Genomic DNA, 55,504 nt, shown 5'->3' with positions numbered 1-55,504 from the left:
TTCTCGCCACGGTCACGCCGGGCGATGGCACCGGCAGCGTCACGCTGATCTGCGAACCCGGCAGCGGTGCCTGGAGCGACTGGTTCCGCGTCGATGACGGCACCAATCTGGAGAACGCCGAAGCGATCACTCGCGCCATTACGCGCCGCGTCGCTGAGCGCCGCCGGGGCGAGCAGGCGGCCGCTACGCAGACCGCGACCGAGAAGGAATTGACGGTGGCGCGATTGAATCTGCTGCATGCGCAGGTCGAGCCGCATTTTCTCTACAACACGCTGGCCAGCGCCCAGTACCTCACGCGCACCGACCCGGCACGGGCCGACGACATGCTGGGCCATTTGATCGCCTATCTGCGCCGCTCACTGCCACGTACCGATGAGGTGTTGTCTACCCTGGGTGATGAGCTGGAGCGGTCGCGCGCCTATCTGGAAATTCTGCGCATCCGCATGGGCGAACGACTGAAGCTGCAGATCGATGTGGCGGACGAACTGCATACGACGCCGCTGCCGCCGATGATGTTGCAGACTCTGGTCGAGAACGCGGTGAAGCACGGTCTGGAACCCAAGCCGGGCGGTGGCACGGTATGGCTGCTTGGCCGTGTGGGCGACGGCACGGTTTCCATGACGGTGGCGGATGATGGCTGTGGTTTCAGCGACGCGGGCGGCGGTACCGGCATCGGTCTGAAGAACGTGCGCGAGCGCCTGCGTCTGGTCTACGGCACAGCGGCGTCGCTCGCCATCGTGGCCAATTTCCCCCATGGCGTAGCTGCCACGCTGACTGTGCCGGCTGCGCCGGACAAGGTGGGCCGCCATGGCTAAGTGTGTAATCGCCGAAGACGAGGCCCTGCTGCGTCAGGCGCTACTGGAACAGTTGGCACAGGTCTGGCCGGAACTCGAGGTGGTGGCGGAATGCGAGGATGGTGCCAGCGCGTTGGAAGCCATCGCGGAGCACCAGCCCGAGCTAGCTTTCCTCGATATCCGCATGCCTGGCCTCACCGGGCTGGAAGTGGCGGCAGCGGCGGCTGAAGTCAGTGCGGCCACGCAGATCGTATTCGTCACCGCGTACGACCATTACGCCATTGATGCCTTCGAGCGCGGTGCCATCGACTACCTGCTCAAGCCGATTGCGCCGGAGCGTCTGGCCGCCACGGTGCAGCGGGTCAAGGCACGCGTCGGTCATGCGGTCGATACGGAAGCGCTGGCCTCGCTGGTACGGCAGCTCGGTGCGAATCTGCTGCAGCCGGGTGCGAAGCAGCCGTTGACCTGGATCACCGCCAGCAGTGGGCGGGAGACCCAGTTGATCCTGATCGACGACGTGATCTATTTCCGCGCCGATAACAAATACACCACGGTGGTGACGGCTGCGGGCGAAGCCTTGCTGCGCAAACCGATCCGCGAGTTGCTCGGCGCGCTGGATCCGGCGGTGTTCAAGCAGATCCATCGCGCCACCATCGTGAATCTGAAAGCGGTTGCTTCGATCGTTCGCGACGACAGCGGCAAGGGCACCATCAAGCTGAGAAGCCGGCCGGAGACGCTGACCGTGAGTCAGCCGTTCATGGCTTTGTTTCGCTCCATGTAAACGCATGCCGACTAGCGCGGGTGCTGCGTATCGCGGCCCACGCCTCGGCGGAGGTGACGTATGCGCAATCTGCTCGCACTTATCTATTACGTGATGACCCTGGTCGGTTGTACCGGTGGCCGCACGATCGAGATGCACAGCATCGCCGATGGTCACGACAAGGTGCATGGCGTCGTGCACTTGCAAGCTGGCGTTGCGAAATTCGAATGCCTGGGCAGCGCCAGTGGCCAATGCCATTTCGCATTGTTCTCCGCCGTCTGCCCTGACGCCACCGCGGACAAAGCGTGCGATGCGCCGCCACTCGAACGGCTCGCCTTGGCGGTGGGCGCGAGTCGCGAGATCGTCGGCTTGCCGGTGGACTTCAAGGCTTGTGTGGATGAGCGGGATGACACCGCCGCCTCGATCTGCGGCAAGAGCAGGCGTTAGGTGTCGTTCCTGCCTGCCTGTATCAGCGACGGCAGGCGCCAGCGCGCCACGGTGCCAATGCCGGCGATCAGCAGACGGGAGAGCAGGGCCATGTCGGCCGGCATGTGGCGGCGGCGAACATCCAGCAGGAGAGCGATACGCCACTCGTCACTGTCGTTCCACACTTCGTGCGGATAGGTGTCGTCCCACAGCAAGGCCTGGCCGTTGCCGATCCGGTGTTCTTCGCCGGCAAGGCGCAGCACCGCCGCAGGGCGGCCGTCCGCATCCAGCGGCACCGATAGGCCGAGCTGAAATCGCAGCACGCCTTTGAAAGGGCCGCGGTGTTGCGGGACGTGTTTGTGCGGCGCAAGGAACGAGAGCGTGGCGGAAAGCACGTCCGGCCAGGCGTTGATCAACGCAGCGAGGTGCGGGCAGGCGGCCATGTTTGGTCCGATAGGATTCCCGTACACCTTCAGCAGAAACATGCGCCAGTCGTGGCCATCGTGAGTGGAGAGAGCGGTCTGCTCGCTCATCAGTTCATGGAAGCGCGGCACGGTATGCAGTTGGCGGGTCAACGCCAGTGCCTCGTCGCGCAGGGTCGGCCACGCTTCCACAAAGTGACGGGCCGCGGGAAACCGGGTGTCGGTATCGAGTACCGGCGGATTGGCGATGCGCCGGTCGTAGAGGGTGCGCACGGCTTGGGAGGAAAGGTCGTACAGGCGGCTCATGAGTGGCTGGCACGGATGGTCCTGGTGCCATGAGATACACGCCTGTCTGTGATCGGACTGTAAGAGTCCGGTCCCGGGTACGACTCCACGGCAGGCTGAAAAGGAAACCCCGGGCCACAGGCCCGGGGTTTCCAGTGTTGCAACGCGTGCTTACCGGCCGAGATCAGTCAGGAAGCGCTTGGTGTACAGCAGTGGTGTGGTGCCGCTCACCGAGTTGCAGGTGGGCGAGGCCCAGTTGCTGGAGCCCGAACATGGCGTGTCGCGGTCCAGCGACCAGAAGTGCACACCGGCCAAGTTGTTGCTGATCGCGTAGTTCACCATGGTGTCGACATTCGCCGCGGTGAAGACTTCACTGGTGACATCGTTCATGCCGATCATGGGCGTCAGCTCGATCTTGCTGAGCGGGATGCCGTAGGTGTGCTGCAGGTTCTTGGCGGCCTGGATTGCCGACTGGCCCATGTCGCACTGACCGTTGGCGACCACGCAGATGGACGCGCTGGCTGAGCCGTAGTCCATCACCATCAGATTGACGGTGTAGTTGCTCAGGGTGGAAGCCTTGATAGCCTTCACCACCATGTCGCCCTGGCTGTTCAATCCGCCGTAGCTGCCATCGGAAGCGGCCAGCGTGGCCAGCGTGAACGAGAAGCGCAGCTTGGGGTACAGGCCCTGCGCATAGACTGCGGCGGACACGAGTGCGTTGACCTGCGCCTGCGTCTGGCCGGCCTCGATATCAAAGTCCACGCCCACCATCTGTGGTGACATGTAGGTCGACACGAACTTGGCCATGCCCGACGGCGTGGAGCAGGTGAAGCTGCCTGCGGCACCGCCGGTGGAAACTACGTAGCTCAGGCCCGCGTTGGAAAGCGCACTGATATTGGCGCTGGCGAAGCTCGCGCCCGGAATGCCGCCCCAGTTCTCGCTGCCGCATTCACCCGTGGCGAAAGCAAGCGTGACGGCACCTAGCTTCGGCACGTAGTTGGACACCAGACTGCCACTGCCCACCAACGGAATCGCCGAACCGGTGACCGCGGTCTGGATGGTGTTGGTGTTCCAGTTGAGATTGATGGTGACGTCCTTGTAAGGACTGAACAGCAGGCCGGCACCCGAACCCGGCGGCGGGGGCGGCGGAGGTGGTGGCGGGGGAGGAGGTGGCGGCGTGCCGGTGCCGCAGGCGCCTTGCGAAGTCCATGGCTGACCCGAGCCGGAGCCACCGTTGTTGGTGGCCGGGTCGTTGCCCTGGGTCCACCAGTTCGCCACATAGTTCACGTTGTTCTCGCTGGCGGTGTTGCCGCCCACGTAGACCGCGGTCGCGCTCCAGGCAGATGCGCAGGCAGGCAACGTTGCCGCTTTGACTGGCTGCACCGGCGTCATGGCTAGCAGGCTCACGGCCACGGCCGTGCCCGCTGTGCTGCTCAGGGCGCCGGCGATGATCCGCGCTATCGAATGTTTCGCACGCATAGGGCTGTCTCCTCTCCTCGTTGTCGTCGATGACGGAAGCGGGTGGTTGAGCGATAGCGTTGGCGCCATGAGGGAATGGCGCGCTTGCGTCGCTGGCTACGGAGTCCCCTCTGCCACCCGGATGACAACGTTGTCTTCTATGTGTCGGAGAAACTGTGACCGTTGGCCTGAAAAGCGCTAATGCATTGCAACAGGGAATTCTTGCGGACGCTGTATCTGCGCTTCGTACAAGGTGTCGATCTGCTGTTTGCCTGGATCTGACAACGTTATCAATTCGTTGTCTTGGTGGCGGTTACGCCACTCGAGCGCCTCGCGGTGGATGTACTACCATCGCGGCTCCCCCGACGCGAACGGAAGCATCATGAAGTTCCTGATGATGATTTATTGCGACCCCGCATTGCTCGATGCACTGCCTCCGGGCGAGTTCGATACGCTGATGCGCGGCTGCTTTGCCAAGGCTGATCAGCTGCGCAAGGAAGGCAAGCTGCTGGACAGTCAGCAGCTTGAGCTGCCGGTGCAATCGCGCACCATGCGCGTGCGCAATGGACGCTCCACCATCGTTGATGGCCCCTTTGCGGAAACCAAGGAATACCTGGGTGGCTTCAATCTGATCGAGGCCGAGGACATCGCCGAAGCCGAGCGCATTGCTGCGGAATTTCCGTGGTCGCGCTATGGCAGCATCGAAGTCCGCCCGGTGCGCGACATGAATGTCGTTCGCCATCGCGTAGGCGCCGCAGCCTGACGGCAACGGTAGGAGCGCACAGGGTGCGCTCCTACCGGAATGGATGTGATTTTGTAAGCGCTGGGCTTACTGCTTCACCACTTCCGACTCCACCACCATGTCCAGCACATAGGCGGTGTTCGGCGCATCGGCCGGTGGGTTCTTGATATTGAAGCGCTTCACGCGCAGCACGTTGCGTATGCCGGCTTCGTGCGTGTATCCCTCAATGCTCTGATACAGCGGCTGCCATTCGCCCGGTGTACCGACGACCACGCCGTTCTCACTGTACTTGCGCTCACGCACCTGCAGGCATTGCATATTGGGGATCAGCGGATGGCTGCAGGGTTTGGTCTGCGGCGCCACTTCCAGGAACACAGTTTCGCCTTCGCCGCCATAACGTGTTTCCGCGGTGGGCTGGCTGGTAAAGACCAGGGTGTCGCCACCATCGGTGCTCAGGCGCAGCTGCGGTGCATCGCCTTCCGTGCGCAGGCTGAGCTTGGGGTTGCCTTGCAGGCGCTGGCTGATGGCGCCGTCGAGGTCGGCCAGCGCCTTGTCGGGGCAAGCCATCATGGTCTGCGCCATCGGGCCGATCTTCAGGCGTTCGCCATCGACGCTGTAGTTGCCGCCCAGGCGGTTGCAGGCGTTGCTGACGCTGAGGCGGTCGCGCACGAAATCCAGCTGCAGTGGTTTGTCCGCACGTACGAACAGCGCGTCGATGCGCTTGCCGTCGCTGCCCGTGGCTTCACTCAGCTGCCAGTGGTATTGGCCGAGCGGCGCCGTGTCGACGGCAGCAGTCGCGGGTGCCGGCTTGGCTTGCACGGTCGTGGCAGCTGCGGGTGCCGGTGCGTTGCCGCTATCCGGCGGCGATGTCTGCGAGCAGGCGGCCAGTGCGAGTGGGAGCAGGAGCAGGCGGTATTTCATCTGAGGTTCTCCATGTGATCAGTGATGCAACGGATGGCCGTGCCGAACGGGGTTAAATCCGCCGGCATCCGGCGACCATCCGGGATGGTGGGTTCCGTGCCGCCGCGGGATATGCCACAGACGACGTTGCCCTTTTGTCATGACAGAGGATTCACGCGTGCTGCACCTCTTGCATGCAGACGCGTGGCGTAGCGTCGGTGCCGTCGTGCGGGGATGTCGTTGGATCTGAGGTTGGGCGAGTCGAGGAGCGTGCTATGGCCGACAGGCCGACGATCGTGTTGGTGCACGGCGCATGGGGTGACGGCTCACACTGGAGCAAGGTGATTCCAGTGTTGAACGCCAAGGGCTACCGCATCAGTGCGGTGCAGAACCCGTTGACCTCATTGGAAGACGATGTGGAGCGCACTCGCCGGTTGGCGGAAGCGCAGCCGGGGCCCGTGCTGCTGGTTGGACACTCGTATGGCGGTGCGGTCATTTCCGGTGCGGGCAATGCGTCCAATGTGGTGGGACTGGTTTTCGTGGCGGCTTTCGCGCCGGATGAGGGCGATAGTCTGGGAAGCCTCTTCGCGCGGCAGGAGCCGCCGCCCGGCGCGGCCAGTATCCGACCGGACCAGTACGGCTTCCTGTGGATCGACCGGGATCTGTTCAAGGAAAGCTTCTGCCAGGATCTCGGCGACGATGCCGCGACGGTGATGGCGGTGGCGCAAAAGCCGATCGCAGCGCGCTGCTTCGAGGACAAGGCCGGCCCGCCTGCGTGGAAGAGCAAGCCGAGCTGGTATCAGGTGTCGGATGAGGATCGCATGATCCCGCCGGAAACCGAGCGGTGGATGGCCGAGCGGATCGGTGCGCGGAAGATCATGTCGCTGACCTCGAGCCACGCGTCGCTGGCGGCGCATCCGCACCAGATCGTGAACCTGATCGAAGAGGCCGTCTCGCAGGTTTGAGCCGCGCCGCCGATCGGCGACGAAGTCAGCCGCCTGCGGACTTCGCCGCGATCTTGCGGATGTGCTGGGTGTGGAGCGGTTGCTCGCGCCGTGCGAAGGCGTCCTCGCCTCGAGTCTGCATGTGATGCGCGCGCAGGTCGTCATACGACGCCAGCCGGGTCTGCAGCCAGCGTTGCAACTTCGGCCCGAACAGGCCATCGACCTTGCTGTCGGGTAGGCGCAGGTGGCCGTGGATCGCTCTGCGTTTCCACGGTTCCTGCTCCAGATCGGCGATGAGCTGGGTACACGCGTCCTTGAGCGGTGCATCCGCGGCGATGTCGAGAAAGCCGCACAAGCGTTGCCACTCGCGTTCGGGGTGCTCGATCAGGTCGTCGAGAAACAGCAGATAGTGCTGCGGCCGTGCCATATGGGTCCGGTGGATCTGCATCGCGCGGTTCCAGCGCCTGGCCCAATGCACGGTGCCGCCACCGAAGGCGTTGTCGTGCTCGAACAGCAGGCTGGCATCGGCCAGTGAGGCGAGCACGTCCATGCCCGGGCGAATGACATGGACGAAGCAGGCGTCGGGCACCAGGGCTTCGATTTCGGGGATGAACAGAAGATGGTTGGGCGTTTTCTCCAGCCACAGCTCGCGTCCGTTCTCGAGCGCCAGTTGGTCGAGCAGGGTGATGAAGCGCTGTTCGAGCGTGCGCATGCGTAGCGAGGGACGCAAGGACGAGGCGGGCGTCGAGGACAGCATGCGCTGCAAGGTCATGAACAGGTTGCGCTCATGCTTGCGCGAGAAGCCAAGGCGCTGCCGCCATCGTGCCCGCCGGTACTTCTCGTGAGCATCGCCCCAACGCCATGCGGTATTGCCATGCAGGTGCGTGAAGAAGCCGGTTTCCGGCAGAGTGAAGACGGCCGGATGCCGGGCCAGCATGGCCTGGACGATGGTGGTGCCGGAGCGTGGGCAACCGACAACAAAGGTTCGTCGCATCAGCGAGACTTCCCCAGCATGCAGGCCACGGACGTCATGGCCATCGAGAAGCAGAAAACGCAGGATTCCACGACTGGTTGACGGGCACGCCCCCCGCAAATGTCTACGGCGTCGCCGTCTACGCTGAGCTGAATGTCCCAAAGCTGGCATGCTGATGCTCTTTCCGTGCACTCATCTGGAGACCATGCGCCATGCACGCCCTGGTATTTGACCGTTTCGGAGGTCCGGAGGTACTGCATTGGGCAGAGCGGCCCGATCCCGTGCCCGGACCGGGGCAGGCATTAGTGCGGATGGAATGTGTCGGCCTCAACTTCGCTGACGTCTATCGCCGCAATGGCAACTATCACCTCAGTGGGTCGGCGCCGTGGATACTCGGCTATGAGGGCGCGGGCGTGATCGAAGTGGCGGCGGCGGGCGACAGCCTGTTTCCCGTCGGCACTCGGGTGGGTTTCGCGGACATGCCGTATGCCAATGCCGAACTGGTTGCGGTGGATGTCGACAAACTCATCCCGCTGCCTGCCGACATCGGCACCGACATTGCAGCTGCTGTGCTGCTGCAGGGGCTGACGGCGCAATATCTGGTGCGCGACAGCTATGCGGTAAAGCCCGGTGACGTGGCGGTGGTGCATGCCGCGGCCGGTGGCGTGGGCTGGTTGCTGACCCAGATGCTGAAGAGCATGGGCGCGGTTGTGCTTGGTACGGCCTCGAGTGAGGCTCGCCGCGACAAGGTGATCGCCGCGGGAGCGGATGCGGCGGTGAGCTACGAGGATCTGCTGCCCGCCGTGAAGTCGCTGACCGGCGGGCGTGGCGCCGATGTGGTGTATGACTCCGTGGGCCGTACCTTGGGCGACAGCCTGGCGGCCGCGCGCATCGGTGGCACCGTGGTGTTCTACGGTATGGCGGCCGGCGATCCGGAGCCGGTCGACCCGCGCCTGTTGATGGACCGCTCGCTCACGCTCACCGGTGGCGATCTGTGGAACGTATTGACCAGCGCCGCCGTTCGCCGCGAACGTGCCGCGGCGTTGTTCGCGATGGTCCGCAGCGGTTCGGTGCGGCCGCGCATCGCAGTGCGTTTCTCGTTATCGGACGGCGCCGAGGCGCATGCCTATATCGAGAGTCGCGGCGCTATCGGCAAGGTATTGCTGACCTTGTAGCGTCGCCGAGCGGGCTCTGCTCAATCCACCACGAACAGCCTGACCCCGGTGGGTGTGGACGAGCGATGCGCGGCATCGCCGAAATCCGACACTTGGTAACTCATGCCGGCGGTAAGCACGAAGCGGCGACCGTCTTTCAGCTCGGTGTGTAGCTCGCCCTCCAGCACGTACAGCACATGGCCGCGGTCGCACCAGTGGTCGGCCAGATAGCCCGGCGAATATTCGACGATGCGTACACGCAAATCGCCGGCATGGAACGAGCGCCACAGCGCCTCGCCTTGCGCGCCGGGGTGGCGCGTTGGAGTCACGCCATCCCAGTGAGTGATGGTGAAGGGCAGTTCGGGGAGTTTCACGCGTGGTTCCTTCCGCTCAGTAGTCGCGCACGTCCAGCAGGGTTAGCCAGCGCGCACCACCGGCCTGGCCTTCGTGTGGCCAGGGAGCCGAAGTGAGTGCGGCGGTGCCTTCTGTCCACGGCTCGTTGTCGAAGCTGGCTTCCGCATTGATGGTGCCGTCCTCGGCGCGGGTATAGAACACACGCACCCAGTGCAGCTCCGGCGTGAGCGACTTTTGCCGCAGCGCATCGGTCAGCGCCGTGCGGACTTCCGGCGGCACCGTGATGGTGCCGCGGATACCGGTGGCGCCGCTGAAAACATCCCAGGTGCGCACGCCGATATCCCAGGCCTCGATGGCGATCTTGCGTTCGTCGGTGACGTACCAGCAGGCCGCGAGCAAAGGGTGCAGCGCCTGCGCGACAAAGGCGTCGAGCGCATCGCGACAGGCTGCATCGCCTTGGCCGTAACCAGCGAAGCTCTCCTCGATATGGCGCTCGTCGTCGATCACCACGTCGATGTCGAGCCGGCCCGGCGACTCGCCCTGGCTCGGGTGCCAGGTGGCGCGGATGGCGGGAAAGTCGCCTTCGGTGACCAGCCAGCCGTCCTCGTCGGGTTCCAGTTCGATGCCGTGGTCGGCGAACAGGCGAAGAAAATAGTGCTGCAAAGCGGCGTCGTTCATAAGAATTCCTGGACTGGCCCACGAAGGTAGCCGGCCGGTTGGGCAAGGCGTCATTCTCGCGCAACGCCGTGACAAACGCTTGCGTTCGACAGTGCGCAGGATCCGGGCTACCGTGCGCGCCTCCACTGAATACCGGGCGCTGGCATGAGCTCGCCAACCGATCGACCAAACGCCCTTGCGCATCGACTGGTGCTGGATACCAACGTCTGCCTCGACCTGTTCGTGTTCGCCGATAGGCAAGTCGCCGTCTTGCGCGAGGCCCTGCTGCAGGGTGCGCTGGAGGCCGTGACGAATGAGGCCTGCCGTGATGAATGGCGGCGCGTGCTCGGGTATTCGCAGCTGGCGCTGAACGAGGCAGCGCAAGCGGCCGCGCTGGCTTCGTACGACCAGTGCGTGCGTTGCCTGGCAGCGCACGACATGCGCATGGACGACACGGTGAAGCTGCCGCGCTGCGCCGATCCCGACGACCAGAAATTCCTGGAACTGGCCTTCGTTGCGCAGGCGCGCTGGCTGCTCAGCAAGGACAAGGAAGTGCTACGGTTGGGCCGCCGCACGGCGCGCGAGGGTTGGTTTGCCATTGTGACGCCAGCGGAGTGGTTGCGTACTTCCAGCTAGGGCCCGGCCATGCTCACTCAGGTGCTGATCCACTGTCCGTATTGCGGCGAGCCGGTCGACATCTTCGTCGAAGGTTCGGCGGAAGATCAGCAATACATTGAGGATTGTCAGGTCTGCTGCCGCCCCATCGTGTTGAGGGTGACGGTGGACGAGGACGGTGGGGTGCGGGTGGATGCCGCCAGCGAGAATGACGGCTGACGATCACGCGAAAAGCCTTCGAGCAGGTTCCTAGGCCGCGAGGGCAAGCGACTCCAGTACCTCCACCTCCAACTGGTCGAGCCGGGCGCGGGTGGCGATATCGGCGTCCGGTGTGACTGGACGGGTCAGTTCCCACAGGAGGCGTGTCTTGAAGCCCAGGCTGACGGCGTCCTGCACCGTCCATAGGACGCATACATCGCGCGCCAGACCGCAGACATAGAGTTCGTCCACGCCGCGCGCGCGTAGCCATTCGGCGAGCTCGGTATTCGGCCGCGTACCATGCGGGCCGTAGTTCTCGCGAAAACCGCTGTAGGAATCTACGCGCGGGTCGCTGCCTTTTCTTACGACCTTGTCCAGTCGCGACAGATCGAGGGCCGGATGCAGTGCGGCCCCGGGGGTGTCCTGTACGCAATGGTCCGGCCACAGCGTCTGCGCATGGCCGTAGAGCGGAATACGGTCGAACGGCTCGCGGCCGGGATGGCTGCTGGCGAAGGATATGTGTCCCGCCGGATGCCAGTCCTGGGTGGCGACGACATGGCGAAAAGCACGTGTCTCCAGCAAGTGTCGGATGCCCGGCACGATGGCGTCACCCTCATGGCAGGCCAGGCTTCCGCCAGGCATGAAGTCCGGCTGCACGTCGACGAGGATCAGAGCGGCGCTTTCGCTGATGGGGTGTCGCATGGCTGTGCGGTTGGCGTGTTTCGGGATAGGGAGTCTAGCGTCAGCCCTGCGGAACAAGGTGTGACGCGGTGGACGGCTAGTCTGTAGGGGAATTGCCGGATTAAGCCCGGTTAAGGACTACGTCACGCTGTTATCGGCCGTGCCGCGGCCGAGATTGAGCCGACAGGCATAATGGGCGCTGACGCCATGGGGCAACGGAAGGGCAGATGCACTACAACCAATCGTGGATGGGTTACGGCATGGTCGGTGGCCTGCAGGCCGGTGCCATCGCCGCGGCCGCAGGTTTTCTGCTGTATGCCCTGTTTCACTGGCTCGGCCGGCGCAATGGCTGGGGCCAGGGGACGCAGATCGGCTGGGCCTATCTACTGGCATTGTTCCTGACCGCCAGCGGAGATCTGTGGGACATCGTCTATTTCAGCTACGGCCGCGTGGAATCGCTGCAACTGCTGAAAGTGAAGCTGGCCGAGGTGCACGATCCCGACGGCCTCGGTACGCGCGTGTTCTTCGAGTTTGTTGGTGTGGCGGTGGGCGTGTTTGTCGCCTGGTATCTGCTGGTGGGCCGCCGGGGCGAGCAGCACTCGCATGCTGCGGACAAGTAAGGTTTTACCGCTTGGTGCGGCGTCGCCCGAAAATGATGTGACAGGCGAGCAGCAGGGGCAGGCTTAGTCCGGTCAGCCAGTGCGCGACCGAGGTAATGCCGCGCCATTGCTCGTCGCCGAGGTAGTAAAGCAGGTAGCCGCTGATCACCAGCCACAGCAGCAAGCCGACCGACAAACCACCCGACAGGCGCTGGCGCCGCGTGCGCCAGCCGGCCACGATGTGCACGCCCCATACCAGGCCAAAACTCCATAGCGCCGCAAAGGCCATCGCTGCATGCAGGCGCAGCCACCACGGTTCCAGCGGGTGCGGCGTATCGCCGAACTCGCCTTTCTGCATCAGCGCGTAGTGAAACAGCAGCCATAGCGCGCCGCTGGCCCATAGCGTCCAGCCGATGCCGTACACCAGATAACGGCGCCGGCGCGAAAGACGCAGCGGCGTGCGATGCCCGACGACGGTGGGATGGTGCGGATGCGGGCTCATGGCGAGGTACCCAGGGTGGTCCAGCATCCGTCGGCGTCCTGCCAGTACGCGGTAGCGTCGTAGTGCAGCAGCAGGTCGGTACTGGCGGGGCCGAGTGCCAGCACCAGCTTGGTCAGTGCATCGGCGTGGATGCAGCGTTCGGCCACTACGGTGGCGCATTCCCGACGGCCGGCCGCAGTGCGCGCCTGGCCGTGCACGTGTGGCGCGGCGGCGTGATCGGGCAGCGCGCGGCTATGGCTGGTCGCCACCGCGGCTTCGCCCAGTTCCAGCACGGGATGATGTGAGGCTGCTGCCTCACCGGTATCGATGACGATGCGGTGCGGGCCGCCGCCGAGCGTGCGCAGATCGCCACCTGCATTGACGCAGCCGCTATCGATCCCGTGCGCGCGCAGGGCTTCGATGGCGCAGTCGACGGCATAGCCCTTGGCAATGCCGCCGAGGTCGATCCATAGCGGACGTTCCAGTCGCACGCCATGCTCTTCGTCGAGGTGAATGTCGCGCCAGCAGGCATCGGGTGCGGGCCGATTCACATGTGCCGGCTGGGGCAGCAGGCCCCACGCCACCAGTTGGGTGGCGATGCTGACATCGAACACGCCGTTGCTGAGCGCGGCCAGCTTCAACGCTTCGCGCAGCACTTCAGCGGTTTGTTCGGCGAGTTGCACGCGCACGCCGCAGCGGGTGCGGTGCAGCCGTGCCAGATCGCTGTCGGCTTCGTGGAAACTCATCGCGCCATGCACGCTGGCGACGGCGGCGAAGGCCGCATCGATGGCGCGATGCGCAGCCAGCTCGTCCGCGTACTCGACCCGGATATTTACCGTGGTGCCCAGCAAGGGGCGCGCGCGTTCAACCGTGCGGAGCGGCGAGGACGAGTGCATAGGTGGTGAGCAGGCGCTTGACGCCGTCGGTGATGTGACGGCTCGACAGCGTAGCGCCGGAAATATTCTTGATATCGCTGTTGAGTTTGAGTGGTGCGTCGTGCGTCTTGCCCACGAACTGCGCGCGCCACGCCTCGTTACGCACCTGGTCGCCAAAGGTCTCGCGGTATTCGAGAATCTCCACGCTCCTTACCGCGCCTTGCGCATCGATCGCCACCGCGAAGGGAATGAACTCGTGCTTGCCCACCACCTGGTCGGCAATGAACCAGCCACCGGTGGAGACACGCCAGGCTTTCAGATTCGGCGTGAGCACGTTCACATCGCAGGCCTTCTCGATGGCCTTCATCTGCTCCGGTGTGAGCGTGACGAAATCCGGCGTCAGCGTGGCACCCGGAAACATTAGTGCCTGCGCCTGTTCGACGCTGAGATAAACGGTGGCATGCACTGGCGCGCTGGCGACCAGTGCGTAGGCGGGAATCAGCAGAAAGCGTGAACGCATGGTGCCTCCTCAGAAATACCAGCCGGCTTTGATGCGCAGCCGGTACTTCTCGAAGTCGTTGTCATAGACGCGGCGGCCCACAACAGCGCCCGGGACCGAATCCGAATGCATGCTGGCCCACGGCAACTGTTCAAGGAAGGTGGCGGTAATGAAGAAGCGCTTGCCGCCGTAATGGATGGCCGGGCCGAAGAAATAGCCGCTGTTGGATTCGCGATTGAAGTTGTAGCTGTTGTATTCGTGTTCGTTGATGAACTCGACGCCGGCAGACCAGTTCTCGCGAAAGCGATACGAAGCCGCGAAGCTGACATTCACGTCGGTTTCTTCCTGCCAGGTCTTGTGGCCGGGCTGGCCGTCGGTTTCCTGATAGCGCCACTCGGGAGCGTAGGTGAAGTTGGTGGCCAGGGTCAGGCGATCGTCCAGGTAGTTCTTCTGCAGGATCAGCTTAGTTTCCACTTCGCGGAAGGCCGGGCCAATCGTGGGCTCCACATAGACCGCCACGCCGAGCGGATCGGTGTAAGGACTCCACAGGCGATAGATCGCCTCGCCAGAGATGCCCACAAAACGCTTTGCGTTGTAATGCTGGTCCGGACCGGGCTGGTCATACGATAACGGCTCGGGCGGCGTGGTCTGCCCGAACGGCCCGTTGTGATAGGCAGAGGACCAGACGTAGTTGGCGTACATCGCCACCTGCAGGCGATCGGTGAGGCCGTATTCCACTTCGGTACGGCCGTCCAGCTGATCGAAGCTGCCGGCCACTTTGCGGTGACGCCACGTCATCCACTGCTCCACTTCCTTCGCACCCTGGGGCAGCAGGTCGGTGGTGTAGGTGTAGCCGAACTGACTTTCTTCGGCGGTTGCTTGGCCGGAAAGAGCTAGTCCAAGCAAGGCGACGGATAGCAGGGCATGCAACCCGACGCGGAATCGGGCAGTGGTAAGTGGCATGGGAGATCCCGGGAAACAGGCGGAAAGATGAGTAACGAGATTATGTTCGAGAATCATTCGCATCAGCAACGCGCAAGATTTTGCGCTTTGCTTCTTGGGTCTCTTCTGTCGACGATCTTTGCGAACTTCCAGGAGATCAGGAGCGCACAGGGCATCGGTTCGTGCCCAGGGTTCGGGCATGCCCATAGGGCGGCTTCTTTCCGGCTTAGTTACTTCGCTGTCGCCGCGAGTCGATGACTGAACATCCACGGCCACAGTGCTTCCGTCGCATATGCGGGAACCCATGAGCCGTGATTGACGCCAGGGAATTCGGTGTAGCGCACGTCAGCACGGCGTGCTTCCAGTGCGGCGTGCATGTTGCGCGAGCCTTGCGGCGGTACGACGTCATCCTCCGCGCCATGGAAGATCCAGGTCGGCAGGGTGGCGACGCGGTCGGCGACCCAGGCGTAGGGATCGGTATCTGTAGGGATGCCTTCCACGCGCAGTGTCGAATCATCGCGTGGCGGGAGCAGGCCACCGCATACGATGGCTGCGGCGGCGAAGACGTTAGGGTGATCGAGTGCGATTTGCCATGAACCGTAGCCACCCATCGAGAGACCGGTGAGGTAAAGGCGTTGGCGGTCGCCGTGATAGGTTTTGATGCTGGCTTCCAGCGCCTGCATGGCAGCATCTTCTACATCGCCGGTCCAGTAGTGATCTTCGGGAGCCTGCGGGATCACCAGGACGGCGGGGAAATTCGCGCCGTGTTCTTTCAGCCATGGCGGCAGGCCCTGGCTCATCTGCTTCTGGTTGTCGCTGCCGCGCTCGCCGCTGCCATGCAGGAAAAGCACCACCGGCCATGTGTGTTTGGACGTCCATCCGTTCGGCACGAAAACCTGATAGCGATAGCTGTGTCCCTTGATGGTCACTTTGTGTTCGACAAAGCGGGCAGCGGCGTGCGAGGGCAGGCTGGCGATCATCAGCAGAAGCAGCAAGGGTAGGCGCCGCGTCATGCGGGTGCTCCAGCGTTGGGGCGGATGAGGTCGAGCACGGAGGCCTCCTGTTGTTGCATCTCGCGTTGCAGGTGATCGACGAACAGGCGGATGCGTGCGGGCAGAAAGTCGCGACTGGGGTAAATGGCGTAGATGTGAGCTTCCTGGAACGCGGTGTCAGTCAGCACGGGCTCCAGCCGGCCGGCCCGCACATCGTTGGCGATATCCCAGATCGACTTGAAGGCGAGGCCTCGGCCAGCGACGGCGAGTTCGCGCATGAGATCGCCGCTATCGGTGGTGATGTTGGCTTCCAGGCGCAGCGGACGCTGGCCTTCCGGTGTCTGCAGCATCCACGGCAGGATGCCGCGACCCGGGCGATGCAGCATCAGGCAACTGTGCCGTTGCAGGTCGTCGGTGCTGGTGGGGCGGCCGTATTTCGCCAGGTAAGAGGGGGCCGCGCAGATCACCCGATAGTTGAGCGCCAGTCGACGCGAGATCAGGCGCGAATCGGCCATGGCCCCGCTGCGGACGGCGACATCCACGCCATGTTCGAACAGATCGAGCATGGCGTCGGAGGTGCTGATGCGCATGCGCAGCTCGGCGTGACGCGAGGCGAAGTCCGCTGCCATCGGGCCGATGTATTGCCGGCCCAGATCGAGCGAAGTGGAGATGTGCAGGGCGCCGCGCACTTCCATCTGGCCCTGGCCAACCATCGCGTTCGCTTCGTCGATATCGGCCAGGATGCTGAGGCAGCGCTCGTAATAGCAGCTGCCTTCGCTGGTCAACACCAGGCGGCGCGAACTGCGCTGGAGCAGGCGCACGCCCAAGGCCTGTTCGAGGCGACTGAGGCGTTTGCTGGCGACGGCCGGGGAGAGACCGAGTTCGCGACCGGCCGCGGAAAGGCTGCCGTCGCTGACGGCGCGCACGAACAGGCGCATGTCTTCGAGATCAATCATCTTCAACTTCTTGGAAAAGATGCTTGCTTAGTTTGGTGAATTCTCATCCGTTTGGGCAAGTTGCACAGTGGCCATCCCCGAATGGATGAGTATTTCCCATGCCGACGCCACGCTTCCCTGTGCCGTGCTGCGAGATCGCGCGATGAGCCGCGATCATTCCAAGGCGGCCTTGTTTGCCCTGTCAGTGGCTGCGTTCGCCATCGGTACGACCGAGTTCGTGATCATGGGTCTGCTGCCGGAGGTGGCAGCCGATCTGCGCGTGAGCATTCCTTCGGCGGGTTTGCTGGTGTCGGGCTATGCGCTGGGCGTGGCAGCCGGTGCGCCTTTGCTGGCGGCGTTGACCGCGCGGATGGAGCGGCGCAATGCGCTGCTGGCCCTGTTGGGGTTATTCATCCTGGGCAATGCGCTGTGCGCGGTCGCGCCCAATTACTCGGTATTGATGGTGGCGCGTGTGGTGGCCGCGTTCTGTCATGGCTCGTTCTTTGGCATTGGCGCGGTGGTGGCCTCGCATGTGGTGCCGCGTGGGCAGGCGGCGCGGGCGATCGCGCTGATGTTCGCCGGCCTCACCCTGGCCAATGTGCTCGGCGTGCCGTTCGGCACCTTCCTCGGGCAATGGGCCGGCTGGCGTTCGACCTTCGCGGCGGTGACCGGACTCGGTGTGCTTGCGGCTATTGGTGTGTGGCGGCTGGTACCGGCATTGCCTGAGCTGCATGCGCCGGATATGCGCAAGGAAATGGCGGTGCTGCGTCAGCCACAAGTGTTGTTGGCGCTGGCGATGACGGTGCTGGGTTTCGGCGGTGTGTTCACGGTGTTCACCTATATCGCACCGATCCTGCAGACGCAGTCGCACGTAAGCATGGGTGCGACGGGCTGGGTGCTGGTGCTGTTTGGTCTAGGTACGACCCTGGGCAATCTGTTCGGCGGACGTCTGGCGGACTGGCGATTGATGCCGTCGCTGGTGACGATCCTGGTGGTGCTGTCGCTGGTGATGCTGGCTTTCACCTGGACCATGCACAACAGCGTGGCGGCGATCGTCACTGTGTTTGTGTGGGGCCTGGCTGCGTTCGCTACCGTGCCGCCGCTGCAGATGCGCGTGGTGCAGCAGGCGGTGGATGGGCCACATCTGGCGTCCACCTTGAATATTGCCGCGTTCAACCTGGGCAATGCCATCGGTGCGTTCATCGGTGGTGCCGTGATTGATGGGGGCCTTGGCTTGTCGGTGCTGGGCATCGCTGGCGCGGCCGTGACGGTGCTCGGTCTGCTGGCGACGCTGTGGAGCATGGCGATCGAACGCCGCGTACCTGTTGCCAGTTCCTGCCCTGCCCGTGCCTGAGTTTTTCTTTGCCGTCACTTTTTGATGATTGCCACCGGTGCAGCATCGTTCTGCTCGCGCCGGGACTTCAACGCTATGGAGAACACGATGAAAGCTGTTGCCTATCGCCGCTCGTTGCCGATCACCGATGCGGAAAGTCTGCTCGATGTCACCTTGCCGGAACCGGTGGCGCAAGGGCGCGATCTGCTGGTGCGGGTGGAAGCGGTGTCGGTGAATCCGGTTGATACAAAAATCCGCGCGCGGGTCGATCCACAAGGCGCCGACAAGGTGCTGGGCTGGGATGCCGCAGGGACGGTCGTCGCCGTGGGCGCGGATGTGTCGTTGTTCAAGCCGGGCGATCAGGTGTATTACGCCGGTGCACTCGATCGTTCGGGCAGCAATGTGGAGCTGCAATTGGTGGATGAGCGCATTGTGGGGCGCAAGCCATCCACGCTGGACTTCTTCCAGGCTGCGGCGATGCCGCTGACCACTATCACAGCATGGGAGTTGTTGTTCGATCGCTTCGGCATTGCGCGCGGCAACGCAGCGCAAAGCGGGACGGTGCTGATCACCGGCGCCGCCGGTGGCGTGGGCTCCATGGCGGTGCAGCTGGCGCGTCGATTGACCAACCTGACCGTGATCGGCACAGCCTCACGGCCGGAGACCCAGGCATGGGTGCGCGAGCTGGGTGCGCATCACGTGGTCGACCATCGCGGCGATCTGAAGGCACAGGTGCTGGCGGTATCGCCGCAAGGCGTGGACTACGTGCTCAGCCTCACGCATACCGAGCAGCACTATCCGGTGCTGGTGGAGCTGTTGAAGCCGCAAGGCAAGCTGGGTTTGATCGACGACCCGGCAACGCCGCTGGATATCACCCTACTCAAGCGCCGCAGTCTTTCATTGCACTGGGAGTTCATGTTCACTCGCTCGCTGTTCCAGACCGAGGATATGAAGGCGCAGCATCGCCTGCTCAACGAGGTCGCCGACCTGGTGGATGCTGGTGTGCTGCGTTCAACTTTGCGGGAGCATCTGGGACCGATTGATGCGACCCATTTGCGTCGCGCGCATGCGCAAATCGAGAGCGCAGGCACTATCGGCAAGCTGGTGCTTGGCGGGTTTGCCTGACCCCGTAGGAGCGCACCCTCTGTGCGCGAAAGCCCCGCAACGCGGGGCTTGTCCTTTAGGGCTTGGAGCGCGGCCCTCGCGGGCCGCTTCGCGCACAGGGTGCGCTCCTACGTGTCATTCGGTGAGCAGTCGTTCGGCGAGGTTGCGCGCTTGCTGGCGGATTTCCGGCATCGCGGTGGATTCCCATAATGTGCCGCGCAGCAGGCTGCCCATGGCGTACAGATGTGGCCAAGTACTGCCGTTGTGTTGCAGACGGCCTTCCGGCGTGGCGTTGCAGCCCAGGCCCAATGGATCGGGGCTGACGTGGCCATTGGTGACCAGTTGCCGTATCAGCGGATGCTGGGTGCGGCGCACGTCGGTGTTGAGGCCGATGGTCTGGATCACAAGGTCGGTGTCCATCGGCTCGGGCTTGGTGCTGCCGGTTGGGGTGATGCTCAAATGCAGATGATCGCCCTCGACATCGACCTGATGCAGGCGCGCTCGGCGGCATTGCAGGCGGCCGGCGTCTTCGAGCGCCTGCAGGGCGTCCATGATCTGCGGCGCCATGCGGTGACGCGCGCGCTCCCATGCCCAGCGCGCGTGGCGCAGAAAGCGCGCGCGCTCTTCCTGCGACAGGCCCTGCCACAGGCTGGGTGTGTGCGGGCGCATGCTGTCGATCACCACGCGCCAGTCGTTGCTTTGCGCAATGGCTTCGCGCAGCAGGCGCATCCAGGTACGGATATCCGGCGCGGCGCGCATGGTTTCGATCAGATCCGCACTGTCGTCGCTGGGCGCGGTGGCGGAGGCAAGGTGCGCTTCCGGGAGGTGCCCGTGACGGGAGATGGCAGTGAAGCTGGCGTTGGGCCATAGCGCGGCCAGTTCCAGCAACACATCCACGGCGGTGAGGCCGAGGCCGACAAGCACCACTTTGCGCGGTGCCGGATCGGGTTGCACGGTGGACAGGAACGACCAGGGATCGGTGATGTAGCGCTTGCTGCTCAGGGCAGTTTCGCTGACGCCGCTCAGTGGCTGTGGCGGCAATGCGCCGAGAGCCATGACGGCGGCATCGACGTGGGTAGTGTCCTCGCCCTGGATTACGGTGACGCCATCGTTCTCTGGCACCAGCGCGTCCACGGCGAACGGCATGACGCGCACATCATGTCCGAGCGACGCGGCGCGCTCCAATGCGCGCGCGACTTCCGCTTCGAGATAGTCGCCGTAGAGACGGCGTGGCAGGAAATCGGTGCCGGTGATGCTGTGGTCGCCACGCTGGGCGAAATCCAGGAAACCGCGCGGTTTGCTGGCGAACATGCTCATGGAGGCGGCGCGCACGTTCAGCAGATGCCGCTCCGAGCGAGTGCCGTAGGCGATGCCGCGGGCCGGCGTGCCGCCGCCCGTATACCAATCCAGATGCAGCGGCTGCGGCGGCTGGCGTTCCAGCAGCTCGCTCAACAGCGTCGCCGCTGCCGCGCCGCCGCCGATAATGGCGACCCGTCGATACATGCCACTCCTTTGTATTGCTTGATCCGGGATGCGGCGATCAGGCGCTCAGCCGGCCGGCAATCGCGGCGCGTTGCGGCCGTGCGAGCCACTCATCGGCCTGACCGACCTGCTCGTACGCGAAGTACTTTGCCAGATCGCCGCCATAGACGTGAAGGGTAAGCGCGGTGTCGTGCCGTGAAAGGTTACGGCAACGGTGCGCGTAGGCCGTATCCGCATCGAACCAGGTGGCGTCACCGGGACCAAGCCAGTCCTGGCCTTGCAACTGCAAGCTGCTGGTGGCGGCATCGCGCGACCAGGTCTGCACTTCGAGTGCGCCGTGCAGTGCGAGTTCCAAACCCCATAGGCCATCGTGATCGTGCACTGGCGTGGCGTGATTGGCGGGCCATGCCATCACCAGCATGCTCAGGCCGGGCTTATTGCGTTCGGCCAGCAGCCAGCGCTCGAAGCCGCGCTGGCGCGTGCGTAGATGCGCCAATCCTTCGTTCAATGCTTGTGCATCCCGATGAACCACGCTGCCCAGTTCGCGCGCCATGGCGGCGAGATCGGGATGCTGGCCGACGCCGAGATCGAAGGCGATTTCACGCAGCGCCTTGAGGGTGTGCATGGGTTGACTCATGCGATGGACTCGGTTGGAACCGGCGCGCAGTGGAGCATGCGGATCGTTAAAGACCTGTAACCCGGACCTTGAATTCATCTCAGTACCGCTATGACTTCCGCACCATGCAAGTTATGCAGGCGGCGCGCAGAATTCGGGTCGTGAAGTTCAGGTTCGCTGCTCGTGTCCTTCGCCCGTGAAGTGACGAAATGAGGAGAGCACCATGATTGTGATGAGCGTGATGGTGATGCTGGTGTTATCGCTGTGGCTGGTTGCTGCGCTGATCGGCGCGGTGTTCAAGCTGACCTTTGCGATAGTGGGTGGCGTGCTCGGCATGATCGGCTGGCTGCTCGGGCTGGTATTCGGCGGTCTGGCCTTGGTCGTGGTGGCACCGCTGGTGGCGCTGGCCTTACTGCCGATGTTCCTTCCCGTTCTGCTGCTGGCGGCATTGGTATGGCTGGTGGTGCGCGCGGCGCGCGGACCCGCATCGCCGCCGGCCAGTTCGGCGCACTGAGGCAGGTTTGCCGTGGAAGGACCCGGCGGGCATTTATCGCCGCCGGGTCCCTCTCAACTTCTCCCTATCTCACTTTGGCGAACTAGAGTTCGCGCAACTCGAAACTCACCGGCACTCTCGCCCAGGCCTGCACAGCACGCCCTTGCACCGTGGCGGGCTGGAAGCGCCAATTCGCCATGACTTGTTCGCGCGCGCTGCGATCCAGTACGGGTTCGCCGCTGCTCTGCTCCACGTTCACCTGGACCGGTTTGCCGTCCTCGTCGACCAGTACGCGCAGCAGCACGGTGCCGTGCATGTGTTTGCGGATGGCAATGGAGGGGAAGGTGAGCGGCGAGGAGCGATAGGCCAGTGTGGCTTCGACGGGCGCGGCATCCGCGGTCGGCGTGGCTGTGGTGGTCGGCTCGATGGCCGGCGTAGCGGTAACTGGCGGAGTTGCCACGTTTCCTGCGTCAGTGGGCACGGCGATTGGTGGCGCCGGGCGGGGGGCCACACGAGTGTGCGGTGTTGGCGGTGTCTTCACCGCGGGTGCCATGTCTATCGGTGGCGGATCGGGTTTCACTTCGGGAGCGGTCAGCCAGGTGAGCGTCATGCTTTCAGGATGACGCAGGCTTTCCACGAACTGCGGTGCCATCGGCCGCAGCGCGGCCAGCAATACGGCGAGGTTGACGGCGATGGCCGCGCTGAGTGCGGCAATGCGTACGCGGTCGGGATGGGGACGATGAGCAACAGCCAGGCTTGCGGACGGCATAAGCGACCTCCTGACGATATCGATGTTGGGCGATGTTGAGCGCGCCCTGGACACGCTGCGTGGGGACGCAGGGGGATCGTGTCGAACGCGGCTTCAGCCTATGCCTGTCGAAAGCGCTTGCGCAAGTGGGGTGTTTGGATGGCTAAATGGGGAGTACGCCCCCGGCTCGCCAAAATCCCTGCCGGCCGCCCCGGTAGGAGCGCACCCTGTGCGCGAAAGCGGCCCACAAAGGCCGCCTCTTGGTGCTGCCCTTGGCTACGCTGCACGTGGCTTTCATTTGGACCATTCATGGCCCTCACCCTACAGGCGGCTTGCGCCGTGCAAACCGGCAGTCCTGCCGGTTTGTCGCCCACGGGGTGGGCTTCTGCGGTGACTTAGTGCGCGACCAGCATGGGCAGGTCGCCATGCATGAAAAGGTGGCGCGTGGTTCCGCCCAACACCATCTGGGCGAGGCGCGAGCGGCTCCAGGCACCCATCACCAGCAGGTCTGCGCGATGGGCGCGTGCAGCGTCAAGGATCAATGCGCCGGCCGCGTGTGTCGGGCCGGCGTCCAGTGTCTGGATACGGGCCTTGATGCTGTGCCGCTGCAGCCAGTCGGCCAAGCCGGGCGGCGGCAGCACGGCAATGGTGTCGGCGTACATTTCGCTGCCGTCGAGCAACAGGACGTCATCCGCCTGCTGCAGTACAGGTGCGGCGGCGGCCAGGGCCAGGGCGGATTCGCGGCTGCCGTTCCAGGCGACCAGTACGCGTGCGCCCAGTGTGTCGTCGATGCGCGCGGTATCGGGCACGACCAGCACCGGGCGGTCGCTGCCAAACACGCAGCGCGACACGGTGCCGAACCCGACCGGCGCGTCGCTGCGCTGCTGGCTGCGTTCCATCACCAGGTAGTCATAGCCGGCGGCGGCCTGGCACACCGTCTGCACGGTATCGCCCTGGGCGACGCGCCAGCTGCCAGTCAATGAGTGCGAGGCGAGCAGGCTTTGCCAATCACCGCCGTGTTCCTCGGCCTCCGCGCAGCGGCGTCGGGTTTCCTCCAGTTGCACGGGCACGGCCTCGGGCAGGCTGAAGGCAGCGGCCGGCAGATCGGCGACGTAGAGTCCGTCGAGTCGCGCCCCGAGCCTGGCCGCCAGGGCGATGGCGGCGCGCGTGCCGGGCGTGCGCAGATCGGTTTCCTGGAGGTAGAGCAGCAGGTCGGTGCTGGACATTGGTCGCTCCTGTTCGCCAAGTGCGGTTCCAGCTTAACCCGTGGTCGTGGGGATGACTTGATCCAGGGCAAAAAAAGCCCCGCTCAGGGTGGCGGGGCGCAATGGACCGGGCATCGGGGGAGAGAGAGGGGGAGATGCCCGGACTGTCGACTTTGCGCTGTACCGGCTTTCGCCCGCGTTGAATACATGTGAACAGGCTGTTTACGGCCGGGCAGGCCGGAAAACTTTAGTGGTGGCCGGCCGGGCGTTGCCGCGAGTTCATGCATGCTTGTCACAATCGCGCGATCCGGCGGCCGCCGGCATGCGACGGTGGAGGCAGAGCGACTATGTGGAAGTGGCTGGGGGGCATCGCGCTGGCAGTGATGTGGATGGTGATGCCTGCGTCGGCAAAGGCCGCGGATATTTCCTGCAAGATGAATTTCCAGCTCTCCGGCTGGTCGGTGTTCTATCAGACCGCCTCCGGCAGCGGCACGGTCCGTTGCAGTAACGGGCAGAGCACGCACGTGAAGATCCGCGTCAAAGGCGGCGGCCTCACCTTCGGCAAGAGCAAGATCACGGACGGTGTCGGCAAGTTCACCGGGGTGGCCAGTATCGGCGAAATCAAGGGGCATTACGCGAATGCTCAAGTCCACGCGGGCGCTGAGAAGTCGGCCTCCGCGCAGGTGTTGACCAAGGGCAACGTGTCGCTGGCGCTTAGCGGAACTGGCGAGGGTTGGAATCTGGGCATTGCCTTCGGTGCCTTCATCATCGAATAGCCCACGCATGCTTCCATGCGTGGGAGTATGCAAGCACAGGCCGCACAGGTAAGGTGACGGGGACGCCCATCGGCGTCCCCGTTTCTTTGAGGAATACCCATGTCCGCCACCCATGGCGCGGCCACCCCGCGTTACGCCTTCGGCGACGAACTCGCGAGCAGTGTTATCCACGGCATCGGCATTCTGCTGAGCATTGCCGGCCTGGCGACGCTGGTGGCATATGCCGCGATGGTGGGCGACGCGCGCGCGGTGGTGTCCAGCGCGGTGTTCGGCACCACGCTGATCCTGCTTTACACCGCGTCGACGCTTTATCACTCGATTCCAGGCGTACTTGCCAAGCGCGTGTTGCGCACGCTGGACCACATCGCGATCTTCCTGTTGATCGCCGGTACCTACACGCCGTTTACGCTGGTCGCGTTGCCGGGCGCCTGGGGCTGGAGCCTATTCGGCACGATCTGGGCGCTGGCCATTGCGGGTAGCGCGCTGGAGTTGGGCGTGCTCAAGCGCTATCGCAAATTCGCAGTGCTGTTGTACGTGGCGATGGGCTGGGTGGGTATGGTTGCCTTCAAGCCACTGAGCGCGCATCTGGAAACCGGCGGGATGGTGCTGTTGATTGCCGGTGGCGTGGCTTACACCTTGGGCGTGCCGTTCTATTTGGCGCGCCGCATGCCTTACCACCATGCGATCTGGCATTTCTTCGTGCTGGCCGGCAGCGTGCTGCACTACCTGGCGGTACTGCTTTACGTGATTCCCGACCCGGTGGCGTGAACCCGGCGCTCGAAACCCTTCGGCACGATCTGGAAGATGCGGCCACGCATCTCGGTCTGGCGCATGACCTGCGTTTCCATCCCATGTTCGGCGGCTTGATGGCTTATATGGCTGGGCGTCCCTGTGCCTGGCTGACATCGTCCGGGCTGGCGCTGAAGCTGGCGACGGATGATCAGGCGGATCTGCTGGCAGTGGAAGGGACTTCGCGTCTCGAGGCTAAACCGGGCGCGGCACCCAGTCGTCAGTACATCGTGCTGCCGGTTTCGCTGACCCGCGACACACCGGTTTTCGCTGCGTGGTTGGCGCGCAGTGTGGAGGCGCAGCGCGCGAAGCCGGCGCCAAAGCGGCGCCGCTGATGTTCGCGACAAGGGCGGCACGCGCCGCCCTTGTCCATTGGCGAATTACTTCTTCGCGTATTGCGGAATGAACTGTGTATGCACCGCTTCCGCCAACTGTTCCGGTGGCAGCAGGCCCTGGCCAATCACGAAATCATTGAAGGCTTTTCGGTCGAAGCGTGAGCCCAGCGCAAGTTCGGTTTCCAGGCGCAGCTGCTGCAGGCGCATGTAGCCATAGAAGTAGGCGGTGGCCTGGCCGGGGCTGTTGAAGGTGTAGCGATCCAGCTCCTGGCGCGCCATCGCTTCAGACAGACCGACTTCGTGGGTAAGCACGTCGTGGGCACGCTCACGAGTGATCATGCCGAGATTGAGCATGGGATCGAGATAGGCGCGCGCCGCACGCATCAGTCGCGCCTGCAGTGCGCCGAACTGGCCCGCCGGCGGCTCATACGGCAGCGTCTCGGCTTCCGCATACAGCGCCCAGCCTTCCACGTTGACACTGTTGAAAGCGAACAGGCTGCGTGCCAGCGACACGCCACGCTCCACCATAGCGGCGAACTGCAGCTCGTGACCGGGGCGGCCCTCGTGCGCGGTGAGCGTCCACGCGGCAGCCTTGTACGTGAAGTCGTCGTAGGCATCCGAACTGCCGGCCTTGGCCGAGGGGTTGCCCATGGTCAACACGAAGGTTCCCTGCTCACCTTTGTTGTTGATGAAGGGCGGCGGGTCCATATGCGGTGCCGGCACCGCGGCAGCCTCGGCATCGGAAGCCAAGCGCATCGCCATCTTGCGCTGCGGCAGGGTCACGATGTGCTCGCGGCGGATGATGTCCTCGATCTTCGCGATCACCTCGCTGTACCAGGGCATCACCTGATCCTTGGCAAGCTGCTGCTTCTTCAGGGCCTTCATCACTTCGCGGTAATCGGTAGCGTTGATGCCTTCGGCCTTCGCCACCACCGGCGCCATCATCTGCATGGCGGAACGCAGCTCCACGTATTCCAGCTCGGCCTGCTTAATTAATTCCTGCGGCGGAATGTCGATGCCGACCTGCTTGAGGTTGTACGCATAGAGCGGCTCGGGCAGGCGGAAGTCGGCGCGTGTGCGCGGCAGCACCGTGCTGCGCACCCATGCGTCGTAATCCTTCATCTGACTGTCCAGCGCGGCCAGTGCGGCTTTGCCGTCAGCGTTGTCCAGTTTGTACTTGGCGAACAGCTGGTGAATGCCATCCACGTAGCGCTGCGTGTTCGACAGCTTCTGCTCGATCTCGCCTTTGTACGGACCCAGCAGCGATTTGTTGTCGAGGCGCTCGGTGGTCTGGGCCTTGGCTTGCTCAGTGATCGGCGTGCAGCCGGGTGCCTTGCCCACGTAGCACTGCAGTCGGTTGAGCGCCAGGGAGCGGCGCTTGGGATCCACATCGTCTTTCAGCAGGGCGAACTCGCCGCCGAAGATCAGCTGACCAACGTCCTGCACCGGCAGCATGTATTTGCGGTTGAGATCGATGCCTTCGATCTGCTCGTCCACCGCCTTGATCATGATCTGCAGGTCTTGCCGCACGTTGGCGTCTTTCTCTGTGGCCAGCAGTTTCTGCAGCTTCACCTTGGTCTCGGCGAGTGCGGCGCGCGAGCGTTCGTCGACGCCGGGCTTAAGGTCCGCGACTTTGTCGTCGTAGCCGGGGAAGCCGACCTGCGAGGCAAATTCCGGCGAGTAGTGAGCCATCACATTGAGCAGCACCTTGGCGTTGGCATTGCTGCGTTCGATCCATTCCGGCGCTTTGGATTGCGCGTGTACGGCACCGGTAGCGGCCAGTGTGGTTGCGATGACAAGGGCAAGACGTTTGGACATGGTGTGGGATCCCTGAGTGGTCGACGCAGCGTAAAAGGCTGCGGTGGCTGCGTACCTGTGCCGAAGGTCCAGTGAGGCTCTTGCTTTGGGCCTATCGACTTTCAGCCCAGCAGCATGGCAAAGCCGAACAGGCCGATCATGATGAAAGAAATCACCAGCTTGACCAGTGTGCCGAACAACAGCCCCAGCCAGGTGCCAATACCGACATGGGCCGAGCGCAGCACGCTGTTGCCCGCCATCAGTTCGCCCGCCAGCGCGCCAAGGAAGGGGCCGAGGATCAGTCCGATCAAACCGAAGAACATGCCGACGATGGTGCCAAGGGTTGCTCCCCATAAAGCCAGCTTGCTCGCGCCTACGCGCTTGGCACCCATCGCGCCAGCGACGAAATCAACGATCACGCCGAGCGTGCCCAGGGCGCCGATAACCAGCAGCCACCACAACCCGAGGCGTTCGTAGTTGTCGAGCGCGGCCACCAGCCAGATACCGCCGAAGATCATCGGTATGCCCGGCAGTGCCGGCAGGATGGTGCCGGCGACACCGGCGATGATCAGTACGGCAGCCAGGCAGTAGAGGGCGATGTCCATGTCGTTCCCGATTAGTGGAAGGCGTCGCGATACTCGGGCTTCAGCCAGTGTGCGAACACGGCGGTCGGTACATCCACATTCTGCGGGCCGGCGGTATCGGCGGCGACCTGGCGCGAAGGGAAGATCAGGCTGAGGCCACGCGCGCTGCGGTCCTTGTGCACGATGGGTACGAACATGCGGAGCCGGCCCTTGCCGACTACCGTGCCGCTGCGCACCGTTGCTGCATCGGAGGCCAGTGGCCGGTGGTGTTTACCGGGTTTCAGCTTGGCCAGCAATTGCGCGCGCGCACTGCCGGCGAGTGCGGCTTCGGCAGGAGCGAAGTCGGTGAACAGATCAGGCAGCGCGATCATCTGTCCGGTTTTCGTGTCGTAGGTAAAGCTGTCGATGATGGCGCTAGGGCTGGCGCCGCCGGGTTCGATATCACCAAAGGCCACCACGCTGACGAAGCGCTCCGTGCGGGCTGCCACGCTGAATTCCAGCGACAGCTTCCAGGGTGCGGGCAGGCGGCTGGGTGCGGCTTGCTTCACTTTGTCCAGGAAACTCGTGCGCTGGGTCGCGATGTAGCGGTCCAGTGATTGCCGCAGCGCCGTCCAGCTGGATTCGAGTGGGCCGATGGCCAGGTCGATCGCATAGGGGTGGCCCGCCAGTTCGCCGCTTTCGCGCTTCGGTGCTTCGGCGTTGGCGCTGACTGGGGATGCCGCCATGGCGCCGGAACATAGCGCAACGCCGCCAGCCAGCAGCAGGGCGAGCAAAGGCGAGCGCAACGGCATGACGTGTTCTCCCTGGCGATCCGGCCTGTGGCGCAAGCGTGTTGTGGATCAGCCACAATAGATGCTTGGCGACATGGCGGGCGAGTGTACCCCGGTCGCAGCTTGCCGGAAGACTTGTGAATACCAGCGACACCATCCTGCTCAAGGCCGACGAACTGGGGCGCATCGAGATCGCGCAGCGTGATGGCGTGCCCGTGATCCGTCGCGACGTGGCTGCCGCGCGCTGGTGGGCGCGCGCATTTGCGCGCCGAGCCGCCGCACGCGAGGCGCGCGCGCTGGCCAAACTGGAAGGCGTGGATGGAGTTCCGCCATTGCTCGGCTGGGACGGGCGTGAACTCCTGCGCGGCTATATCGCGGGTGCCCCGATGCAGCAGGCGCAGCCGCGCGATCGTGCGTATTACCGTGAGGCCTTGCGTCTGCTCGCTGTCCTGCACCGGCGCGGCATTGTGCACAACGATTTGGCCAAGGAGCCGAACTGGCTGGTGCGGGAGGACGGCCGGCCTGCGCTGGTGGATTTCCAGATTGCGTGGACCCGCGGCAAGCGCGGCGCGCTATTCCGTCTGTTGGCGCGAGAAGACCTGCGCCATCTGCTCAAGCACAAGCGCACCTATTGTCCCGAGGCCCTAAGTGCCCGCCAGCGCGCCATCCTTTCCACGCCAGCGCCGCATGCCCGCTTGTGGCGGGCCACGTTCAAGCGGCTCTACAAACTGGTGGCGCGGAAGATTTTCGGCTATTGGGATAACGAAGGGCAGGGCCGCATCCGCCAGTAATCGCGCTTATTTTTCGACGAAGGCGCGTTCGATCACGTAGTGGCCTGGTTCGCGCGTGCGCGGCGAAGCGTGGAAGCCACGGCCGTCGAGCAGGGCGCAAATGTCGTCGAGCATGGCAGGGCTGCCACACAGCATCACGCGATCGGTGTCCGGATTCAGGGGCGGCAAACCAATGGTTTCGCTCATCAAGCCATCGGCGATGGCGTCGGTGATACGGCCGCGATTGCGGAAGGGCTCGCGGGTGACGCTGGGGTAGTAGATCAGCTTCTCGCGCACCATCTCGCCGAGATACTCATGCTGGGGTAGTTCGCGCTCCAGATAGTCGGCGTAGGCCAGGTCGTTGATGTGGCGCACGCCGTGAGCCAGCACGATCTTGTCAAAACGCTCGTAGGTTTCCGGGTCGCGGATGATGCTCATGAACGGTGCCAGGCCGGTGCCGGTGCCAAGCAGGTACAGGTGCTTGCCGGGCTTGAGGTCGTTAAGCACCAGGGTGCCGGTAGGTTTGCGGCTGACGATCACCGGATCGCCAGGCTTGAGGTGCTGCAGGCGCGAGGTGAGCGGCCCGTTGGCCACCTTGATGCTGAAGAACTCCAGGTGTTCTTCCCAGTTTGCGCTGGCGATCGAGTACGCGCGCATCAGCGGGCGGCCCTCCACCTCCAAGCCGATCATCACGAAATGGCCGCTGTCGAAGCGAAAGCCAGGGTCGCGCGTCGTGCGGAAGCTGAAAAGGGTGTCGTTCCAGTGGTGCACGTCGATTACGTGCTCCGTCGCCAAAGCCACCATGCCGGTTACCGTCTCAAAAGATTCAGAGTTCGCTGCAAGGCAGAGAGACCAGCGAGAGGCCAGTCATCAGACTCGTGTGGGTAGGCGGCGTACCGCTGCCTGACGAGTGCTGCCCGAAAGCGCAGCTGCAGGCGCTCATTATGCCATCGCCGGGCGGTTTCGGCCCTGCGTCGGATCGAGGCAATGCGCTGCAAACCTGTGTGGTCCATCTGGATGCCAATGTGGTGAAAAAGCAGGTGCATTAAAGCGCCCGCTTTCTCGTTCAGCCGATAACGAAGAGTGTTCCTGTAGATTCCGGGCGCCAATGCTTTTTGATTTGCCAGTTACGTCTCTGTTTTTCAATATGGATTTTGCTAGCCATGGAAAATAAGAATAATCTCTGTGATTATGACTACATCCGGGTCCCGCAAGGCACTGGACGGTCGCCAGCTGAGCCGGTGACATGGGATGAGACTTACGCGCCGTATGGCGTGAGTGTTTCACACAAGGGCTTGCACATAGCGGAGGTCGGCTTGCAGATTCGAGTCATCGTTGCGGACGACCATCCTGTAGTGCTGGCAGGCGTACAAGCCGTGCTGGAGCGGTCGCCCGATACCGACATCAAGGTAGTCGGCGAAGCGCGTAACGGCGAAGAGTTGATCGAGTTGCTGAAGCGCTGCCCCTGTGACGTGATTATCACGGACTTCACCATGCCTGGTGGGCGATATGGTGACGGCTTGCAGTTGATATCCAAGTTGTCGTCGCTCTACCCGAATGTCCCAGTGATCTTGCAAACCATGGTGAACAACGTGGGCTTGCTGCGCGATGCCGTGAAAGGTGGCGCGCTAGGTCTGGCGGACAAGCGCTCACCCATGACCGAACTGGTGCAGGCGGTGCGTACGGTGGCGGCCAAGAAGGCCTTCATCAGCGCCTCGCTGCGCGAACGCTTCGAGGAGTCCGAGCTGGTCAAGCCGACTGAAAGTGGCGTCGAGCTCTCGCCGAAAGAACTGGAAGTGTTCCGTCTATACGTAGGTGGCCTCACCGTGACCAAGATTGCGGAGAAGCTCAATCGAAGCGTAAAGACAGTGAGTACCCAGAAGCGCCAGGCGATGCAGAAGCTGGGGCTAGAGCATGACCGCGAGATGGTGATCTATGCACGCGAGCATGGTTTTCTCGAGTGAAATGCATGGGTGCTGATTTATCTCAGTTATTTTTTTGCTGAACTCGCATTTGATATTTAAGAACCGTCTTATTTTCGCCTTTTGGATTAATGGCTAAGGTTTTCCCCTACGGAGAGCGGCGTATCGCTCTCAGCTTTAGGGAGTGAAAGCCGATGGTTACTTACGTCGAATACCACGTCACTCATGGTGAAAGCGACGGCTGGTCCGTCTTCCGGAATGACGAGCAAATTGGCCATCGTGGCGACCTGTTCGAAGCGGTGGCCTTTGCAACGCACTTCGCAGAGCGCGAGGCCGCGTTGCCGGACTGCATGACCCGCGTTGCCGTGCAAACCAACGGCGATGCCCGGCGTGTCGGCTTGTGGTCGGCCTGGCGCGGTTGAGTCTGCGCGCTGATACCGGGCGTACTCTGTGATACCCGCCTGACGGGTGTTAACGTCGCCCTGCGGAAGCCGGAGCCATAGTGCTCTGTAGCCGAAGCCTCAGGCTCGCAACGGAAGGCGCGGGGGGATCATCTCGAACGACGGTGAAACCGGGTGTCCCCCTGCTGGCCCCAACTCACGACGGATACGTTCTGAATGGCCTGGTTGCGGTGCTGTCTCCTCACAATGCTTTTCTGCCTCGCCGCGCTGGCGCGGGCCGAGGAGGTGTCCCTGACGCCGGCCGAGGAAAGCTGGCTGCATGCACACCCGGTGATCACCGTAGGAGTCTCCGCAGACGGATTCCCACCTTTTGAGGCGGTGATATCCGGTCAGGCGCAGGGGTTGGCACCGGACTATCTTGCCGAGATCACGCGCCCTCTTGGTCTTCGGGTGAACTACCGGGTGTTTCCGAGCTGGAACGAACTGCTCAACGCGGCGCATGACGGGAACGTCGATTTGCTCATGAATGTTTCGGCGACGCCGGAGCGGATGGCGTATCTGCAGTTCAGTCATCCATATTTCGAAGACCTACCCGCGCTAGTGACCCGGATAGGCAATGACCGTCTGCGGGATTCGTCCGACCTTCGCAATGCGACCTTGGTTTCGCTAACGGGCGATGCCATGGGTGAGGCGGCGCGAAAGTACATCTCTGGCGTCAAACTCGTCCAGGTGGCGAGTATCCGGGAGGCATTGCAGCTGGTCGCCGCCGGAAGAGCCGACGCTTATATCGTTGATCCCTATACCGGGCACGCGGCTATCGCCGCAGCGGGGTTGCAGCGCCAGCTGCATGTAGGACAGCGCGTGGCATTGCCCATTTCCTCGCTGGCGTTTGCCGCGCCTCGCGATCGCGCAGTTTTGGTCGATTTACTGGATAGAGAGCTTACGAAACTGACGACAGAGGATCATGCGCGGTTGAGAGCGAGTTGGCTCAATAGCGACCTCGGTCAGTCGCATGGTAATGAATCACCGGTGCCGCTCAACGAAGAGGAGCGCGCATGGCTGCAGAAATTGCCCTCGCTGCGAGTCGCGATGGACCCGACTTCGCCGCCCTATACGCTGCTCGACCGCAACGGACAGCCGGCCGGCATCGCCAGCGACTATCTGCGAGAAGTAGCCAAAGCGCTCCACCTCCGCCTGACCTACGTGCCGGCGAAGGACTGGGCCGACGCCATGCGGTTAATGGCGGAGGGCAAGGTCGACCTGCTGCCGGCGGTGTCGCCGTTTAGTCAGGAGAGCGCGAGGCTGATGGATTTCAGCGTTGCCTATCTCGACTACCCAGTCATGATCGTGACCCGTAGTGACGCTGGCCCGATGACAGGAGCGCACGACCTCGATGGTACGCGTGTGGCGGCCAACGTCTCCAAACAGTCGATCAAGGTGGTCACCGACCGGATGCACAAGGCAACGGTGTTGCCGGTGGCCACCACCGATCAAGGCCTGGCCATGGTGGCTGATGGCACAGCAGACGCCTTTGTCGGCGATCTGGCGAACGCCGACTACCTCATCCGGGAACACTTTGCCGGGCGCCTGAAGATCAGTGCGCCGACAGACGATCATGTGGTGCTGGCGATGGGAGTCGCTCAGAGGTACGCGCCGCTGGTGCCATTGATCAATCGCGTGCTGATGGACATGCCGGATCGCAAGCAGCAGTCCATTCGCAATACCTGGCTGGCATCGCGCTATACCTACGGTGGATCGTGGAGGGAAATCGCGCGCAAGACCCTGCCAGTGATAGCGGTGGTGCTGTTGTTTCTGGTTACGGTGTCCTACGCGTACATCCGCTTACGCCGCGAGACCCGCCAGCGTCAACGCAGCGAGCAGCAGCTGACCGATATCACGCGCAATTTGCCGGCAGTGGTCTACAAGTTCCGTTATACGCCAGACAAGACGGTGCAATTCTTGTTCGTAGGGGGGAATCCAGAGCCCATCTTCGGCGTTGCGGCCCAGACTTTCATCGATGACGAGCCCGTCGCCTTTGCGACCATCGTGGAGGAAGATCGCGAGCTATTGATGGACGAGGTGGAGCGGGCTGCCCGCACGATGACGCCCATGCAGGTCACCATGCGTGTGCGCGCGAATGGTGTGCAACGGTGGGTAGCTACCACGGCCACACCAGGCAAGGCCGATGGCGTTGTTTATTTTAGCGGCTACTGGGTGGATGTGACCGAGCAACATCTCCAGGCCATGCAACTAGCGACCGCGAAAGAAGAGGCCGAATCCGCCACGCAGGTTAAGACAGAATTCCTCGCCACGATGAGTCATGAGATCCGCACGCCGATGAGCGGTGTGATCGGCATGCTCGAATTGCTGGGGCATACTTCGTTGACAGAAGAACAGCGACAGATGCTCGGCACGGTGGAGACATCCGCTACGGCGTTGCTGCAGATCCTGGACGACGTATTGGACTTCTCAAAAATGGAGGCCGGCCGTCTCAGTATCGAATACGTGCCGGTAGATGTGCGCGATCTCATCGACAGCACTGTCAGCGTGCTGGCCGCGCAGGCGCACCGCAAAGGGCTTTCGCTTGCCATCGACATCGATACGCGCCTTGCCGCGGAAGTGAGCGCAGAGAACGTGCGGCTACGGCAGGTGATGCTCAATCTGCTCAGTAACGCGATTAAGTTCACTGTGCTTGGTTCCGTGAACGTGCGGGTCGTGGTGCTGGAGGAAACCGACGATATACAGCGCGTGCGGCTGAGCGTGATCGATACCGGCATCGGTATGTCCTCAGATCAAGCCGAGCGGTTGTTCGCGCCCTTCACTCAGGCGGAGTCTTCCACTACCCGCCGCTATGGCGGCACTGGGCTTGGCCTGTATATCTGTCGCCGCCTGGTTGAGCTGATGGGCGGCAGCATCACGCTGGAGAGCAAGGAAAACAGAGGCACGAGCATGCACGTGGAGTTGCCGATGCTAATCCATCGCCGCAGCCTGCCTCATTACTCATTGCGTGGCCGCGCGGCGCGGGTGCAGCTGGAAGATGCCACGGTGGCTCATGCGCTGGAGCAAAACCTGCTGGCGCTTGGCATGTCATTGGAAGCGATCGACGGCGATGCGGATCTGCTCTTTGTCGATGACGAATTTGGTCGTGCGCGCCCGAACGAGGCAAGCGCATGTATCGCGGTGACCGCTATTCCCGAGCCGCACGGATACGCCAGCGGCGCATCGGGCATCACCATCACCAGTAATCCGCTCAAATGGTCGACCTTCGCCATTGCCTGCCAACGCGCACTGGGGCTGGAGGGTGATGGCGAAGAACTGGTAGGCGCGCAGCGAGCATCGCCGCAGGAGCGTCATGTGCTGGTGGCGGAAGACAATCCCATCAATCAGACGTTGATCGCCGCGCAGCTGGAAAAACTCGGTTACTCCAGTGACGTGGCCGGCAATGGTATGGAGGCGCTGGCGGCCCTGGACCGTCGCGACTACGCCATGCTGATCACGGACTGTCATATGCCGCTTATGGATGGTTATGAACTGGCCCGCGCCGTGCGCCGCCGTGAAACCACCAGTGGAGAGCATCTGTACATCCTGGCTATGACCGCCAATGCGATGCCTGGCGAGCTGGAGCATTGCACGAGCGCTGGCATGGACGATTTTCTGCCCAAGCCGGTGCGCATCGCGGAGCTTGGCGCCAAGCTCGGGCGTGTGTTCGCAGACGTCGCGTCGACGCCCGATTCCAGTGATGACTCCGCGTTCGCCGTCGACCTGGATCTGTTGCGCGAGAGCTTCGGGGATGATCAAGTGATCCAGTCCCTGATCGTGCGGTTCGTGCGTACCACGCGGATCGACCTGGCGACACTTGATTCCTTGATCGCCGAACGCCGCCCCGCCGATGTGGCCCATTGGGTGCATCGTCTGCTTGGCGGCCTGCAAGTATTCGGCAGCACGCCGCTGACGGGTGAAGGCGAGGTGCTGGAGCACGCACTGAAGTCCGAAGAGCGCTACGAAGCCCTGTCCACCGCGGTGATCTTCAGGCGGCGCGTGGAGGCCTACATCGATCATCTCGAGGCAACTGCCCGGTCGCTGCCTGCGGCGTGAATCGGGGGCGGCTGCGCAAGCCGGCCTAACTACGGCATCATGCCGCCACTCAACGATAGGGGGTAGGCATGGGTGGTCGTGTGCACGAGCCGGTCGAGGACCGGCATGTCGGTCAGCGTCATCTCGACCGACTGATCATGTTGTCCGATGGCGTGTTCGCCATTGCCATCACGTTGTCGGCGATCGAGATCAAGCCGGAATCCAGCGCTGGGCTTTCGTTGTGGCAGGCCTGGTCGAAGCCGCTACTTCTGTATTTCCTGAGTTTCCTATTGATTGGCGTGATCTGGGCCAACCATCGGCGCATCGTGGCGCATTTGCGTGATATCGATGCGGTCGGCACGGCGATCAATATGGTGCTGCTGAGCCTGGTGGCATTGATGCCAGTGGTGATCCGGTTCTCCTTCGAGGACACCTCGCAACAGGAGGCTTTCGCCATCTATGCGGTGGCCATCGCAGCTACCTTCACTTGCATGCTGGCGTTCTGGGTCTATGCGGCATTCATCGCCAAACTGGCGCCGGATCTGGACCATGCCACGGCACGTGAGTGGTTGGTGCAGATGATCCTGGCGCCGCTGGTCATGCTAGCGGCGGTGCTCTATGAAGCGAAGGCCAGGAACGGCGCACTGGCGATCACCCTGGCCGGGGTACTGCTGTTGATAGCGTCGCGCTGGTTCATACGCAGGCACAAAGACGGTGCGATATCCGACGAAGGTGGTGCGGATCCTCGCGATTGACGACGGAGTGATTGTCTCAATGGAAGTCTCGCGAACGGGCGTCCAACTGGCCGAGCAAGTCGCTCATGTCCAGCAATCGGTGCGCAACGAGGTGGCTGACGCCATCGACGTTTTCCCAGTGGCCTTCCACGCCCATTAGCCGGGCTTCGAGGTAGGGGCGTCGCTGGCGCTCGGCCAGCTGGCGGCGGACGATCACATTGATGTTGCCGTGCTCGTCTTCCAGCGTGATGAAGGTGATGCCGCTGGCGGTCTGTGGTTGCTGGCGCTGGGTCACCAGGCCGGCGGTGCGCACTCGCGTTTGGTGTGACTGGTGGCTCAGCTCCCTGGAGTCCTTGTAGCGGTCCGCGCGCAGACGTGCCCGCAACAGCCGCACGGGATGCGGCCCCAGGCTGAGTCCTGTTCGCGCGTAATCGGCGTGCAGGTTCTCCGCCACCGACGGTGGCGGCAGCACGATGGTCTGCTCATCCGGGCTGGTGCGACCGAACAACGGCAGTTGCGGTTCCACACCAGTCACGGCCCATTTCGCACGGTGCCGGTGCCCAGCCAATCCACGCAACGCACTAGTGTCGGCGAGCAGATCTTGGTGGCGGCGATCGAGACTGGCTCGCGTACAAAGATCGACGATGTCGAGGAAAGCTTGTCGCTCTCGGGCCTGCGAGATGCGTTGCGCAGCCTGTTCGTTGAAACCGCGTACCTGGCGAAAACCGAGGCGGATGGCCAGGGTGCTGTCACGAACGTCGCGTTCGAGTGTGCAGTCCCAATCGCTGTGTCGTACGTCGACAGGCAACACCTGTACATGATGGCGCTGTGCGTCCTGCACGATCTGGCTGGCGCTATAGAAGCCCATCGGCTGGGAGTTCAGTAGTGCGCAGGCGAAAGCGGCGGGATGGCGGCATTTCAGCCAGGCACTCGCATAGGCGATTTTGGCGAAACCGGCCGCATGGCTTTCGGGAAAGCCGTAGCTGCCGAATCCCTTGATTTGCTCGAAGATCTGCGCGGCGAAGGCTTCGCTGTAATTATTCTCCTTCATGCCGTTGAAGAGTCGGTCGCGGTGCTTTTCCATGCCGCCGTGGCGTTTCCATGCGGCCATGGCGCGGCGAAGCTCGTCGGCCTGCTGGCCGGTATAGCCGGCAGCCACCATGGCGATGCGCATGACTTGCTCCTGGAACAACGGAACCCCCAGCGTCCGTTCGAGAACTTCCCTGAGCGCTTCGGAGGGATAGGTAACGTCTTCTTCCTTCCGCCGTCGGCGCAAGTAGGGATGCACCATGTCGCCCTGAATGGGACCGGGGCGGACAATGGCGACTTGGATCACCAGGTCGTAGAAATTCTTAGGCCTCAAACGCGGCAGCATGGACATCTGCGCGCGGCTCTCGATCTGGAAGACGCCGATGGTGTCGGCCTTCTGGATCATCTTGTAGGTTTCGTTGTCGTTGAGTGGAATGGATGCCAATGTATGCGACACATTTTCGTGCTGCTTCATGAGATCGAAGCATTTGCGCACGCAGGTAAGCATCCCCAATGCCAGACAATCAACTTTGAGCAGATTCATCCGGTCCAGGTCGTCCTTGTCCCATTGGATGATGGTGCGGTCCGGCATGGCCGCGTTCTCCACCGGCACCAGCTGCGACAGCGGAGCGTCGGAGATGACAAAGCCGCCGACGTGCTGAGACAGATGGCGCGGAAAGCCGCGTAGTTCTTCGGCCAGGATCAATACACGCTGTAATAGTGGGCTGTCGAAATCGAGTCCGGCTTCTTGCAGATGGTGGCGAAGCGAACCACCGTTGCGCCAGGCGAACACGCTACTCAGGGCGGATACCTGGTCGGGTGACAGACCTAATGCCTTGCCCACGTCGCGCGCGGCGCTGCGGCCGCGATAACTGATCACGGTGGCGGCCAGCGCGGTGCGCTCGCGGCCGTATTTGCGATAGATGTACTGGATGACTTCCTCACGCCGCTCGTGTTCGAAATCGATGTCGATGTCGGGCGGTTCTGGACGGTTGTACTTGTGGTCCTTGCGGCTTGCCGACATGAAGCGCTCGGTCAGCAAGGTCGCCTCGTCGGGGCTGACGCTGGTCACGCCGAGCGCGTAGCACACCACCGAGTTGGCGGCCGACCCGCGCCCCTGGCAAAAGATGTTCTGGCGGCGCGCAAAGCAGACGATGTCCTCCACTGTAAGAAAATAGTGCTCATACTCCAGCTCACCGATCAGCGTGAGTTCCTTCTCGATCGTTTCGCGATTCTCAGGGCTGATGCCGTCCGGCCATCGCCGCTGGATGCCCTCCTCGGTGAGTTGCCGCAGCCATGATGTGGCGCTATGTCCTTCCGGTACCAACTCTGCTGGATAGCGGTAATGCAACTGGTCCATGGTGAAGCGGCATCGCTCGGCTATACGCGCCGTTTCCTCCAGCAGATGCACCGGATAGATCTCCGCCAGTACTTCGCGCGCACGCAGATGCCGCTCGCCATTCTTGAATAGCACGACACCGGCCTGTGCCACGGTGAGGCCGTGGCGGATCGCGGTGAGCGTGTCCTGAAGGGCACGTCGGCCACGTACGTGCATGTGCACGTCGCCGGCGGCGACGGCGGGCATACCCAGGTCGGCAGCGAGCCGTTCAAGTTGGCGCAGGCGCGCTGCGTCGTCGGGACCTCTATGCAGTTCGATCGCCAGCCACACGCGACCGGCAAAACGCTCGCCCAGCCAGTGGCCGTCGCTGGCGTCCGGCTCAGCATCCGGCAGCCATAGGGCCAGTGTGCCGGGCAGACCGTTGGCGAGGCTTGCGCGGGTCAAGTGGTACGTACCCTTGGCTGAAGCGCGGCGCCCTTGCGTAATGAGCCCGCACAGTGCGGCGTAGCCCTCACGCGATTCGCACAGCAGGACGAAACGCAAGCCATCGTCCAGCTTGAACTCTGCACCGACGATCAGGTCGAGCTTTGTTTCCAGAGAAGCCTCATAAGCACGCACGATGCCGGCGAGCGAACACTCGTCGGTGATCGCCAGTGCCGAGTAGCCACAGGCCTTGGCGCGCTGGAACAATTCCATCGCGCTGGAAGCGCCGCGCTGGAACGAGAAATTCGATAGGCAATGCAGCTCGGCATAAGCGTTCATGCGAACCACCCATGCAGCATCCAGGGGCCGCGTTCACCCGGTGCGCAGAACACCCAGGCGCGTTGGCCTTGCGCGGTTTCCACCACGTAGTAATCACGACGCATGTCGCCGCCGTCCCACCAGCCGGTTTCCAGTCGCTCGGGGCCGGCAACGATGCGTGGTGCAAGGCCGCGCAAGGGCATCGGTGTGTCGAGCAGCCAGGTGGGGCGGGGCAGGGAGGCCGGTTGGCCGATCACGACATCATCGCGGGCTGCGCTCTGCGCATGCTCAGGGCGCGGATCGGTGGTGGCATGCAAGGTTTGGATGGCGCGATCACCCAGGCGCGCACGCAAACGTTCGCGCAATTGGCCAAGTGGCAGGGCGTTCGCCGGACGGGTATCGAACAGATCGCGACCGGCCGGTACGAAGGGTGGCAGCTCGTGCGCGACCAGCCGCATAGCAATCACCGGCTGCGGCAATTCGGTGCGCTCCATGCGGCTGCGCGTGTGTTCGAACAGCATGGTGGGATCGCGCTCGGGCGCGAGCAAGCCGATGGAGACATCGGTGGATGTGCCATCACGATGCACCAGCCGGATCATGAAGCGCTGCACGCCGCCATCGCGGCCGGCAAGGCAGGCGGCAAGGTCGCCGGTGAGGCGGCGTAGCGGAAACACCAGGGCCTCGACCTGCTCGATCTCGTGCGTCCATTCCATCGCCAGTTCGAGACGGTCCGGCGGACGGTAATAACGGAGTACCTCCTGCGCGGTGCCGATGAGGTAGTCGAGATGCTCGATCAGTGCCTCGCCAAAGCGACGACGTAATCCATCGCGTGGCGCATGCAGCAGCTGCCCAAGTGTGCGCAATCCCATCGCAGCCAGGTTGTCGGCAGCCTCGTCAGGAAGTCGCGCCTTGCCGACGGGAATGGGCGACAGTGCGCCGCGCAGCAGCTCGGGCGACATCACCGCCATACCGTCATGCGTGCCTGCTAGCACATAGGCTGCACGAGCCGTAGGCGCGAGCGCGATGCGATGGCGAAAACCGAGCTGGCTCAGGTCGTCGCGCAGCAGAGCTTCGAAGCGCGGCCAGGGGCCGAACAGACCCAGGCTACGGCTCACCTCCAGCACGATGGCGTGTGGCCACAGCACTACCTCGGCGCTGTAACGGTAGGCCCAAGCCGCGAGTAGGCGGTGCCAACGTTCGGTGGTGGCCGGATCGTGCTCCACCGCTTCGAAGCGGGAGAGCAAGGCTTGCGCGACTGCAAGGCGTTGCCCGGGACGCAAGCCGGCCGCTCGCGCAGGCCGGTTCGCGGCCAGGATGCTGCGCGACTGTGCACTGCCGGTCACCAGCACCAACGGCTCGTCCGACGACGGGCGCCGGCGCAGGACGCCGTCCAAAGCAAGGTGCGGAAGCAGAACGCAGGCCCAGAGCATCGCGGTATGCCTCACCAGCCATCGGCGGGAAAAGGAATGGGCAGCGCCGGCGGCTGACTGCCGCGGCATTTGCGCACGCGGATCTGTCGAACAGGTTCGGTCTCCAGCTCCAGCCGCAGCGCCGCAGGCGAGGCCTGCACGGCATGGCGGCGATCGCGGAACACGAAGCCGAGCGCGCGGCCGTTGTCGGCGGCAACCTGCAAGCGGCGCAGCGCGCGATCGTCGGCATGCAGCGGCCAGCTCAGGACAGCGGCATAACTGCCCGAGCGCAGGCACTGCTCGCTGGCCCACAAGGCGTCGCGCGGATCGCCCGCACACACGATGTCGATGTGCGTCATGGCCACACCACTATTTTCCCAGCCGGCGACGCAAGGCACATAGGGCGGTGCGATGACGGCAATCGCGCGTTGTTGCTTGCTCAGGCGTGCGAGGGTGGGCAGGACCAGTTGCAATTCACCCACGCCGTCGGCGGGCAGTAGGATTTCGCTCAGCGATGCTTTCGGCCAACCGCTGGCTGGAAGCGCAGCATCCAGCGCGGGCCAGCCTGTCGTCTCGCCACCGGAGGGCTGGGGAACCGCACGCCCCTGCCAGATCTGGCGGCCTGTGATGAGCGATTGGAGAGCAACGACCTGACCCATGGCGGCTCAGCGCAGATTGCGCAGGCAGCGCGTGACCACGCCCCACAATTCCAGCGTTTCGCCTTCCTTGAATACGATAGGTTTGAAGTGCGCGTTTTCCGGCAACAGCGCGACCTTGCCTTCCACCTTGCCCAGCCGCTTGATCGACAGTTCGCCGTTGACCAGCGCTACCACGATGTCGCCCTGTTTTGGCTTCAGCGCGCGATCGACCAACACCTCGTCGCCGTCGAAGATGCCCGCGCCGACCATCGACCAGCCCGAGACACGAATGATGTAAGTGCTGGGCTCATGCCCCGCAATGACCAGATACCGGTTGAGATCGACCACATCTTCCACCGTATCGTCGGCCGGACTGGGCAGGCCCGCCGGCACCCGACTGGTGAACGCGGTCAGCGCCACCGTCGAGGGCATCAACGAAAGCGGGCGCGGCACGTCCAATGTGGTGATTTGCCGGTATGCCTCCAGATAGGCCAGCACAGCGGGCACCTGGCTTTCCGGCACGCGCAGGCGCTGGGTCGGCTCGCTGGCGGGGCGGCCGGCGCCGGGTCGGGCACCGCCGTGGGAGGGAGGAGACATGGCCGCCATCTTGATTGTAGGGATGGTAATCAAGATACCACCGTGGCGGTCTCAGTGGCTGAGATATGCCCTGCCATAGGTGCGCATGCCGGCAGCCGTTAAAATGCCGCATGACTTCCGCTTTGAATCCCGACGATTTTCGCGTCAGCGTGGCCCTCATGATGGACTGGGCCAGCGAAGGCATATAAGCCTTATAAGGCAGCGGGTTAGGGCTTTCGGTCTCCCTCGCGTTGCACCATCGTTGCCCCGGAGGTCTGGCCTCGGAGCGGCCTGGCTTGCTGCGTTCAGGGCGACTCGACAAGCTCGGAGTGTGCGCTTCCGACCCAAGGCGGACCTTTTGAGGACTGGTAAGCGGAACTGAGAGGGGGATGGGAAAGCCATCAGGCCAAGAGGGCGCGTTCATATGCGTCGCCCGAGTGCGTCGACTCAATGAAAGGTATCCAGCGTGCCGCGAATTTCTTCCAGTGACGTAGCCGTCGTCGCCAAATTTGTGCGCCAAAGAGCGAGGAGGTCCTTGGTGCGGGGGGGCTTGGGGCTGGGCCGGACCGACGAGGCGATAAGCGCCAAACGGTCCGCGTTGTCCTTCAGGCATTCGATGGTTTGAGAAATCAGGGAAGTGGCTTCAGCTTTCGGTAGGCAGCCGATAAATGCGATACCAGCGCTCAACTCGATTAAGTCGAAGCTTGCAAGCGCCTGTCGAAGCTGGTCATGAAACTCTACTTCTCCAGCCCTGCTTATCGCGAAGGTCAGTTTTCCTGGGCCTCGATTACCTGGTTCGGGTGCGCCACTTTCTAGCAGCCCCTCTTTAGTGAGCTGCTGCAGCGCGTGATAGATGGAACCCGAATGCAGCCGGGTCCAGGTTTGCACCTGCCACTCGTCCAACGTCTGCCGAATGGCGTAGCCATGGCAACGCCCGAGTTCGCGGATCACTCCCAGCACCAGCAATCTAACGACGTTCATCACTTCAACCTTCATTTTTGTCTACAGGCTAGACAAATTTGGTCACCCAATCTACATTGGTAGTCAAATTTGACTACCAAGGAGGCCATTATGGAAATGGCGCTTAACGACATCCGTGACTGGATTCAAACAGCACTGCAAGACGTTGAGGTTGATGACAGCACGGCCGACCTGTACTTCTTTACAGGCAATGACGCGAAGTTTCCTTTCGCGACAATCGTGACTCATGACGATGATCACGATAGTTCATCGCAATTGAACCGCGAGGGCATATACCGTCTGAACTTTCCGACAGACAAGGAGACCTTTCAGAGTCTCTTTCCCGGAATCCGAGGCAAGGCAGATCTACAGAAAGCGAGCTTCAACCATCAAGCCTCTGACGCGTTTTTCCCTCATCCGATCTATGGCGCGATGCGATGGGTGAGCGTGGTAAATCCAGATTTCGTCTGGCCGGAGTGCAAGACGCTATTGGCTCGAGCCCGCGAGATTCGAGAGCTTCGGCCAACTAGCTGGTGACGTCTCTCCGCCTTGAGCACAAGCGAGCGATCCTGCGCGAGACGACACGGCCGACGGATGCCGCCGAGGCGGGGCGGATTCATGCGTTCACCTTCGGTGACCCCGAGCCGATCGACCGTGCATCGTTGCTGGATTACGTCCAAGTGTGGAACAACGGCCGCTGGTACGAGCCGCCGGTGAACCTCAACGGCCTGGCCAACATGCTGCGTGTTGCGCCACACCACGCATCGGCCATCTACGTGAAACGCAATCTGCTGGTGTCGTCCTTTGAGGCGTCGCCTTACCTCTCCGTGGGCGAGTTCGAGGCCTTCGCCACCGACTACCTGACGTTCGGCCATGCCTACCTTGAGCAGACCAAGGCACTGTCGGGAAACCTGTTGTCGTTGAAGCGTTCGCCGGCGATGTTCACCCGCCCGGGCGTGAAAGAGGGACAGTGCTGGTTCGTACCGCTGAGCGGGCAGGCGTTCGAGTTCACGCGACCGGTGATCCAGCTCAAGGCCACGGACGTGAGTCAGGAGGTGTACGGCGTCCCCGAATATCTGAGCGCGCTACACGCGGCCCAGCTCAACAAGTCGGCGACGCTATTCCGGCGCAAGTACTACGACAACGGATCGCACGCCGGATTCATTCTCTACATGACCGACACCGCGCAGCAGGCTTCGGACGTCGACAACCTGCGCAAGGCGCTGCGCGACGCGAAAGGACCGGGTAACTTCCGCAACCTCTTCATGTATGCGCCCAACGGCAAGAAAGACGGCGTGCAGGTGATCCCCATCAGCGAAGTGGCCGCCAAGGACGACTTCGCCGCGATCAAGAACACCAGCCGTGACGACATTCTCGCGGCGCACCGCGTGCCACCACAGTTGCTTGGCATGATTCCGACCAACGCTGGCGGCTTCGGCGATGTGGGAAAGGCGAGGGACGTGTTCAGGGAGAACGAGATCGATCCGCTGATCGTTCGGATGCTTGGCTTGAATGACGGATTGGGTGCTAGGGTCTTCGGCTTCAAGACCACCTAGTAACGAAGAAGGCGGCCCTCGGCCGCCTTCTTCTTGCATCTGTTCAATTGGCTGAGAGTTTGAACTTAGCCAGAGCTGCATCGCGCGATAAGAATTCCAGGCATGGAGGACCTCCGCCGTGCTGATCGCTATCAGGATAATTTAGCTCCCAGTAACGACCATCTTTCTTGTCTAAGTAAAGAACTGACCAGCCGTCCTCTGAGCGGGCAACCTCTACAAGCTCATTTTCCACCAGATGGAAAATGCGCTTCGTGGTGACATCGGCCACCAACTTCCCATCCTCAGAAATCCATTTTCCGCATAATTTTGATTCATTCGATTGAATCGTCAATGTGGAAGCCATTGCGTCGCTCCCGGAGGGATTGGGCCATTTGGGATCACAAATTCTGCGGCACCATTAGCGGTTTGCCCTCCCTGCAGAAAACCGGGATTTGACCTAAACACTGGAGACGCGATGCCGTCAACGGAGGAGCTGGGAAACTCAATCACCCTAAACCCACCAGGCACTTCTGGGATCGTCAATTTACTTGCAATTTCTGCGTTGGACAACCCTCTAAGTTCGCTGGCATTGGTGACAAAAACATCGACATCACCTGCTCTCCCGAGCGTGGTCGGATTGATGTTGCGAGGCACGACACGGGCCAACGTGCTGGATATCGGATTTGCCACGCCTCTGGCGGCTCCGGACGCTTGGCACATCGCCCTGACGGCGCGGGCTTCTCTCGCTACGCCAGACACCATTCCAATGCCAGGTAGTACCCCGGCTGCGGAGAGACCCCAACCCCAGCCGGTGCAGCCATTATTGACACATCCGGCTAGGGCGTAACCGGGGATCATGTTTGCCCAAAAGCCGCGCGCAGCTGCACGAGTCTCTGGGTTTGTCCAATCGGTAAAGTAAGCATCGCGGGGAATGGTCTGCAGGCCTTGGGGATCAGTCCCCATTGCCGGACTATTCTGGACGTACGCATAGCTACTTATGCCGCCGTTGAGTCCGATCGGATCGCTTTGGAGGTAGCGACCAGTTGCCGGGTCGTAGTTCCTAAATCCGTTGTAGAAGATGCTTGATTCTGCGTCGTAGTACTGTCCTGAGAAGCGCAGGTTGAAAACGTACCCGGTTGGAGCCAGCGGCATTTGCTCGCCAAATGGATTGCCCTGTTGATCCCACTTCCACAGGGAGGTGCCGTTGGCGTCAGTGATGGCGCGAGGTGTACTTAAACCATCTGCATGCACAAAGCTCGTTGTGCTAGCTGTTCCCTGCGTGTCGATCACTGCTAGTGGCAGATTGCCCAGCCAGACGTAGTCGCGTGTCGTATCACCATATTCGCCGATGAGCTGGCTCTGCTCATCATAGGCGAAGCGCTGATTCAGGGGGGCGGGGAACGAGATTGATTTGGCTGTTCGCTGGCCCTGAGCATTGTAGGTATAGGTACCAACCGTGCTCCCATTTCGCTGTACGACCGTCATCCTATTCCGGCTGTTATACCCGAAGCCGAAGGTCTCGCCACCCATGGCGCTGCCGGTCGTGTTGCCGTTGTTGTCGTACGTACGTGCCGTGCTACCGACGTTAGTCAGCCAGTTGTGTGGGTACTGGTAGTAGCCGTAAGTACCCGTCGCTAGACCATTGGCTGTCTTGCTCGCGCGGTTACCAATAGCGTCATACGTATAGGACTCTAGATTCGTTCCAGTCGCATCGGTTACAGCTGCCAGCCTTGAGAGCCAGTCATAGCTATATGTCTCTACCGCCGGACTGGCCCCTGGTGCGTTGCCCAGAGCTACGATGCGTCCCATAGCATCTCGAGCGAAATGCAGATTGAGTGCCGGACTTACCACGTCCGTCACTTGATAGTTCACGTCGTAGGAGCGCGTGATCGTTTGTCCATTACCCAGGGTGTAGCTTGCAATGGGTCCAAACGGTAAATAGGTGATGCTCGTCGCGACATTGCCCGCACTTGCGCTGATTGTTCCAGGTGCTAGCGCAGTGATTGCGCTGACGCGTCCGTTGACGTCACGCTGGTACTGAATCGACGCGCCGCTGGGTGTGCGGACGCTGGCCAGTCGATTAGCCGAGGTATACGTATAGCCGGTGATGTCGGTGGATGCTCCCTGTATCTGGCTTTTCTGCGTGACGTTACCCCGCGCGTCATAGCAGTAGACCGTCGTTACGCTGGTTTCGATAATTCGGGTCGGGCGTCCGATAGGGTAGGAGCCAGTGCAGCCAGTGACACTATCTGCTTCGTCGTAGCGATAGGATACGTTGAGGGTGGGATCCACATAGGTGGTTGCGGTCGTGCGGTTTATGGCGTCGTAAGTGAAGGTGGCAACATTACCTTTGGCGTCCGTGCGAGTCAGCACATTACCAGCCGCATCAAATGTCGATGACGTTACACCCGTGTCTGGGCTATTGAGTGACTGGGGATTGCCCAAGCCATCGTACGTGCTGGCGGTGCTTTTGTAGTCTGGCGTAGTGACTTTATTGACGTGATCCAATGCATCGTAGGCGTACGTGGTGCTGGAATACTGTGTAGATCCGTTGACTTTGGCGCTGTCTTGGATCGTCTGTAAGCGGTTCAGCGTGTCGAACCGACGCGTACGCTGAACCCCCAGCACATCAATGGAGTTCGCCAGGTTGCCGTTGAGGTTATAGGCGCCGCTTGCGCTCGCATCGAACACGGTCTGATTGAGGCCGTCAATGATCTTAGTGAGCTGTCCCAGATTGTTGAACGTACGCGAGAGGTGGCGGCTCGGCGTGTTACTACCTGCTGCATAGATCGATTCGTCGGTCTCGTTCCCTGCGGCATCCAGGGTGTAATGGATACGGTTACCCTGAGCGTCAGTGATGTCTATCAGGCGATGAGCGTCATCGTAACCATAGGTCACAACGACCCCGTCCGCATCGGTAACGGAGGCTACAGAGCCATAGGGGGTATAAGCATAGGTCGTGGTGGCGCTACCGACCTTGCGGGTTTGTATCCAGCCGCGCGGCGTGTAGGTGAGGTCCGTCGTCACACCATTGGGATCGATCACGCGTGTGACGCGCCCCGCGCCATCGTAGGACGCATAGGTGACGACGTGCCCGAGCGCATCAGTGATTTGATAGGGATCACCCGCACGATGGCAGACGCTGCCGGCTGTCCCGCATCCCGAGGTGTCTGTGGTCAGGTAGTAGCTGTAGTGGGTGACGTCTGAAACATCTACGCGCGCGCCATCTTCGCTCAACAGCAACCCGGTGACGGGGCATTGAACGTTGTCGATGGCGGTGCAGTACGTGTAGGTCCATTGACGGACCCCGATCGGCGCTTGAGGTGAGCTGCCACAGGTGTAGCTGGTGGCGTTCGCGTTCGTAGGATCGATGTCACAGCGGGCAGTGACTTGCCCTGAGCTGTTGTATATCCATGCACTTTGCTTGACGGGGTTGTTCTTGCTATCCAAGGTCACCCGAGTCAAAGGACGGCGTAGAACCGCATCCCAAGTGGTGTTAATGGTGCGCTGTTCTCCGATTGATGCCATGCCCTCAGTGCGCTGTGTTTCTAATCCCGCGGCGTTGTGAGTGAGTGTGGTGGTGTTTCCGGCAAAGTCCTGCAGTGAGTTGGCATAGCCGTTCGCATCGTATTTAATCGATGTCCAGGGCTGATAGCACCAGTCGGCGTGGCATGCCTGCGAAAAGCCGCTCAGCGTGATTCGGCCATGGCCATCATCTGCTGTGGAGAAGCGCATGGACGCGCCCAACGGCGACGTCATGGTCGTGCTCATAGTGCTGATGCCAGATAGGCGCACAGCGTTGGCGCCCCCGGCGTGGGTCGAGGATATCGCTTGGCCTGCAGTGTTGTAGCCGGTGCTGTCGTATCGCTTGCCCGATTCGTCGATAACGCCGGTCATCGCATAAGGCAGGTTCGTGCCGCTCGTAAGGGCTGCCTCGTTGTAGACGTATTGACGCGTCTTGCTATCAGGGTATTGAACGGAGGTCAGCACGCCATTGGTGTAGCCGTACGTGAGGACACCGTTGTCCGGAAGCGTGACGGTATGCAGCAAGTTATTACTGTCGTAGCTGAACTGAAGCGTGCGACCGAAGGGGTCTGTGACTGCCTGGAGTAGCGATCCGTTGTAGGTGAACGTGGTCATCTGCCCCGATGCATCGGCGATGTACTGCAATTGTCCCGATGTCGAATAGCGCTCAAACTGGTTCGGGCCTGCCACGTAGACCGTATAACCGTTCGCATCGGCGGTTAGAGTGTCGGCCACATTGGAATCGGGCGCCCAGCCACCGTTCGCCGTCGGTTGGAAATTTTCACTGCTTCCGGAGGGGCGCTGGAGCTGGATATACGGCGTACCCTGGCCATTGGGCAAGGTGGTGGATTGGATTAGTGAGCGATCAAACGAGTGACGCCACTGTGGTCCTAGGTTGGACCGGGAAATGCTCCGCTCACTGTTGTAGAAGCGCCGGAATGTCAGCCAAGGCGAGGTATCGAAATCGGTTTCTTGCTCATACTTGTTGCCGGTCGCGACGTTAATGGGATCGCCTGCTTGGGGCATGCCCGGGCAAGTGATGGCGCCATCGCCATCCGGCATGCCATTACCGCCATTGCAATTCTCGCCTGTGTTCTTTCCAGGGTCGTACGCGTAGGTCGTCAGCTTAATGTCGAGGACGCGCGCTTCGCAGGTGTACCAGCCTGGCTTGCTCGAAGTGTAGCCAACGGATGCCTGTATATTTTTCTGTATCGTATTGGCGTCGGCGTAGGTGACGGTTATCGGGCACTGCTCACGGGTGCCTGATGGCCACACAACGACTATGTACTGTTTGGCAAAGGCAATGCCATCGTCGAGCTTGTCAAAGGTATACGTGACCAGCTGACCGTTCTCGTAGTTCTGGATGTAGTAGGGCAGGCCGTAGCTCGCGCGACTGGCGTTAGACCAAGCTAACGACAGCATCATCCCTAGTACCATGACGACTGCACGGCGCGCCGAGGCGGCGCACCACTTCCTTGTGCTCATGTCCAATTCCCTATGTTGTGTGCTTCAGTTGTGAGTCGTTCTGGCGCCTATCAGTCGTGCGCCCGTCATTCAACCAGCCATTCGTTACAGATTTCCTGACATCCGTCGCAAGGACCGAGACGGCGCGGCGATGGTTTCGACTTGCTAACAGGCCATGAAGGCCGTCGACGTATCGTGAAGCACGCCTATTGAACCAAGCGACAGGTAATGCCGGGCCATCGCCGAGAAGTCGATACCCAGGTCATCGGCTGTCACCAAAGGTCGATGCTTTGGTCGCCAGACTCACTGGGCATGTCCATCGTCCATTACTGTCTCCTCGATTGACTATAAGGGGATTCTCATGTGCGAGTAAGGGAATGCCTACACCGTAACGGTGCAGCGACGTGGCCCCTGGCCATAAATGAAAAGCCCCGCAAATGCGGGGCTTTGTAGTTGGATCAATCGGCGTCGACGCCCGGTGCTGATTGCTTGGTTCCATCAGCAAAGATGAGCGCATCCTAACGCCATTGTGGCTAGTGGTGATGCTCTCTTGGTCCCCGAAGGGGAGGGGCAGGACGGCTCAGGCTGGAAGCCTGTCGGCTGATCAACAAATGATCAAATCTCGTCAGCCAGCCCTCAGCGCGCGCGGTCATCCCCCCTCCACGCCTGCGCGCTTCGCCCCTTGCTTTTGATGCGAGTGGTGCAGACGAAAAAACGGCGCCATTACTGGCGCCGCTTGGTGTAGCGAACCGCTCGCGCGTGATGCGAAATGATGCACGCAACGACTCAAAGTGCTTCGCGAAGGTAATCTTTGAACGTGGCTTGGCCGGTAGAGCCCGGTTTGAACAGGTCGGTGGTGAAATCCTCGTCTCGAAGATTCACCTTCTGGAGATAACTGCCAAACACTTTTGCGTCGAAGACCTCGTCACCCTCCACCATATTCCTGGAGTACCACTCGCCAAGTGCCCACATAAGGGACTTGAAGCCGTTCGTTTTGGGAAGGATGACGCCTTTGTTGCCTTCCCATGCCGTAGGCCACCTGGCCTCAACGGCAAGGAAGAAATTCAGCACGTTGAGCGCGATATTGCTGTCTTGCCCAGCTATAAACATTTTGCGGAACGGTGTCTTGCGTAGCTCTGCATCGGTTGCAGGTAGCAGCTTTTTGCCCTTCATCAGGTCCTGCCGATCCTGGGTCTCGCTGCGGGTAATTAGCCGCATCAGCTCTTCCACCACGGTGGCCTGGGTGAGCATCTGACCTGGCTTAGTGGCAAACCCGAGGCGTTTGATCTTGCCTAGGTAAGGGCTGCCCTCCCTCCGGTCCATCACAATCGCGATGTTGTGCGACGTTTTTTGCGGGCTCCTTGCCTTCTGATATTCGTAGAGGTCGTAGACGAGGCTCTTACTGACCTTGGTCTGCGCAAGGTTCACTGTGGAAAAAATGCTCGCCTGGTCCGCGATATCGGCGCCAATGAAGATGCAGACGCAGAGCTGAAAAGTGGGGCCGCTATACCCTTCCAGCCCGGCGACACGATGCTGACCGTCAAGGATATGGGCGATTTCGCTAAAGTCCCCATCCTGATTCGAGAAGATCGTCAGCTTGCGGCTATCGTCGTCCCACTCCGCGTTTTCCGCGCTGATGTGGAGTAGTACCGACGTTGGAAAAGTCGCGTCGATACCCTTCACGTATTGCTTGATTTCGGCGACACGCTTTTTGTCGAGGCGGCGCTGGATTCCTAGGTACTTATCGAGTTCGTTGTCATCTAGCTTACGCACGTCGGCGACAGCTAGGCTGGTTAACTGGTCAGGCTCCATGACGACGACGTAAAACTCACCGATAGGTTGCGAGACCACGAGACCGTCTAGCTTGATGCTCTTAGTCGCCATGCGGCTCAGCCCTTATCCATGTCGTTCATGAGATCGTTGATGTCGTCCTGGTCTTTTTCGAAGGGATCTTCCATGTTGTCCCCGGCCAAAGCCTGATCGCAATAGATAGACCAGTACAGCACCACAAGCGATGAGAGAAAGATGGCGATCGCCAGAGTATTTACCACTGGCTCGTTGCTTAGACGTCCGTTTAGCTGATTCGCGTAGATGAGGCCGCCTGCAACAGTGCAGAAGCAGCTCAGCACGAAGGGCAATGGGGCGAGCCACATCTTGCGCTTGTTCCTCATATAGGTAAGTAGCGTCCACCAGAACGGTGCCACAAGTGCTGCCGAATAGACGTAAACATCGCCGCTACGAAACAGGTGCAGAAGGATGGTCCAGTACCCATCATGAGGCGCCTTTGGATCAAGGCTGGTTATCTTGTCGAGATAGACAATAGCGATCGGGATGTTGGCCAAGGCCACTGTCATGAACAACTGGTAGAAAGCTTCGCGGTGCCGCTTCAGAAAGCGCAAAGTCGCCCTTACCCAAGGGTGTTTGGTAAATCGCTTCCATCTACCGTCAGTCTCCACGTCTCGTGCGGTGTTGGGGTCTCCGGCCGTCATCGCCGCCCTCCTAGGATGACAAGCTCCTCAAATTGTTTTCGGCTCGAACTGGTGGCGGAAATCGAACTGAAGCGGGAGACCGTGCGCTGTGCGAACCGGTGATATGCGTAGAGTTCGCGGATGGATGAGTGGTTCGCGTTCGTCGCAACAATCCGGGCGCCGCGACGCCTCGCGCGTGCTAGTGCGGCTGCGAGGCGCTCCTGGTCCGCCCAAGAAAAAAGCTTTTCGTTGTATTTGATGAAGCCGTTGGTGTTGTGGCGCACCGTGTATGGCGGATCGGCGAATACAAAGTCGCCGTCACCCGACTGATCAATGATTTCCTCGAAATCCTTGTTTTCCAGCTCGGCTCCGTGGAGTACCCGGCTAAGAGTGTGGAAATCGTCAGTTGGGAGCACGACTGTGTTCTTTGTTCCGCGCGGAACGTTGAAGACACCTTCAAGGTTTACTCTGTAAATGCCGTTGAAGCAGGTTCGGTTGAGGTAAATCAGGCGCGCAGCGCGCTCGATCAACCCTGTGGGCCGCATCGATCGCACCTCGTAGTAGTACGTGTCGCAGTGCTTTAATGCATGGCGGTTGAGCGCGTCCATGACTGCCTTGGGCCGCGACCGGATAGCACGGTAAGTGGTGATCAGTTCTTCATTTGCATCGGACAGGAGTGCGCGCTCGGGTTGCAGCGCAAAGAAAACGGATGCTGAGCCGAGAAACGGTTCGACATAACGCTTGTATTTCTTGGGAAACACATTGCGGTGTTCTGCGGCCAGCCACCGTTTCCCGCCCGGCCACTTGAGAAAAGGAACGACGATACCGACACCGTCTTCCCCAGCAGGTTTGCCTGCCGTCCGTTCTCGGTTCACTCCTATCCCCTTAAGTCGCACTGACACTGAATTGTTGCGTTGTTGTGCCGACGTTACAACTTGTTCGACGCGGCCCCTTATCTGGCTTGGGCGGACATCAAGGCGAGATCAGGTGGACTGTATGGACCAAACGCTCGGTTTCATCCCAATCCCCATCACCGCGACGATCTGGCTTTCCGTGTCACCTTCCTTCACATGGTTGAAGCCCTGATCAAGACGATGCGACACCACGCCGCAAGACACAGCGGCCGGTCCCGTTGTCTTTGTCAGTTCATGACACGTGTGGTACGTCGCGTTGGTCTCAAAGCCTTGGAGTCCATTGGTCACACGATTCGAGTGCTGCTTGGGTTGGGCGCGGAAAAGGGTGATGAAGGTAACCGCGTTCCTTTATTTCGGCCTAACTAATTGATATAAAACGATTATGTTAGTTATTTGGAAAGGTAATTTGAGGGTAATTAAAATTACCCTCATCATCTAAGTGATTGAATATAAATGAGTAGCTGTGAGAGTGAAATTACCTTTTGTTAGGGTAATCCGATTACCCAGGAATTACCTTTTGATTACCCTTGTCATGATCTCGTAACTATATGTTTTAGCTTTAAAAAGTGAGTGACTTGGTGACGTAGTTACCAAAATTACCCGTTTCCGAAGAAGCCACCCATTGGGGGCTATATAAAGGGGAGGGATTTTCACTACCTCCCTGCCGCTGCTCTCTTGCCCCCTGCAGCATCACGCTCAGTTCGACCAACTGCTCACGTATCTGCGTGGCCATCATGGCCATGAGCGTTTGCACGTGGTCGGGTATGACCACGCCGGCATGCATGCCTGCGGCCAAGCTTGCGCCAAGCGTCTCGATGGCGTCTACGTGCTCGATCGCGCGATCAAGCGTGGCGATGATGGTGCTGCTGTCTTTCATGGTGGTACTCCTTGCCACTAGCAAATCCCCCGTGCTTTCCGTATCGGCATGGAGGCAGCGGTGTGCAGTTAGTGTGCCGCTGCACAGCGACTTGGAGGCTCAACGGTCGACGAGGTGCTCGGGTCGCAGGTGGGTGTATCGCTTGAGCGTTTGCCAGGACTCGTGAAGCGAAAATTGCTGCACCTCTTGGATGGCGTAGCCGCGCTCAAACAGCCGCGACGTTGCTTCGTGGCGTAGGTCGTGGAAGGTCAAGTTCTCGATGCCCAACACTTTGCACGCCCGGGCGAAAGCTGCGCCCACGGACTTGGGGTTGTAGGGGAACACGCGGTCCTCGCCATCGATCGCGCGTTGCCGGTCGATGATCTCCCATGCCTCGGGAGGCATGCGGAATTTCTTCCGGTTGCCCTCTTTCATGGTCGGGTGCTTTACGTCGTCCAGCCAGGCGCACGGCCGCTCGAAGTTCGAGCGCCGGATCTCGGTTATTTCTTCCTGCCGTCGCGTCGTGAGCACTGCGTACGCATAGATGTCCGACATAGGTATCTGCGCGCGCCTATCGCGTCGCGCGAAGTAGTCACGCAGTGCCACGTCTTCGGCCGGCGTGACACGCCTATCTCGCCATCGCGATTTGCGGACCACCTTCCGTTGCCGCAGCTCGTGGCGAGCGTCCGCCAGAAAGTCGAGGCGCAGGGGGAGATTGAAGCCAGCGCGGGCCGATCGCAGCACCTGGCCGATCCATACAAGATCGTTGCCAACCGTGGCCGGGCCGGCGCCTTCGGCGCGTCTGGCCATCACATGGTTGATGTAATCAGCGGTGCCCAGCTCGGTGGCCACTTTGCGCGCGATGTCGCACCCTTCGAGGCGAAGGAGGTCAAATGCCTTGGTGCGCCCCCACTTCGCTGTGGGGCCAACGGTCTCGCGGTACCATGTGATCAGGCTGGCCAGCGTCGTCTTTGCGCCGTGCAACGTGCCGCGGGCACGATGTTGGTCAAGTTCTGCCTCACGCCGGCGCATCCATTCCTGTGCCAGCGCCTTGCGCCCAAAGGTCTCCGACTCGCTATGGATCACCTTGCCGGCTTTCTTGAGGCGGATGACCGCTGTGTAGCTCGATTGGCCGTCCTTGCGGCGGCGGGTGAGGATGGTTCCCACGGTGCAACTTTTCCCTTTGTGTTGCACTCCATGTTACACCGCTGATCGCAAAACGGCCCGAAATCACACAAAACGAGTAGTAATGCAATGCTTCCACTCAGTCACGAAAGTCATATTACGCAAGGGTTGAGCCGCAATATTGACTCATTTCGTGTATGCGTGGCCCCCATGATGGACTGGACGGACCGGCACTGCCGGTACTTCCACCGCCTGCTGTCCCCGCGTGCGCGCCTGTACACCGAGATGGTGACCAGCGCCGCTTTG

General features: G+C 61.8%; 56 protein-coding genes (2 of these 56 only partly in view). 23 read left to right on the top strand and 33 right to left on the bottom strand.

Features of this window, described 5'->3' with window-relative positions:
* The 3 genes in view from BM338_RS12235 to BM338_RS12225 are tightly spaced (at most 60 nt apart) and all read left to right on the top strand, a layout consistent with a single transcriptional unit that may run on beyond the window.
* Positions 1-815: the 3' portion of a sensor histidine kinase gene (locus BM338_RS12235; RefSeq protein ID WP_255367296.1), read on the top strand. It extends 388 nt beyond the left edge of the window; 815 of the gene's 1,203 nt are visible here — the last part of the coding sequence; its start codon lies beyond the left edge, outside the window; the stop codon is at positions 813-815.
* Positions 808-1,575, top strand: a complete 768-nt coding sequence (locus tag BM338_RS12230) for a LytR/AlgR family response regulator transcription factor (protein ID WP_090451131.1) — start codon at positions 808-810, stop codon at positions 1,573-1,575. Before BM338_RS12235 ends, BM338_RS12230 begins: the two co-directional genes overlap by 8 nt.
* Positions 1,576-1,635: 60 nt before the next feature.
* Positions 1,636-2,001, top strand: coding sequence for a hypothetical protein (locus BM338_RS12225; RefSeq protein ID WP_090451130.1), 366 nt, complete (start codon positions 1,636-1,638; stop codon positions 1,999-2,001).
* On the opposite strand, the gene BM338_RS12220 is transcribed toward BM338_RS12225, so the two are convergent.
* Together BM338_RS12220 and BM338_RS12215 are read right to left on the bottom strand one after the other, a co-directional pair.
* On the bottom strand, positions 1,998-2,708 hold the full coding sequence (locus BM338_RS12220) for an aspartyl/asparaginyl beta-hydroxylase domain-containing protein (RefSeq protein ID WP_090451129.1): 711 nt from the start codon (positions 2,706-2,708) through the stop codon (positions 1,998-2,000). The two genes, BM338_RS12225 and BM338_RS12220, sit on opposite strands and share 4 nt — an antisense overlap.
* 150 nt (positions 2,709-2,858) lie before the next feature.
* Positions 2,859-4,166, bottom strand: a complete 1,308-nt coding sequence (locus tag BM338_RS12215; protein WP_090451128.1) for a carbohydrate-binding protein — start codon at positions 4,164-4,166, stop codon at positions 2,859-2,861.
* A gap of 361 nt (positions 4,167-4,527) precedes the next feature.
* Between BM338_RS12215 and BM338_RS12210 the strand changes: the two genes are divergently transcribed.
* The gene (locus BM338_RS12210) at positions 4,528-4,908 is read left to right on the top strand and encodes a YciI family protein (protein ID WP_090451127.1); all 381 of its coding nucleotides are present in this window, start codon (positions 4,528-4,530) and stop codon (positions 4,906-4,908) included.
* 66 nt (positions 4,909-4,974) lie between these two features.
* Here the strand turns inward: BM338_RS12210 and BM338_RS12205 are convergent, their stop codons facing one another.
* The gene (locus BM338_RS12205) at positions 4,975-5,808 is read right to left on the bottom strand and encodes an META and DUF4377 domain-containing protein (RefSeq protein ID WP_090451126.1); all 834 of its coding nucleotides are present in this window, start codon (positions 5,806-5,808) and stop codon (positions 4,975-4,977) included.
* A 254-nt stretch (positions 5,809-6,062) separates the two neighbouring features.
* Here BM338_RS12205 and BM338_RS12200 point away from each other — a divergent pair, with 254 nt between their 5' ends.
* Complete coding sequence (locus BM338_RS12200) at positions 6,063-6,752, top strand: alpha/beta hydrolase (protein WP_090451125.1); 690 nt, start codon at positions 6,063-6,065, stop codon at positions 6,750-6,752.
* A 25-nt stretch (positions 6,753-6,777) separates the two neighbouring features.
* On the opposite strand, the gene BM338_RS12195 is transcribed toward BM338_RS12200, so the two are convergent.
* Positions 6,778-7,725: a sulfotransferase family protein gene (locus BM338_RS12195; RefSeq protein ID WP_090451124.1), complete on the bottom strand. Its 948-nt coding sequence runs from the start codon at positions 7,723-7,725 to the stop codon at positions 6,778-6,780.
* A 191-nt stretch (positions 7,726-7,916) separates the two neighbouring features.
* On the opposite strand from BM338_RS12195, the gene BM338_RS12190 reads away from it, so the two are divergent.
* Positions 7,917-8,879: a quinone oxidoreductase family protein gene (locus BM338_RS12190; protein WP_090451123.1), complete on the top strand. Its 963-nt coding sequence runs from the start codon at positions 7,917-7,919 to the stop codon at positions 8,877-8,879.
* A gap of 20 nt (positions 8,880-8,899) precedes the next feature.
* Here the strand turns inward: BM338_RS12190 and BM338_RS12185 are convergent, their stop codons facing one another.
* Together BM338_RS12185 and BM338_RS12180 are read right to left on the bottom strand one after the other, a co-directional pair.
* Positions 8,900-9,232, bottom strand: coding sequence for a DHCW motif cupin fold protein (locus BM338_RS12185; RefSeq protein WP_090451122.1), 333 nt, complete (start codon positions 9,230-9,232; stop codon positions 8,900-8,902).
* 16 nt (positions 9,233-9,248) lie between these two features.
* Positions 9,249-9,890 carry a DUF6348 family protein gene (locus BM338_RS12180; RefSeq protein ID WP_090451121.1) on the bottom strand — a complete coding sequence of 214 codons (642 nt, stop codon included), beginning with the start codon at positions 9,888-9,890 and terminating at the stop codon, positions 9,249-9,251.
* A gap of 144 nt (positions 9,891-10,034) precedes the next feature.
* Between BM338_RS12180 and BM338_RS12175 the strand changes: the two genes are divergently transcribed.
* Together BM338_RS12175 and BM338_RS12170 are read left to right on the top strand one after the other, a co-directional pair.
* Positions 10,035-10,505, top strand: coding sequence for a PIN domain-containing protein (locus BM338_RS12175; RefSeq protein ID WP_090451120.1), 471 nt, complete (start codon positions 10,035-10,037; stop codon positions 10,503-10,505).
* A gap of 9 nt (positions 10,506-10,514) precedes the next feature.
* A complete protein-coding gene (locus BM338_RS12170; RefSeq protein ID WP_090451119.1) occupies positions 10,515-10,703 on the top strand; it encodes a CPXCG motif-containing cysteine-rich protein in 189 nt (62 codons plus the stop codon).
* A gap of 30 nt (positions 10,704-10,733) precedes the next feature.
* On the opposite strand, the gene pncA is transcribed toward BM338_RS12170, so the two are convergent.
* Entirely contained in the window at positions 10,734-11,384 is a 651-nt protein-coding gene (gene pncA / locus BM338_RS12165; RefSeq protein ID WP_090451118.1) for a bifunctional nicotinamidase/pyrazinamidase, read from the bottom strand.
* A 206-nt stretch (positions 11,385-11,590) separates the two neighbouring features.
* Here pncA and BM338_RS12160 point away from each other — a divergent pair, with 206 nt between their 5' ends.
* Positions 11,591-11,983, top strand: coding sequence for a hypothetical protein (locus BM338_RS12160; RefSeq protein ID WP_090451117.1), 393 nt, complete (start codon positions 11,591-11,593; stop codon positions 11,981-11,983).
* Between the two features lie 4 nt (positions 11,984-11,987).
* On the opposite strand, the gene BM338_RS12155 is transcribed toward BM338_RS12160, so the two are convergent.
* The 6 genes from BM338_RS12155 to BM338_RS12130 all read right to left on the bottom strand — a co-directional run bounded on the left by BM338_RS12155 (position 11,988) and on the right by BM338_RS12130 (position 16,707).
* Positions 11,988-12,464 (bottom strand): hypothetical protein, encoded by a 477-nt coding sequence (locus tag BM338_RS12155; RefSeq protein WP_090451116.1) that lies wholly within the window; start codon positions 12,462-12,464, stop codon positions 11,988-11,990.
* Positions 12,461-13,294 carry an FAD:protein FMN transferase gene (locus BM338_RS12150; protein WP_177229310.1) on the bottom strand — a complete coding sequence of 278 codons (834 nt, stop codon included), beginning with the start codon at positions 13,292-13,294 and terminating at the stop codon, positions 12,461-12,463. The genes BM338_RS12155 and BM338_RS12150 overlap by 4 nt, the downstream gene beginning before the upstream one ends.
* Positions 13,295-13,307: 13 nt before the next feature.
* Entirely contained in the window at positions 13,308-13,838 is a 531-nt protein-coding gene (locus tag BM338_RS12145; RefSeq protein WP_090451114.1) for an FMN-binding protein, read from the bottom strand.
* Between the two features lie 9 nt (positions 13,839-13,847).
* Positions 13,848-14,780 carry a DUF6662 family protein gene (locus tag BM338_RS12140; RefSeq protein ID WP_090451113.1) on the bottom strand — a complete coding sequence of 311 codons (933 nt, stop codon included), beginning with the start codon at positions 14,778-14,780 and terminating at the stop codon, positions 13,848-13,850.
* A 209-nt stretch (positions 14,781-14,989) separates the two neighbouring features.
* The gene (locus tag BM338_RS12135) at positions 14,990-15,772 is read right to left on the bottom strand and encodes a carboxylesterase family protein (RefSeq protein ID WP_090451112.1); all 783 of its coding nucleotides are present in this window, start codon (positions 15,770-15,772) and stop codon (positions 14,990-14,992) included.
* Positions 15,769-16,707, bottom strand: a complete 939-nt coding sequence (locus BM338_RS12130; protein ID WP_090451111.1) for a LysR family transcriptional regulator — start codon at positions 16,705-16,707, stop codon at positions 15,769-15,771. Before BM338_RS12130 ends, BM338_RS12135 begins: the two co-directional genes overlap by 4 nt.
* A 142-nt stretch (positions 16,708-16,849) precedes the next feature.
* Here BM338_RS12130 and BM338_RS12125 point away from each other — a divergent pair, with 142 nt between their 5' ends.
* Both BM338_RS12125 and BM338_RS12120 read left to right on the top strand, forming a co-directional pair.
* Positions 16,850-18,040 carry an MFS transporter gene (locus tag BM338_RS12125; protein WP_090451281.1) on the top strand — a complete coding sequence of 397 codons (1,191 nt, stop codon included), beginning with the start codon at positions 16,850-16,852 and terminating at the stop codon, positions 18,038-18,040.
* 87 nt (positions 18,041-18,127) lie between these two features.
* Positions 18,128-19,144 carry a zinc-binding alcohol dehydrogenase family protein gene (locus tag BM338_RS12120; protein WP_090451280.1) on the top strand — a complete coding sequence of 339 codons (1,017 nt, stop codon included), beginning with the start codon at positions 18,128-18,130 and terminating at the stop codon, positions 19,142-19,144.
* A gap of 114 nt (positions 19,145-19,258) precedes the next feature.
* On the opposite strand, the gene BM338_RS12115 is transcribed toward BM338_RS12120, so the two are convergent.
* The gene (locus BM338_RS12115; RefSeq protein ID WP_090451110.1) at positions 19,259-20,626 is read right to left on the bottom strand and encodes an FAD/NAD(P)-binding protein; all 1,368 of its coding nucleotides are present in this window, start codon (positions 20,624-20,626) and stop codon (positions 19,259-19,261) included.
* A 37-nt stretch (positions 20,627-20,663) separates the two neighbouring features.
* Positions 20,664-21,242 (bottom strand): cysteine dioxygenase, encoded by a 579-nt coding sequence (locus BM338_RS12110; protein ID WP_090451109.1) that lies wholly within the window; start codon positions 21,240-21,242, stop codon positions 20,664-20,666.
* A gap of 202 nt (positions 21,243-21,444) precedes the next feature.
* Between BM338_RS12110 and BM338_RS12105 the strand changes: the two genes are divergently transcribed.
* Positions 21,445-21,735 carry a hypothetical protein gene (locus BM338_RS12105; protein WP_090451108.1) on the top strand — a complete coding sequence of 97 codons (291 nt, stop codon included), beginning with the start codon at positions 21,445-21,447 and terminating at the stop codon, positions 21,733-21,735.
* Positions 21,736-21,817: 82 nt separating this feature from the next.
* Here the strand turns inward: BM338_RS12105 and BM338_RS12100 are convergent, their stop codons facing one another.
* Both BM338_RS12100 and BM338_RS12095 read right to left on the bottom strand, forming a co-directional pair.
* Positions 21,818-22,483, bottom strand: coding sequence for an energy transducer TonB (locus BM338_RS12100; protein WP_090451107.1), 666 nt, complete (start codon positions 22,481-22,483; stop codon positions 21,818-21,820).
* A gap of 374 nt (positions 22,484-22,857) precedes the next feature.
* On the bottom strand, positions 22,858-23,688 hold the full coding sequence (locus BM338_RS12095) for a universal stress protein (RefSeq protein ID WP_090451106.1): 831 nt from the start codon (positions 23,686-23,688) through the stop codon (positions 22,858-22,860).
* 326 nt (positions 23,689-24,014) lie between these two features.
* Between BM338_RS12095 and BM338_RS12090 the strand changes: the two genes are divergently transcribed.
* The 3 genes from BM338_RS12090 (at position 24,015) to BM338_RS12080 (ending at position 25,567) form a co-directional block, all read left to right on the top strand.
* A complete protein-coding gene (locus BM338_RS12090; protein WP_090451105.1) occupies positions 24,015-24,443 on the top strand; it encodes a hypothetical protein in 429 nt (142 codons plus the stop codon).
* Positions 24,444-24,542: 99 nt separating this feature from the next.
* On the top strand, positions 24,543-25,211 hold the full coding sequence (locus BM338_RS12085) for a PAQR family membrane homeostasis protein TrhA (protein ID WP_090451104.1): 669 nt from the start codon (positions 24,543-24,545) through the stop codon (positions 25,209-25,211).
* Positions 25,208-25,567 (top strand): TfoX/Sxy family protein, encoded by a 360-nt coding sequence (locus BM338_RS12080; protein ID WP_090451103.1) that lies wholly within the window; start codon positions 25,208-25,210, stop codon positions 25,565-25,567. Before BM338_RS12085 ends, BM338_RS12080 begins: the two co-directional genes overlap by 4 nt.
* A 45-nt stretch (positions 25,568-25,612) precedes the next feature.
* On the opposite strand, the gene BM338_RS12075 is transcribed toward BM338_RS12080, so the two are convergent.
* The 3 genes from BM338_RS12075 to BM338_RS12065 all read right to left on the bottom strand — a co-directional run bounded on the left by BM338_RS12075 (position 25,613) and on the right by BM338_RS12065 (position 28,739).
* A complete protein-coding gene (locus tag BM338_RS12075; RefSeq protein ID WP_090451102.1) occupies positions 25,613-27,385 on the bottom strand; it encodes a DUF885 domain-containing protein in 1,773 nt (590 codons plus the stop codon).
* A gap of 101 nt (positions 27,386-27,486) precedes the next feature.
* A complete protein-coding gene (locus BM338_RS12070; RefSeq protein WP_090451101.1) occupies positions 27,487-27,969 on the bottom strand; it encodes a DUF456 domain-containing protein in 483 nt (160 codons plus the stop codon).
* Between the two features lie 11 nt (positions 27,970-27,980).
* A complete protein-coding gene (locus tag BM338_RS12065; protein ID WP_090451100.1) occupies positions 27,981-28,739 on the bottom strand; it encodes a hypothetical protein in 759 nt (252 codons plus the stop codon).
* A gap of 116 nt (positions 28,740-28,855) precedes the next feature.
* Between BM338_RS12065 and BM338_RS12060 the strand changes: the two genes are divergently transcribed.
* On the top strand, positions 28,856-29,509 hold the full coding sequence (locus BM338_RS12060; protein ID WP_255367283.1) for a protein kinase family protein: 654 nt from the start codon (positions 28,856-28,858) through the stop codon (positions 29,507-29,509).
* Between the two features lie 6 nt (positions 29,510-29,515).
* Here the strand turns inward: BM338_RS12060 and BM338_RS12055 are convergent, their stop codons facing one another.
* Positions 29,516-30,292, bottom strand: a complete 777-nt coding sequence (locus tag BM338_RS12055) for a ferredoxin--NADP reductase (RefSeq protein WP_090451099.1) — start codon at positions 30,290-30,292, stop codon at positions 29,516-29,518.
* A gap of 512 nt (positions 30,293-30,804) precedes the next feature.
* Here BM338_RS12055 and BM338_RS12050 point away from each other — a divergent pair.
* The 4 genes from BM338_RS12050 to BM338_RS12035 all read left to right on the top strand — a co-directional run bounded on the left by BM338_RS12050 (position 30,805) and on the right by BM338_RS12035 (position 36,640).
* Positions 30,805-31,452 carry a response regulator gene (locus BM338_RS12050; RefSeq protein WP_177229309.1) on the top strand — a complete coding sequence of 216 codons (648 nt, stop codon included), beginning with the start codon at positions 30,805-30,807 and terminating at the stop codon, positions 31,450-31,452.
* A 152-nt stretch (positions 31,453-31,604) separates the two neighbouring features.
* Positions 31,605-31,832 carry a hypothetical protein gene (locus tag BM338_RS12045; RefSeq protein WP_090451097.1) on the top strand — a complete coding sequence of 76 codons (228 nt, stop codon included), beginning with the start codon at positions 31,605-31,607 and terminating at the stop codon, positions 31,830-31,832.
* 225 nt (positions 31,833-32,057) lie between these two features.
* Positions 32,058-35,906 carry a transporter substrate-binding domain-containing protein gene (locus BM338_RS12040; protein ID WP_177229308.1) on the top strand — a complete coding sequence of 1,283 codons (3,849 nt, stop codon included), beginning with the start codon at positions 32,058-32,060 and terminating at the stop codon, positions 35,904-35,906.
* Positions 35,907-35,974: 68 nt separating this feature from the next.
* Positions 35,975-36,640, top strand: coding sequence for a TMEM175 family protein (locus tag BM338_RS12035; protein WP_090451095.1), 666 nt, complete (start codon positions 35,975-35,977; stop codon positions 36,638-36,640).
* 16 nt (positions 36,641-36,656) lie between these two features.
* Here BM338_RS12035 and BM338_RS12030 read toward each other — a convergent pair whose 3' ends face one another.
* From BM338_RS12030 to BM338_RS12010, 5 genes are all read right to left on the bottom strand, one after another.
* Positions 36,657-39,749, bottom strand: a complete 3,093-nt coding sequence (locus tag BM338_RS12030; protein WP_090451094.1) for an error-prone DNA polymerase — start codon at positions 39,747-39,749, stop codon at positions 36,657-36,659.
* On the bottom strand, positions 39,746-41,158 hold the full coding sequence (locus BM338_RS12025; protein WP_090451093.1) for a Y-family DNA polymerase: 1,413 nt from the start codon (positions 41,156-41,158) through the stop codon (positions 39,746-39,748). Before BM338_RS12025 ends, BM338_RS12030 begins: the two co-directional genes overlap by 4 nt.
* An 11-nt stretch (positions 41,159-41,169) precedes the next feature.
* A complete protein-coding gene (gene imuA / locus BM338_RS12020) occupies positions 41,170-41,796 on the bottom strand; it encodes a translesion DNA synthesis-associated protein ImuA (RefSeq protein WP_090451092.1) in 627 nt (208 codons plus the stop codon).
* Between the two features lie 6 nt (positions 41,797-41,802).
* Positions 41,803-42,372 (bottom strand): LexA family protein, encoded by a 570-nt coding sequence (gene umuD, locus BM338_RS12015; protein WP_090451091.1) that lies wholly within the window; start codon positions 42,370-42,372, stop codon positions 41,803-41,805.
* 426 nt (positions 42,373-42,798) lie between these two features.
* Positions 42,799-43,347 (bottom strand): PadR family transcriptional regulator, encoded by a 549-nt coding sequence (locus BM338_RS12010; RefSeq protein WP_090451090.1) that lies wholly within the window; start codon positions 43,345-43,347, stop codon positions 42,799-42,801.
* Positions 43,348-43,422: 75 nt separating this feature from the next.
* Here BM338_RS12010 and BM338_RS12005 point away from each other — a divergent pair, with 75 nt between their 5' ends.
* Complete coding sequence (locus BM338_RS12005; protein ID WP_090451089.1) at positions 43,423-43,848, top strand: DUF6194 family protein; 426 nt, start codon at positions 43,423-43,425, stop codon at positions 43,846-43,848.
* Positions 43,845-44,867 (top strand): phage portal protein, encoded by a 1,023-nt coding sequence (locus BM338_RS12000; RefSeq protein WP_255367282.1) that lies wholly within the window; start codon positions 43,845-43,847, stop codon positions 44,865-44,867. Before BM338_RS12005 ends, BM338_RS12000 begins: the two co-directional genes overlap by 4 nt.
* Positions 44,868-44,910: 43 nt before the next feature.
* Here the strand turns inward: BM338_RS12000 and BM338_RS11995 are convergent, their stop codons facing one another.
* From BM338_RS11995 to BM338_RS11965, 7 genes are all read right to left on the bottom strand, one after another.
* The gene (locus BM338_RS11995; RefSeq protein ID WP_090451088.1) at positions 44,911-45,210 is read right to left on the bottom strand and encodes an Imm27 family immunity protein; all 300 of its coding nucleotides are present in this window, start codon (positions 45,208-45,210) and stop codon (positions 44,911-44,913) included.
* The gene (locus BM338_RS11990; protein WP_090451087.1) at positions 45,195-49,856 is read right to left on the bottom strand and encodes a polymorphic toxin type 10 domain-containing protein; all 4,662 of its coding nucleotides are present in this window, start codon (positions 49,854-49,856) and stop codon (positions 45,195-45,197) included. The genes BM338_RS11995 and BM338_RS11990 overlap by 16 nt, the downstream gene beginning before the upstream one ends.
* Before the next feature lie 765 nt (positions 49,857-50,621).
* The gene (locus tag BM338_RS11985) at positions 50,622-51,719 is read right to left on the bottom strand and encodes a DGQHR domain-containing protein (protein WP_090451086.1); all 1,098 of its coding nucleotides are present in this window, start codon (positions 51,717-51,719) and stop codon (positions 50,622-50,624) included.
* Positions 51,720-51,724: 5 nt separating this feature from the next.
* Complete coding sequence (locus tag BM338_RS11980; RefSeq protein ID WP_090451085.1) at positions 51,725-52,324, bottom strand: hypothetical protein; 600 nt, start codon at positions 52,322-52,324, stop codon at positions 51,725-51,727.
* Positions 52,321-53,178: a DNA adenine methylase gene (locus tag BM338_RS11975; protein ID WP_218156332.1), complete on the bottom strand. Its 858-nt coding sequence runs from the start codon at positions 53,176-53,178 to the stop codon at positions 52,321-52,323. Before BM338_RS11975 ends, BM338_RS11980 begins: the two co-directional genes overlap by 4 nt.
* Before the next feature lie 598 nt (positions 53,179-53,776).
* Positions 53,777-54,094, bottom strand: coding sequence for a hypothetical protein (locus tag BM338_RS11970; RefSeq protein ID WP_090451084.1), 318 nt, complete (start codon positions 54,092-54,094; stop codon positions 53,777-53,779).
* Positions 54,095-54,193: 99 nt separating this feature from the next.
* Complete coding sequence (locus BM338_RS11965; RefSeq protein WP_090451083.1) at positions 54,194-55,240, bottom strand: tyrosine-type recombinase/integrase; 1,047 nt, start codon at positions 55,238-55,240, stop codon at positions 54,194-54,196.
* 87 nt (positions 55,241-55,327) lie between these two features.
* Here BM338_RS11965 and dusA point away from each other — a divergent pair, with 87 nt between their 5' ends.
* Positions 55,328-55,504: the beginning of a tRNA dihydrouridine(20/20a) synthase DusA gene (gene dusA / locus BM338_RS11960; RefSeq protein ID WP_090451082.1), read on the top strand. The gene runs 840 nt beyond the window's last position; 177 of the gene's 1,017 nt are visible here — the first part of the coding sequence; the start codon lies at positions 55,328-55,330; its stop codon lies off the right edge, out of view.

The organism is Dyella sp. OK004 (assembly GCF_900114495.1).
Classification (GTDB): domain Bacteria; phylum Pseudomonadota; class Gammaproteobacteria; order Xanthomonadales; family Rhodanobacteraceae; genus Dyella_D.
This window is presented reverse-complemented; position numbering and strand designations above follow the sequence as displayed.

What these genes read in the sequence shown, in the direction of transcription:
- BM338_RS12230 (WP_090451131.1), top strand. Translation starts at nt 808, where the DNA reads ATGGCTAAGTGTGTAATCGCCGAAGACGAGGCCCTGCTGCGTCAGGCG.
- BM338_RS12225 (WP_090451130.1), top strand. Translation starts at nt 1,636, where the DNA reads ATGCGCAATCTGCTCGCACTTATCTATTACGTGATGACCCTGGTCGGT.
- BM338_RS12220 (WP_090451129.1), bottom strand. Translation starts at nt 2,708, where the DNA reads ATGAGCCGCCTGTACGACCTTTCCTCCCAAGCCGTGCGCACCCTCTAC.
- BM338_RS12215 (WP_090451128.1), bottom strand. Translation starts at nt 4,166, where the DNA reads ATGCGTGCGAAACATTCGATAGCGCGGATCATCGCCGGCGCCCTGAGC.
- BM338_RS12210 (WP_090451127.1), top strand. Translation starts at nt 4,528, where the DNA reads ATGAAGTTCCTGATGATGATTTATTGCGACCCCGCATTGCTCGATGCA.
- BM338_RS12205 (WP_090451126.1), bottom strand. Translation starts at nt 5,808, where the DNA reads ATGAAATACCGCCTGCTCCTGCTCCCACTCGCACTGGCCGCCTGCTCG.
- BM338_RS12200 (WP_090451125.1), top strand. Translation starts at nt 6,063, where the DNA reads ATGGCCGACAGGCCGACGATCGTGTTGGTGCACGGCGCATGGGGTGAC.
- BM338_RS12195 (WP_090451124.1), bottom strand. Translation starts at nt 7,725, where the DNA reads ATGCGACGAACCTTTGTTGTCGGTTGCCCACGCTCCGGCACCACCATC.
- BM338_RS12190 (WP_090451123.1), top strand. Translation starts at nt 7,917, where the DNA reads ATGCACGCCCTGGTATTTGACCGTTTCGGAGGTCCGGAGGTACTGCAT.
- BM338_RS12180 (WP_090451121.1), bottom strand. Translation starts at nt 9,890, where the DNA reads ATGAACGACGCCGCTTTGCAGCACTATTTTCTTCGCCTGTTCGCCGAC.
- BM338_RS12175 (WP_090451120.1), top strand. Translation starts at nt 10,035, where the DNA reads ATGAGCTCGCCAACCGATCGACCAAACGCCCTTGCGCATCGACTGGTG.
- BM338_RS12170 (WP_090451119.1), top strand. Translation starts at nt 10,515, where the DNA reads ATGCTCACTCAGGTGCTGATCCACTGTCCGTATTGCGGCGAGCCGGTC.
- pncA (WP_090451118.1), bottom strand. Translation starts at nt 11,384, where the DNA reads ATGCGACACCCCATCAGCGAAAGCGCCGCTCTGATCCTCGTCGACGTG.
- BM338_RS12160 (WP_090451117.1), top strand. Translation starts at nt 11,591, where the DNA reads ATGCACTACAACCAATCGTGGATGGGTTACGGCATGGTCGGTGGCCTG.
- BM338_RS12155 (WP_090451116.1), bottom strand. Translation starts at nt 12,464, where the DNA reads ATGAGCCCGCATCCGCACCATCCCACCGTCGTCGGGCATCGCACGCCG.
- BM338_RS12145 (WP_090451114.1), bottom strand. Translation starts at nt 13,838, where the DNA reads ATGCGTTCACGCTTTCTGCTGATTCCCGCCTACGCACTGGTCGCCAGC.
- BM338_RS12140 (WP_090451113.1), bottom strand. Translation starts at nt 14,780, where the DNA reads ATGCCACTTACCACTGCCCGATTCCGCGTCGGGTTGCATGCCCTGCTA.
- BM338_RS12135 (WP_090451112.1), bottom strand. Translation starts at nt 15,772, where the DNA reads ATGACGCGGCGCCTACCCTTGCTGCTTCTGCTGATGATCGCCAGCCTG.
- BM338_RS12130 (WP_090451111.1), bottom strand. Translation starts at nt 16,707, where the DNA reads ATGATTGATCTCGAAGACATGCGCCTGTTCGTGCGCGCCGTCAGCGAC.
- BM338_RS12125 (WP_090451281.1), top strand. Translation starts at nt 16,850, where the DNA reads ATGAGCCGCGATCATTCCAAGGCGGCCTTGTTTGCCCTGTCAGTGGCT.
- BM338_RS12120 (WP_090451280.1), top strand. Translation starts at nt 18,128, where the DNA reads ATGAAAGCTGTTGCCTATCGCCGCTCGTTGCCGATCACCGATGCGGAA.
- BM338_RS12115 (WP_090451110.1), bottom strand. Translation starts at nt 20,626, where the DNA reads ATGTATCGACGGGTCGCCATTATCGGCGGCGGCGCGGCAGCGGCGACG.
- BM338_RS12110 (WP_090451109.1), bottom strand. Translation starts at nt 21,242, where the DNA reads ATGAGTCAACCCATGCACACCCTCAAGGCGCTGCGTGAAATCGCCTTC.
- BM338_RS12105 (WP_090451108.1), top strand. Translation starts at nt 21,445, where the DNA reads ATGATTGTGATGAGCGTGATGGTGATGCTGGTGTTATCGCTGTGGCTG.
- BM338_RS12100 (WP_090451107.1), bottom strand. Translation starts at nt 22,483, where the DNA reads ATGCCGTCCGCAAGCCTGGCTGTTGCTCATCGTCCCCATCCCGACCGC.
- BM338_RS12095 (WP_090451106.1), bottom strand. Translation starts at nt 23,688, where the DNA reads ATGTCCAGCACCGACCTGCTGCTCTACCTCCAGGAAACCGATCTGCGC.
- BM338_RS12090 (WP_090451105.1), top strand. Translation starts at nt 24,015, where the DNA reads ATGTGGAAGTGGCTGGGGGGCATCGCGCTGGCAGTGATGTGGATGGTG.
- BM338_RS12085 (WP_090451104.1), top strand. Translation starts at nt 24,543, where the DNA reads ATGTCCGCCACCCATGGCGCGGCCACCCCGCGTTACGCCTTCGGCGAC.
- BM338_RS12075 (WP_090451102.1), bottom strand. Translation starts at nt 27,385, where the DNA reads ATGTCCAAACGTCTTGCCCTTGTCATCGCAACCACACTGGCCGCTACC.
- BM338_RS12070 (WP_090451101.1), bottom strand. Translation starts at nt 27,969, where the DNA reads ATGGACATCGCCCTCTACTGCCTGGCTGCCGTACTGATCATCGCCGGT.
- BM338_RS12065 (WP_090451100.1), bottom strand. Translation starts at nt 28,739, where the DNA reads ATGCCGTTGCGCTCGCCTTTGCTCGCCCTGCTGCTGGCTGGCGGCGTT.
- BM338_RS12055 (WP_090451099.1), bottom strand. Translation starts at nt 30,292, where the DNA reads ATGGTGGCTTTGGCGACGGAGCACGTAATCGACGTGCACCACTGGAAC.
- BM338_RS12045 (WP_090451097.1), top strand. Translation starts at nt 31,605, where the DNA reads ATGGTTACTTACGTCGAATACCACGTCACTCATGGTGAAAGCGACGGC.
- BM338_RS12040 (WP_177229308.1), top strand. Translation starts at nt 32,058, where the DNA reads ATGCTTTTCTGCCTCGCCGCGCTGGCGCGGGCCGAGGAGGTGTCCCTG.
- BM338_RS12035 (WP_090451095.1), top strand. Translation starts at nt 35,975, where the DNA reads ATGGGTGGTCGTGTGCACGAGCCGGTCGAGGACCGGCATGTCGGTCAG.
- BM338_RS12030 (WP_090451094.1), bottom strand. Translation starts at nt 39,749, where the DNA reads ATGAACGCTTATGCCGAGCTGCATTGCCTATCGAATTTCTCGTTCCAG.
- BM338_RS12025 (WP_090451093.1), bottom strand. Translation starts at nt 41,158, where the DNA reads ATGCTCTGGGCCTGCGTTCTGCTTCCGCACCTTGCTTTGGACGGCGTC.
- imuA (WP_090451092.1), bottom strand. Translation starts at nt 41,796, where the DNA reads ATGGGTCAGGTCGTTGCTCTCCAATCGCTCATCACAGGCCGCCAGATC.
- umuD (WP_090451091.1), bottom strand. Translation starts at nt 42,372, where the DNA reads ATGTCTCCTCCCTCCCACGGCGGTGCCCGACCCGGCGCCGGCCGCCCC.
- BM338_RS12010 (WP_090451090.1), bottom strand. Translation starts at nt 43,347, where the DNA reads ATGAAGGTTGAAGTGATGAACGTCGTTAGATTGCTGGTGCTGGGAGTG.
- BM338_RS12005 (WP_090451089.1), top strand. Translation starts at nt 43,423, where the DNA reads ATGGAAATGGCGCTTAACGACATCCGTGACTGGATTCAAACAGCACTG.
- BM338_RS11995 (WP_090451088.1), bottom strand. Translation starts at nt 45,210, where the DNA reads ATGGCTTCCACATTGACGATTCAATCGAATGAATCAAAATTATGCGGA.
- BM338_RS11990 (WP_090451087.1), bottom strand. Translation starts at nt 49,856, where the DNA reads ATGAGCACAAGGAAGTGGTGCGCCGCCTCGGCGCGCCGTGCAGTCGTC.
- BM338_RS11985 (WP_090451086.1), bottom strand. Translation starts at nt 51,719, where the DNA reads ATGGCGACTAAGAGCATCAAGCTAGACGGTCTCGTGGTCTCGCAACCT.
- BM338_RS11980 (WP_090451085.1), bottom strand. Translation starts at nt 52,324, where the DNA reads ATGACGGCCGGAGACCCCAACACCGCACGAGACGTGGAGACTGACGGT.
- BM338_RS11970 (WP_090451084.1), bottom strand. Translation starts at nt 54,094, where the DNA reads ATGAAAGACAGCAGCACCATCATCGCCACGCTTGATCGCGCGATCGAG.